Below are 57671 nucleotides of genomic sequence, written 5' to 3'. Positions count from 1 at the left end.
CCGAGCACGGCACCACGCGCATCGTGATCGACACCTCGCCGGACCTGCGCGAGCAATTGCTCTCGACCAATGTCGATCACATCGACGCGGTGTTCTTGACGCATGAACATGCCGACCAGACCCACGGCATGGACGATCTACGTTCGATCGTGATGCACATGCGCCGCCGGATCCCGACCTACTTCAACCAGTCGACCGCCAAGGACATCCTGTCACGGTTCTCCTATTGCTTCATCTCGCCGGAGGGCAGCGACTCCCCGCCGATCCTGACGCGGCATTCGATCGAAGCGGGCGAAAGCCAGACCATCCTGGGGAAGGGCGGCGCGGTGACCCTGACCGCCTTTCTGGTGCAGCACGGCAACATTCCCGCGCTCGGCTATCGCATCGGGGATGCGGCCTACACGCCCGACCTCAACGACATCCCGCGCGAGAGCTGGGGCGCGCTGGAAAACCTGGACCTCTGGATCGTCGACGGCTTGCGCTACCCCAGCCATGTCAGCCATTTCAGCATCAACGACGCGCTGTCCTGGATCGAGAGGTTCAAGCCGAAGCGCGCGGTCATCACCAACATGACGGCCGACGTCGATTACGAGGTCATCCGGCAATCGCTTCCCGAGGGCGTCGTGCCCGCTTTTGACGGGCTGCGGCTGGAGACCCGCTGAACCTGCGGTAGAAAATCCGCCGCGGGCAGGCATACTCCTTGCTTGCGTGGGTCGCATCATGTTGATCTAACGTCTGAAAGACAGGCGTCGGGCAAGGGCGATATTGAGGCTGGGTCGGCGACGCGCGACATGTGATCGCCGGGTCAATCGAAACGCCTCGTATGAAGATGGGGATTGCGTGGCAGGGGATGACGTAACGGCTGGGGGACCGGTGCGCCGTGCGCTGGATCTCCTTTATCTCGGGGCAGGCTATGCCGCCGGCATCTTCCTGGTTGCGATCTTTGCAATCATGATGATCATGTCGGTCGGCCGCCAGTTTGCGATCAATATTCCCGCCGGCGACGATTTCGCGTCCTGGTGCATGGCCGCGATGGCTTTCCTCGGTCTTGCGCACACCTTCAAGCGCGGCGAGATGATCCGCGTCGGCCTGCTGCTGGAGAAGCTGCACGGGCGCACCAAGCAAGTCGCCGAGATCCTCGCCCTCGGCATTGCGGCGGTCTTCATTCTCTACTTCACCCGGCATGCCGTGCAGATGACCTATGACTCTTGGCGCTTCAACGACGTGGCGCAGGGCGTTGTCGCGCTTCCGCTCTGGATTCCTCAGCTCGGCTTTGCCGGCGGCCTGGTGATCCTGTCGATCGCCTTGCTCGACGAAATGGTCAATGTCGTCAACGGCAACCGGCCGAGCTACGAGAAGGGCTCGCCGGACGAGACGCCGGAAGAGTTCGTTGAACGGATCTCGCAGGGCGGCGGAGGTTGACCATGGCCAATCTCGGCATGATCGAGCTGTCGTTCATCCTGCTCGGCGTCATGATCCTGCTGCTCGGCAGTGGGGTCTGGATTGCCGTGTCGCTCGGGCTCGTCGGCTTCGTGGCGATGGCGCTGACCACCAGCCTGCCACTTGGCACGGTGCTCGCGACCACCACCTGGAGTGCGAGCTCGTCCTGGACACTAGCTGCGTTGCCGCTGTTCATCTGGATGGGCGAGATTCTTTTCCGCACCAAATTGTCGGAAGAGATGTTCCGCGGCTTGTCGCCCTGGGTGCAGTGGCTGCCCGGGCGCCTGACCCATGTCAATGTGATCGGCTGCGGCATCTTCGCGGCGGTGTCGGGCTCCTCGGCGGCGACATGCGCGACCATCGGCAAGATCGCGCTGCCTGAGCTCGACAAGCGCGGCTACGACAAGGGCCTGAGCCTCGGCTCGCTCGCGGGCTCCGGCACCCTCGGCCTCTTGATCCCGCCGTCGATTCCGATGGTGGTCTACGCGGTGACGGCGAACGTCTCCGTGCTCCAGGTGTTCCTCGGTGGCTTCCTGCCGGGTGCGCTCGTGATGGTGCTTTACTCCGGCTACATCATCATCTGGTCGCTGCTCAATCCGGACAAGATCCCGCCGCGCGATCCGCCGATGCCATTCCGGCAGAAGCTGCGCGAGTCCGCCAAGCTCGTGCCGTGCCTGCTGCTGATCCTGGCGGTGTTCCTCTCGCTGGTCCTCGGCTTCGCGACAGCGACGGAATGCGCGGCATGGGGCGTCACGGGCGCGCTGCTGCTGGCCTGGTGGAGCGGCACGCTGACGCGGAAGAACTTCCTCGAGAGCATCATGAGCGCGACGCGCCTGACCTGCATGATCATGCTGATCCTGGCAGGCGCGGCCTACACCACGGCCGCGATGGCCTATACGGGCATTCCGGCCGCGCTCGCGACCTGGGTGCAGGGACAGCAGCTCACGCCGGGCATGCTCGCGCTGTATCTCAGCATCATGTACATCATTCTGGGCTGCCTGATCGACGGCATCTCGATGATCGTGCTGACCGCAGTCATCGTGCTGCCGATGGTGAAGCAGGCCGGTCTCGATCTGGTCTGGTTCGGCGTCTACCTCATCATCCACGTCGAGATGGCGCAGATCACGCCGCCGGTCGGCTTCAATCTCTTCGTGCTTCAGAACATGAGCGGGCGCGATACGTTCACCGTCGCGCGGGCGGCGTTTCCGTTCTTCGTCCTGCTGCTCGCCTCCGTGTTCATCATCACGGAGTATCCGCAGATCGTCATGTTCCTGCCCAAGCTCGCCTTCCCAGACTGAGCGTATTCAAATTGACCGTGAGGAGAAGCCCGATGATGTCACGTTTATGTCGCGCATTCCTGGCCGCCGGAATGGTGGCGGCTGCGACGCCCGCTTTGGCGCAAACCAAATGGAATCTGCCGGCCGCGTATCCGGCCGACAATCCGCACTCCGAAAACCTGGTCGCTTTCGCCAAGGACGTCGAAGCCGCCACATCCGGAAAACTCCAAATCACGGTTCATCCCGGCGCTTCGCTGTTCAAGGCGCCCGACATCAAGCGCGCGGTGGTGACCGGGCAGGCGCAGATGGGCGAAGTGCTGCTCTCGATCCACGAGAACGAGGATCCGCTGTTCGGCGTCGATGTCGTGCCGTTCCTCGCCACCAGCTTCCCGGACGCGATGAAGCTGTATCAGGCCTCCAAGCCCGCGATCGCCAAGAAGCTCGATGCGCAGGGTCTCAGGCTGCTGTTCGTCGTGCCGTGGGCGCCGCAGGGCGTCTATGTCAACAAGCCGCTCGCCACGATCGAGGACATGAAGGGCCTGAAATGGCGGGCCTATAACGTCGGCACCGCGCGTATCGGCGAGCTGGTCGGCGCGCAGTCGGTCACGATCCAGGCTGCTGAGCTGCCGCAGGCGCTCGCGACCGGCGTGGTGAACTCCTTCATGTCGTCAGGCGGCACGGGTTACGACGCAAAGGCCTGGGAGTCGCTCAAGTACTTCTATGACGTGCAGGCCTGGATTCCCAAGGATTACACCTTCGTCAACAAGGCCGCGTTCGACGCGCTCGACAAGCCGACCCAGGAGGCCATCCTCAAGGCGGCCGCGACGGCGGAAACCCGCGGCTGGAAGGCCTGGCAGGATAAGAGCAGCTGGTACCTTGATCAGCTCAAGGCGAAAGGCATGAACGTCGAGCCGCCCAGCCCGGCGTTGAAGGCCGGCTTCCAGAAGATCGGCGAACAGCTCACGGCTGACTGGCTGAAGAAGGCAGGGGCGGACGGCCAGGCCGTCGTCGACGCCTACAAGAAGATGTGAGGACCACGAGGCCCTCCGCCCGCCGCCTTCTGGTGTGGGGGCGGACGGCATTGTGCCGTCGGCTCAGCTCGAGATCGCCGTCGCCGATCCGATCTCGTTGCGCAGCAGGAATTTCTGGATCTTGCCTGTGGAGGTCTTCGGGATCGGCCCGAACACGATCGACTTCGGCGTCTTGAAGCCGCTCATATGCGAGCGGCAGAACGCGATGATGTCGGCTTCGCTGGCGCTTGCGCCGTCCTTCAGCTCGACGAAGGCGCAAGGCACTTCGCCCCATTTCGGATCGGGCTTTGCGACCACGGCGGCGAACAGCACAGCCGGGTGCTTGTAGAGGATGTCCTCGACCTCGACCGACGAGATGTTCTCGCCGCCGGAAATGATGATGTCCTTGGAGCGGTCCTTGATGATGACGTAGCCGTGCTCGTCGAGCACGCCGAGATCGCCGGTGTGGAACCAGCCGCCCTCGAAGGCTTCCTTGGTCGCCTTCTCGTTCTTCAGGTAGCCCTTCATCACGATGTTGCCGCGGAACATGACCTCGCCGATGGTCTCGCCGTCGCGCGGCACCTCCTGCATGGTCTGCGGATTGATGACGGTGACGCTCTCCTGGAGCGGGTAGGGCACGCCCTGCCGGCGCTTCATGCGCGCGCGCTCGGGCGCGGCAAGCTCGTCCCAGCCGGGTTGCTCGGCACAGACGGAGGCGGGGCCGTAGACCTCGGTCAGGCCGTAGACATGGGTCAGCTTGATGCCGATGCTCTCGGCCCCTTCCAGCACCGCAACCGGCGGTGCAGCGCCGGCGATCAGGCCGACGACGCGGCGCGCGACATTCCCCTTGGGCGCATCCGGCGCGTTGATCAGCGTGTTGTAGACGATCGGCGCACCGCACATATGGGTGACGCCGTGGCTCCTGATCAGTTCGAAGATCTTGGTCGGCTCGACCTTGCGCAAGCAGACATTGATGCCGGCCGCGGCTGCCATGGTCCAGGGAAAGCACCAGCCGTTGCAATGGAACATCGGCAACGTCCAGAGATAGACCGGATGCTGGCCGAGATTGCCGGCGAGGATGTTGCTGACGGCGTTCAGATAGGCGCCGCGATGATGGGTGACGACGCCCTTGGGATTGCCCGTCGTGCCCGAGGTGTAGCTCAGCGCGATCGCGTTCCATTCATCGCTCGGTGTGACCGCCGCAAACCCGGGATCGCCTTGCGCAACGGCTGCCTCATATTCGATCTCGCCGATGCGCGTGCCGCCCTTGAACGATGCGTCGTCGACGTCGACCACGAGCGGCTTGGGGCCCGTCATCTGCGCCAGTGCATCGGTGATCACGCTGGAGAACTCGGGGTCGACCAGGATGATCTTCGCGCCGCCATGGTCGAGCTGAAATGCGATCGACGGCGCATCGAGGCGGATGTTCAGAGCGTTGAGCACGGCGCCGGTCATGGGCACGGCGAAATGCGCCTCGTTCATCGCCGGGATGTTCGGCAGCATCGCTGCGACGGTGTCGCCGACGCCGATGCCATTGCGCGCGAGCCAGGACGCAAAGCGCTTGCAGCGCTCGAAGGTCTGCGCCCAGGTAAAGCTGCGCCCCTCATAGACCGTGCTGACATGATCGGGATAAACGGCGGCACTGCGCGCGAGGAAGCTCAGCGGGCTCAGCGGCACGTAGTTCGCGCGCGTCCTGTCGAGGCCGATATTGTACTGGTTCTGCCGCTCACTCATCGACAACCCTCCCTAAACCAAACCTCAAAGGAATCCGATCGAAATCCAGGGGAAGATCGCGACGACGATCAGTCCCACCAGCAGCGCCAGCAGATAGCCCCAGATCGGCCGAATGCCCTCGGCAGGATCGACGCGTCCGATGGCGCAGGCGGCATAATAGCCGACGCCGAAGGGCGGCGCGAATAGCCCGATACCCATGGCGAGAATGATCACCATGGCGTAGTGCACCTCGTGCACGCCGACGACCCGGGCGATCGGAAACAGCAGTGGTCCGAACAGCACGATCGCCGGGATGCCCTCCAGCACGCTGCCGAGGATGGTGAAGGCCAGGATCGAGACGGCGATGAAGGTTGCCGCGCCCCCCGGCAATCCGGTCATGGCCGCGGCCAGCGAGCGCGAGAAGCCGGACTGGGTCAGGCCCCAGGCCATGCCGGTCGCCGTGCCGATGATGAGAAGGATCGCGCCCGACAGCGCCGCCGTCTCGACCAACATCGGAAACAGCCGCCGCCAGTCGAAGCGGCGATAGACGAGGAGGCCGACCAGCGCGCCATAGACGATGCCGATGGTGGAGACCTCGGTCGCGGTCGCGATGCCTTCGACCACGGCGTAGCGGATCACGAAGGGCAATGCGAGCGCGGGCAGGGCGATGACGAAGGTCTTGCCGATCTCGGATACCGTGGCGCGACGGACGTGGCTCATGTCCTCGTGGCGGTAGCGCCACCACACCAGCATGCAGAGCGTGATCGCGAGCACGACGCCCGGCAAGAGGCCGCCGGTGAACAGGGCGGCAATGGAGACGCCCGTCCCCGAGCCGATCGTGATCAGCACGAGGCTCGGCGGAATGGTCTCGGTCTGGGCGCCGGTGGCCGCAAGCAGCGCGACGAGATCGCCGGGCTTGGCGCCGCGCTGTTTCATCTCGGGAAACAGCACGGGCGCAACGGCCGCCATGTCCGCGGCCTTGGCGCCTGAAATGCCGGAAACCAGGTACATGGCGCCGACCAGCACGTAGTGCAGGCCGCCGCGGACATGGCCGAGCAGGCTGGCCAGGAACGCCACCATGGCCCGCGCCATGCCGGTCATCTCGATCAGCAACCCCAGGAACACGAACAGCGGCACCGAGAGCAGGATGAGATGGCTCATGCCCTCGTCCATCCGCCCGACCAGCACCATCACGGGCGTGCGCGTGGTCAGCGCGAGATAGCCGAAGATCGCAAGGCCAAAACCGAACGCAATGGGAACGCCGGCAAACACGCAGAAGCCGGCAACACCGACAAAGAAGATGACGAGGTTGAGGTTGCCGAGCGGCCGCAGCGACGGCCCTGCGAGCCAGAACAGCCCGATCACGACGGCAACGCTGAGGACTGCGGCCGCGACCATCCGCCAATCGGCCGCGCGCAGCAGCCGCAGCAAGGCGAAGGCCGCCATCAGGCCGATGCCGGCCGGCAGCGCGGCGGCGCGCCACATGTTCGAGATCTGCAGCGCCGGCGTCGTGATGTAGCTTTCCTCATAGGCGTAGTCGCAGGCTGGCCACACGATCAGGATCAGAAACCCCAGGGCAGCGCAGGTCGCGACCAGATCGAGATAGGCCCGCATCGCCGGCCGTGCGCTGGCGACGACCGCGGTCATGCGCATGTGCTCGGAGCGGCGGAACGCGACCGCCGCGCCCAGCATGGCGAGCCATAGGAACAGGATCGAGGCAAGCTCGTCCGACCAGATCAGCGGCCGGTGCAGACCGTAGCGCGCGACCACGCCGGCAAACAGGATCACGATCTCGGCGACGACCAGGATCGCCGCCGGAATCTCGACGACGAGACCGAGCACGCGCTCGAGCGAAGTCAGCAACGAAGGTCGGCGAGGGGACTGAATGGTCCCCTCGCCCACCACTTCGATCACCTCGATCTCGGCATGAGCCATGACGGCCCCACCTGATTACGACAGCTTGCCGACGGCCTTTTCCAGCAGGTCCCAGGCCTGATCGCCGTACTTGCCCTTCCATTCGGCATAGAAGCCGGCGGTGCGCAGCTTGTCGCGGAACGGCGTCACGGCGGGCTGGTTGAAGGTCAGGCCCTTGGTCGCGAGCTCCTGTTGCAGGCTGGCATTGAGCTTGGCGGTATCGGCGCGCTCGTTGACCGCGGCGGCGTTGATGTGCTTGGCAACGACCGTGCGCACGTCCTGCGGCAGCTTTTCCCAGGCGCGCCGGTTGGCCAGGAACCAGAAGCCGTCCCACATGTGGTTGGTCAGCGAGCAGTATTTCTGCACCTCGTAGAGCTTGGCGGTCGAGATGATCGCCAGCGGGTTCTCCTGGCCCTCAACGATCTTGGTCTGCAGCGCCGAATACACCTCGCTGAAATTGATCGAGGCGGGCGCGGCGTCGAACGCCTTGAACATCGAGGTCCACAGCGGCGACACCGGCACGCGGATCTTGAAGCCCTTGAGGTCGTCCGGACCGGTGATCGGCTTGGTCGACGACGTGGTCTGGCGGAAGCCGTTGTCCCAGATCTTGTCCATGACCTCGAGGCCGGCCTTCTTGATCTCGCCGCGGACATAGCCGCCGAGGTCGCCGTCCATGGCCTTCCAGACCGTGTCGTAGTCCGGGAATGCGAAGCCGATGCCGTTGATGGACGCCGCCGGCACCAGGGTCGACAGAATCAGGCCAGACAGCGTGAAGAACTCGACGCCGCCGGACCGGATCTGGCTCAGCATGTCGGTATCGGAACCGAGCTGGTTGTTCGGGAAGATCTGGAGGTCGAACTTGCCGCCTGTCTCGCCCTTGATCGCCGCCGCCATCTCCTTGGCGCGCACGTTCAGCGGATGGGAGTCGGGCAGGTTGTTGGCATATTTGTAGGTGAACTCGGCGCTCTGGGCGCGGGCCACATGGGGCGCGCCGAGGCCTCCCAGGACCGCGGTCGCGGCGGAGGCCTTGAGAAGCGTGCGTCGGGAAAAGCGCGTCGAAAAGACCATGGGTCTGCTTCCTCGGAAGGTTTGTTGTTGTTCTGAGACGCAAACCTATACGGACGTCAGGTCAGAAGGTCATCTGCGATCTCGCGAGGCCTCGCTTATTGCAGCCAGATAAGGTCACGGCAATATCGGCTTTCGGACACATCGGCCGGAGTCAAAATCTGAAAAACAACCCCATGCACTGTAGCTGGCAGGAGCCGCGAGGACGCTCGCGGCGTCGACGCAGACTCTGCGTTTTGCGAAGGTGGGATGGCAGCAATTCCATCTAAATATCTGATCTAATTATAGATAAAGATATTCCATAATATACCTTATGCGAATTGTGGATTAGGCTGCGACCGCGCGCGGCCTGTCGAACAGATCTCGCCAGACCTGAGCCGCTCTCGCCCGCCTTGCGCCTGCTCTGCTGCCCACGACCTGCGGTGACGCCCGGCCGATCCGCCATGCGATATGTGAGCTTCGCGGCTCTGAAGGTTGCGCCAAGCGTGTCAGGCCGCCGACAGCGATCGCAGCCAGGCGAGTCGCGAGATCGCTTGCTCCGCCAGGTGCTGCAGGCGTTCGAGGCGGGTGGCATCGTTCGACCGCTCGGCGCCGTCGAGATAGCCGTCGACGAGGGCCTCGGCGATCTGCAGCGGCTCCTTGCGTTCCATGGCCGCCGGAAAGCTCCCGAGGCCTGCGGCAGCGTCGGCCATCTCGAGGGCCTGCTGGCGCAGGTCCCGGGTCCGGTCGGCGGCTGGTCCGCTCAGGCGTTGTTCGAGATCGCCCAGTTGCGCGACCAGGCGCATCTCGAGCCGTTGTGCGTCGATTTGCGACAGCCGTGACGAGGACGATTCCTCGGCGTGGTCCCGCTCGTGCTCATGATGATAAGCGCGGCGCCTCTCCTTCCGCAGTGTGGCGACATGGCCGAGTTCCTCCTTGGCCATCGCCTCGGACGCCTTCTTGACTTCGGGATCATGCGAGTAAGCCGCCAGATAGGACCAGAAGGCGAAGGCGCGCTCCTCGTTGCGGACCGCCATCGCGAGCGCGCGGTACGGCGTCATCAGACGAGATGTCTTCACCTCGGCGGCCGCGTCCGGAGGAAGTGCTTCCGGCGCCTCCCAGCGCACCATGGCGGGATCCGGGCGGATGCCTCGGCGCGATTGCGACCATCGCGTGACGCTGTCGACGTGCTCGCGTTCGGCTGCCGCGAGTTTCGTGAACACCTCGGCGAGTTCGTCCTTGCCCTGCCCGCGCATCTCTTCGGCAAGAGAATCGTACTTGCTGGCCGCTTCCTGCTCCATTGCATGCGCTAGCGCAAAGAGCTCGTCGAGCGACTCCAATACACCCGCGGGCTCAGCACTGAGCAATGACGTGCGTAGGAATGGCATACCAAGGACTCCACATGCAGATTTCTGATCCGGTTCCGCGCGACCACAAGTTTCACCAACGGGGTTGACAGACTTAGTCGCACACGATGAGCTTTGCACGTCAGCGGCGACAAATCATCGACGAAGATTATCAAGGCAAGCGTGACCCGGTTGGTCGCGCAGATCGCATTTGAATCGACATGTCGAAGCGACCGCATGAAGATACCACCTTCGCGAGGCGTGCCGCTCTGGCGCTCGCTTGCTGGCTGCTGGTGTGTATGACTTATATTTCGCCGGCCCGTGCCGCCGGTGATTTGCCGACATACCTGCCGAAGATTGCGCCTACGGACTTCTTCCCGGGAGCGGATCGTTTCGGCCCGCCACAAGGCGATCCGCCGATCGTGCCGGTCTACCGCGGCGACCAGCTGCAGGGATTTGTCTTCCTCAACTCCGATTTCGCGAATTCCGTCGGCTACTCCGGCAAACCGATTCACCTGCTGGCCGGGATCGATCCGAAAGGCGTGATCACCGGCATCAAGCTCGTCGATCACAAGGAGCCGATCGTGCTGGTCGGCATTCCGGAAGCCCGCATCATTGCCGCCGTGAATTCCCTGATCGGGAAAGACATGAAGCCTGTCGCGATGGGTGCCGAGAGGCCGCCGCAGGTCGACATCGTGAGCGGCGCGACCGTCACCGTGCTGGTGATGGGCGACAGTGTCGTCCGCGCGGCGTCCAAGATCATTCGTAGCGGCCGCGTTGGCGGCGGCGACGGCGCCGCGGTTTCGGCAGCCCTGCCCTCAGTGATCAAGACGCTCGATCTCGAACACAGCGAAGTCCGCGACTGGGAGAGTCTCGTCGGCGACGGCTCGATCCGAAGGCTTCATCTCAGCATCGGCGACATCAACGAGGCCTTTGCAAAATCCGGTAGCGCGGCGGCGATCCAGTACCCCGAACCAGGCGAGGCCAGCGAGACCTTCATCGACCTTTACGTCGCACTCGTAAGCGCACCCACGATCGGCCGCAGCCTGCTCGGCGAGGACGGCTATCGGCGTTTGAGGGACAACCTGAAGCCGGGGCAGCAGGCGATCGTCGTCCTGGGCAACGGCCCCTACTCGTTCAAGGGCTCAGCCTATGTCCGCGGCGGCATCTTCGATCGCATCGAGATCCTTCAGGAAGGCAACAGCACCCGCTTCCGCGATCGCAACCATGCCCGGCTTGGCGCAGTGGATGCGGTCGGTGCACCCGAGTTCAAGGAAATCGGCCTGTTCGTCACGCCTCCCGAGTTCACCCTGGATCCGACACAGCCCTGGCAGCTTCAGCTGCTGGTGCAGCGGAGCCTCGGCGGCCGCGATAAGGCATTCCTGACCTTTGACCTTAGCTACGCCCTGCCCGACGCCTACATGCGCCGCGAGCAGCGTACGGTGACGGTTCCCGAGACTGCGGCCTCTCCGCCGTCGCAGGCATCCGCTGCGACCGCACCGCCCGTGGAGGCCGACGAGCCGCTTTGGATGCGGATCTGGCGATCGAGCACCGTTTCGATCGGCATCACCGCCTTCATGCTGGCCGCCCTCACTGGCATCTTCTTCTTCCAGAACCTGCTCGTGCGTCGACCGGTGCTATACACCTGGGTGCGGCGGAGCTATCTCGCCTTCGTTCTGCTCTGGCTGGGCTGGTACGCGAACGCGCAGCTCTCCGTCGTCAACGTCGTCACCTTCACCAATGCGCTGGTGACCGGCTTCCGCTGGGAATTCTTCCTCGCCGCGCCCCTGATCTTCATTCTGTGGGCGGCGACGGCCGGCGGGCTGCTGTTCTGGGGCCGCGGCCCGTTCTGCGGCTGGCTGTGTCCTTTCGGGGCACTCCAGGAGCTCACCAACACGGCCGCGAAATGGCTGAAGGTGCCGCAGATCACGGTGCCGTGGGGGCTGCACGAACGGCTATGGCCGATCAAGTACATCATCTTCCTCGGTCTGTTCGGCCTTTCGCTCTACTCCGTGGACATGGCCGAGCGGTTCGCCGAGGTCGAACCCTTCAAGACGGCGATCATCCTGAAGTTTGCGCGGGGCTGGCCGTTCGTGGCCTATGCGGTCGCCCTGCTCGTCATCGGCCTCTTCATCGAGCGTTTCTTTTGCCGCTACTTGTGCCCCCTCGGCGCGGCGCTCGCCATTCCCGGCCGCATCAGGACGTTCGAATGGCTGCGCCGCTGGTCCGAATGCGGCTCGCCCTGTCAGCGCTGCGCCAAGGAATGCCCGGTGCAGTCGATCCATCCCGAGGGGCACATCAACGTCAATGAGTGCATCTACTGCATGCACTGTCAGGAACTCTATTACGACGATCACCGCTGCCCGCACATGATTCAAGTGCGGCTCAAGCGCGAGAAGTTCGCGGCCATGTCTTCGCCCACGATGCGCTCGGGCGGCAAGGGTCCTGCGACTGTCATCACCGCCGGCGGCAAACCTGTCGGCGCTTCAGCCACCATCTCTCCACCACCCAACTGAACCGGAAGCCGAGGAGGCAATCATGAGTGAGAACGACAAGGCAAAGGGCGTCAGCCGACGAACAGTGCTGGGAACGACGGCGGCTGCGGCGGGCGTGGGCCTTGCCGGCGGCGTGGCGTTGACCGACGGCTTGGTCTCGTCTGCGGACGCGCAGACCAAGAATGCCGCTCCGAAGGCCCCCGCCGCCCGCCCCGCCGTGCTGAAGACCGAGGTCGCGCCCGGCGAGCTCGACGAATATTACGTGTTCTTCTCGAGCGGCCAGTCCGGCGAGATGCGGATCATCGGCCTCCCCTCGATGCGCGAATTGATGCGTGTTCCGGTGTTCAATCGCTGCAGCGCGACCGGCTGGGGCCAGACCAATGAGAGTCTCAAGGTTCTGACCGAAGGGATGCAGCCCGCCACCCGCGAATTCCTCAAGAACCGCGGCGGCACGTTCCTGAACGGCGACCTCCACCACCCGCACATCTCGTTCACGGATGGCACCTATGACGGTCGTTATGCCTTCATGAACGACAAGGCCAACAGCCGCGTCGCGCGGGTGCGTCTCGACATCATGAAATGCGACAAGATCATCGAACTGCCGAACCAGCACACGGTCCACGGCCTGCGCCTGCAGAAATATCCGCGCACGGGCTATGTGTTCGCCAACGGCGAGGATGGCGTGCCGCTACCCAACGACGGCAAGGTCCTCGACGATCCCAAGCAGTATCGCTCGATCTTCAGTGCGATCGACGGCGACACGATGAAGTTGGCCTGGCAGGTGATCGTCAGCGGCAACCTCGACAATGTCGACGCCGACTATCAGGGCAAGTACTGCTTTGCGACCTGCTACAACGGTGAGGAAGGCGTCACGCTCGCGGAAATGACCGCCAGCGAACAGGATTGGGTCGTCATCTTCAACATCAAGCGGATCGAAGAGGCCGTCAAGAAGGGCGACTTCAAGGAAATGAACGGCGTGCCCGTCATCGACGGCCGCAAGGGCTCGGCCTACACCCGCTACGTCCCGGTCTCGAACAATCCGCATGGCATGAACACGGCCCCCGACGGCATCCACGTCGTCGCGGCCGGCAAGCTCTCGCCGACCGTGACCGTGATGGACGTGCGCCTGTTCGACCAATTGTTCGACGACAAGATCAAGCCGCGCGATGTCGTCGTTGCAGAACCCGAGCTCGGCCTCGGCCCGCTGCATACCGCCTATGACGGCAAGGGCAACGCCTACACGACGCTGTTCCTCGACAGCCAGGTCTGCAAATGGAACATCGATCTCGCCAAGCGAGCCTTCAAGGGTGAGAAGGTCAATCCCATCCTTCAGAAGCTCGACGTGCACTATCAGCCGGGTCACAACCATTCTTCGATGGGTCAGACCAAGGAGGCGGATGGAAAGTGGCTCATCTCGCTGAACAAATTCTCGAAGGACCGCTTCCTGAACGTCGGCCCGCTCAAGCCCGAGAACGATCAGCTGATCGACATCTCGGGCGATCAGATGAAGCTGGTGCATGACGGCCCGAGCTTCGCCGAGCCGCATGACGCGACCATCGTCCACCGCTCCAAGATCAACCCGATCTCGATCTACGACCGCGCGGATCCGATGTTTGCCGATGCGGTCAAGCAAGCCAAGGCCGACGGCATCAACCTCGAGGCGGATTCGAAGGTCATTCGCGACGGCAACAAGGTGCGCGTCTACATGACATCCCCCGCCCCCGCCTATGGCCTCGATCAGTTCCAGGTCAAGCAAGGCGACGAGGTCACCGTCTTCGTCACCAATATCGACGCCGTCGAAGACCTGACGCACGGCTTCTGCATCGTGAACTACGGCATCCAGATGGAAATCGGGCCGATGGCGACGGCGTCCGTGACATTCACGGCCGACAGGCCGGGAGTCTACTGGTACTATTGCTCCTGGTTCTGCCACGCCATGCACATGGAGATGAAGGGCCGGATGTTCGTCGAGCCGAAATCGGTCTGAAGTCGGTCTGATCGGAGCGACCTCGTGGGTCCATTATTACGCATGTTTCCGGCGGCGTTGGTCGCCGCCGGATTGTCCGGCTCCGCCGATGCGGCGACTGTGACGGCTGTGCCCACACAGCCGCTGCAGGCGGTGCTGGATGGCACAAGTGCAGGCGACGTCGTCGAGCTCGCCGAGGGGGAATATCACGGCGCGATCCGGATCGACCGTCCCCTGCAGCTGGTCGGGAGTCGCGGCGCGGTGCTCGACGGCGACGGCTCCGGCAACGTCATCACCGTCAGCGCGCCCAACGTGACCATTCGCGGTCTGACCATCCGTGCATCCGGCCGCGATCTGCAGGCGATGAATTCCGGAATCTTCCTGCAGAAGACGGCCGAGCGCGCCAAGGTCGAGGACAACCGGCTGGTGGGTAATCTGTTCGGCGTCTATGTGCATGGCGCCAGGGGCTCCCTCGTCGTGCGCAACGAGATCGAGGGCCTGCGCGCGGTACGTCTCAGCGAGGCCGGCAACGGCGTCTCGCTGTGGAATGCGCCCGATGTCACCATTGCGAACAACATTTTCCGCTATGGCCGTGACGGCATCTTCTCGATCTCCAGCAGCAAGGACCGCTTCGTCGACAACCGCTTCGAGCAGCTCCGCTTCGCCGTCCACTACATGTACACCAACGACAGCGAAATCAGCGGCAACGTCTCGATCGGCAACCATGTCGGTTACGCCATCATGTATTCGAACCGCCTGGCGATCCGCGGCAACTCCTCCGACCGAGATCGCGACTATGGATTTCTCTTCAATTACGCGAACTATGCCCAGATCGAGGACAACCGGGTCACCGGCGGCCCGCTCGGCGCAATGATGCAGAAGACGGAAGACGGTCCCGACGACGAGCGAGGCATGCTGCCGCAACAGAAGCGGGAGAGCACGCTTCGAAGCGGGCCGGAGAAATGCGTGTTCATCTACAACACCAATCACAACAAATTCCGCAACAACTGGTTCGAACGCTGCGCCATCGGCGTGCACTTCACGGCCGGCTCAGAGGGCAACGAGATCACGGGCAACGCCTTCGTCAGCAACGCCAACCAGGTGAAATATGTCGGCACCCGGCACCTCGACTGGTCGACCGGTGGGCGCGGCAATTATTGGAGCGATAATCCGGCATTCGACCTGAACGGCGACGGAATTGCCGACACGGCGTACCGGCCGAACGATCTCATCGACCGCGTGCTGTGGACGGCGCCGGCTGCGAAGGTCCTGATCAACAGCCCGGCCGTCCAGGTGATCCGCTGGGCGCAGGCGCAGTTTCCGGCGCTGCTGCCGGGCGGCGTGGTCGACAGCCATCCGCTGGTGTCGCCGCCGCGCAGCACTGCGCCGAAGGAGCCGCGATGACCAGCACGGTACGCGTCAGCGACGTCACCAAGGCATATGGCCGGGTCGAGGCCGTGCGCGATGCTTCGTTCACGCTCGGGCAAGGCGAGCTGGTCGCCTTGATCGGCCATAACGGCGCCGGCAAGACCACGCTCATGAAGCTCATGCTCGGGTTGATCCGGCCGACCCGCGGCGCCATCGAGGTTCTCGGAGACAATCCCGCCGCCGGCGAATTCGCCGGCCGGAGGCAGCTCGGCTACCTCCCGGAAAACGTCTCCTTCGACCCTGCCCTCACCGGCCGCGAGACGCAGGCCTTCTACGCCCGGCTGAAGCGGGAGCCGGTTGCCAAGGCACTGGAGCTGCTTGACGCCGTCGGACTGGGTGCTGCCAGCCGCCGCCGGGTGAGCACCTATTCGAAAGGCATGCGTCAGCGGCTCGGGCTCGCGCAGGCGCTGCTTGGCGAGCCGCGCGTGCTGCTGCTGGACGAGCCGACCAGCGGTCTCGATCCGGAGCTGCGGCAGACCTTCTACGACATCATCGAGCGGCTCGCAGCCGCAGGCGCGACGGGGCTGCTGTCGTCGCATGCGCTGACCGAGCTCGAGGAGCGTGCCGGCCGGGTCATCATCATGAATCGCGGCATCAAGGTCGCAGACGGATCGATCGACGAACTGCGCCGTCTGGCCCGGCTCCCCACCCGAATCCGTCTCAAGGTGGCTGGCCTCGCGCCGAGCGAGATGCCGCCCTGGGCCCCGCAAGACGTGACCTGCCGGCGTCTCAACGGCCACATCGTCGAGATCGACGCCGCGCCGGGGCGGAAGATCGAGCTTTTGCACCGTGCGACCGCCGCCGGCAATTCCGTCGAGGACGTCGACGTGGTCCCGCCGACCCTCGACGAGCTCTATGCTCATTTCCTCCGGCAGTCGGAGCAGGCCCCATGAATGTCCTGATCATCGCCGCCAAGGAAGTTCACCAGGCCATCCGCAATCGCTGGGTGCTTGCCGCAACGCTCCTGCTCGCCGGGCTTGCTTTGTCACTGACCTTTCTCGGCAGCGCGCCAACCGGAAACGTCGGCGTTCGCGCGCTGGATGTGGTTGTCGTCAGCCTGTCGAGCCTGACGATCTTTCTCGTTCCGCTCATCGCGCTTCTGATCTCCCACGACGCCATCGTCGGCGAGATGGAACGGGGGACGATGCTGTTGCTGCTGAGCTATCCGGTCGCGCGATGGCAGGTGCTGCTCGGCAAGTTCGTGGGCCACCTCACCGTCCTCGCCTTTGCGACCTGCCTCGGCTACGGCGCGGCCGTCGGCGCGCTGGCGGCGACGGGCAGCCAGATGGATGGCGATAGTCTCCTGGCGTTCGCGGCCATGGTGGGCTCCTCGGTGCTGCTCGGGGCAACTTTCGTCGCGATTGGATACCTGGTCAGCGCGCTCGTGCGCGACCGCGGAACGGCTGCCGGCATCTGCATCGGATTGTGGCTGCTGCTGGTGCTGATCTACGACATGGCGCTGCTGGGCGTGCTTGCGCTCGACCAGGGACGCAGCATCTCGGCACCCGTGCTCAACGCCATGCTGCTGGTGAATCCGACCGACGCCTACCGGCTGATCAACCTGACCGGCTTTGCCAATGTCAGCACCTTCGCCGGCATGGCCGGCCTTGCCCAAAGCACATCCCTGACGGTACCGGTCCTGCTGAGCGCCCTGCTCGGCTGGACGCTGCTGCCGCTGGGGCTGGCCGCGCTCGCCTTCTCGCGGAGGGAGCTATGAGGCGCCGTACGCTGCTGCTCGCCCTGCTCGTGCCGCTCGCGCTCGCGGGCTGCAACGACAAGCAGGCCGCGAAAATCCCGCCGCCGCATCGGATGACCGCGGAAGATATCGGCCATTACTGCGGCATGAACGTGCTCGAGCATCCGGGACCGAAGGGCCATATTTTCGTCGCGAGCCTGATCGAGCCCGTGTGGTTCTCGTCGGTGCGGGACACAATCGCCTTCACCATGCTGCCGGACGAGCCCAGGGACATCCAGGCGATCTACGTGTCCGACATGGGCAAGGCACCTGACTGGGGCAAGCCCGGCGCCGACAACTGGATCGACGCGCGCAAGGCCCTGTTCGTGATCGAGAGCCGGGCCAAGAGCGGCATGGGCGGCGACGAGGCCGTTCCGTTCTCGGACCGGGCGGCAGCGGAGAAGTTCGCCGCTGACAACGGGGGCAGGATCGTCGGCTTCGAGGCGGTGCCCCGGGACTACGTCCTGACGTCGTCGGCGAATGCCGCCGGCGCTGCTGCGGCCGATGAAGCGCCCGAAGGCCCCCCGGGCGAACGATCGAGGAGAACGCCATGATGCGAACCCTGACGCGCCGACGCTTCATCCGGATCAGTGCGGCGGCAGCGAGCCTCGGCGCGCTGTCGCCCGGACATCCCGTTCGTGCAGAGGTCGCGCCGGTGACCTGGCGCGGCACGTTGCTGGGCGCCGTCGCGACGATGCACATCCATGACGAAGACCGCAGCCGCGCGGAGCGGCTGATCTCGCTGGCCTGCGCCGAGGCGCGGCGGCTCGAGCGGCTGTTCAGCCTCTACCGGGACGAGTCCGCCCTGGTCGCGTTGAACCGAACCGGCATCCTGATCGATCCTGCCGCCGACATGGTCGATCTGCTGTCGATCTCGCAGCGCTATTCCACGCTGACCGGCGGCCTGTTCGACGTCACGGTGCAGCCGCTGTGGGAGCTCTATGCCAGCCATTTCGCGCGCGATGACGCCGATCCGGCCGGCCCTGCAGCCGCCGAGATTCAGAGCGCGCTGGCGCGCATCGGCAGCGGCCGGCTGTCGATCAGCCGCGACCGGATCGCCATGCCTCGCGGCATGGCCGTCACCCTGAACGGGATCGCCCAGGGCTACGTCACGGACAAGGTGGTCGAGCTACTGCGCGCGAACGGCGTTTCTCACAGCCTGGTCGACATGGGTGAGGCCCGCGCGATCGGCTCCCGTCCGGACGGGCGCCCCTGGGACGTCGGTATCGCCGATCCGGACCTCGTGAGTCAGACGAATATGGTGCTGCCGATCGTCGATCGCGCCGTGTCCACCTCGGGCGGCTACGGCTTCCAGTTCGATCCCGCGGCATGCTTCAACCATCTGTTCGATCCCCGATCGGGCGCCTGCGCGCGCCGCTACCGCAGCGTAACGACCGTGTCCCGCAGCGCGACCGCCGCGGACGCCTTGTCGACGGCGTTCAGCCTGATGCACGAAGACGAGATTCGAGCATTGTTGCCGCGCGTCGACATCGAGCGCGTGCATCTGATCGATGGCGCCGGCAAGTCGGTCGAATTGTCCGCGTAGTGGAGCAAAGCGCGCCGGGGCACGTTATCGCGATAGCAGCAGCTCCAGCTCGCTCTGCGCCTTCTTCACGGCCGCTGCATACCAGCGCTGGCTCGGCGCTTCCTTGGCGAAGCATCTGGTGTAGGCATCCATCGCCCGGTCTTCCCTGGCCATGGCGTCCCTCGGCGCTTTCTTTGCCGTCATCTGGTTCCAGACCTTTTCGCAGGCCGGGATCTCGGCCGTCTTCACGGCCTCGGTGTTGGCGAGGAAGAAGACCCTGTCGTCCTTGATCGCGACGACGTCGATCTCTTGCGGCGCTCCCTTCAGGCCGCCATTGCCGCGCAGGCCGAGCACGGCGACCGCAGCGCTCGCTGATGCGGGCTTTATGATCGGCAGCTCCGCATATTTGGCGAAGGCCGCGTCCTGAATCGCCTGATAGTAGAAGCGGTCGGACTTGAAGGCCGCGCCGATCTCCTGCGGCATGCCGTCCTCGCGGTGCTCGCGCAGCCAGTGCTTGAGCAGCGCCGTGGTGGTCACCACAGCCTGCATCTTATCGCCTTCGGAAGCAAAGCCAAGGCCGTCGAGATGGCCGAAGCCTGAATCGCCGCTGAATAGGGTGTCGACGTTCGACTTGCCGTCTGTCGGGAGGCTCTTGATCGTGATCGGGCCCACCACGCCGCGGAGGACGCGCGCCAGCTCCTCGAGCGCGGCGTCATGCTGCTTGAAGGTCTCGTCGTTTTCCTTGGCGTTGGAAAATTTCGCAATGTAGCGATCACGCAGGTCGAGATAGGTCTGCTCGGGCGTCGCCGCATGGACGGGCGTCGTCACGACGAGCAGGCAGAGCAAGGCAAGCGATTTCATTCAACGTCCGCGGAGTTGGGAGATGGCTCCCAACTTGGTGCGGTTGCGAGGCGGGAAGGTTCATCGCAACGGCCGGCGGGGGCCCTACTCCGCCGGCGTCAGCTGCCGGTTCAGGCGCACGGCCGAGGTCTCGCGCACGCGGACACGAGCGCGGCGTTTGCGCCACCAGATCACGACGCCGGTGACCGACAGTACCGCCACCACGAGCCCCATGATCGAGATCAGGATGCGGCCGAACAAGCCGACGATGCGGCCCGAATGCAGCGGGAACTGGGCCTGGACGAAGATGTCGGCGGCGGTGCCAACCCAGGGCAGCCGCTCGCCGATGGGACGGCCGTCCTCGCTGTCGTAATAGAGCTGCGCCGGGCCGACCCCGCCGGCGCCGTGATCGTCGCCGGGGTGAAAGAAGGCGGCGGCATAGACGCCATGGGCCGGGCCGTAATTGATCGACCCGACCGGGACCGTCCACCCGCGCGCCTTGCCGTCGGCCGCCGCCCGCGCGGCGATGTCGGCGAAGCTGACCTTGGGCTCGATGGGATCGTCGAGATCGCGATACGGCCGCTGCTCATAGGGGGTCGGCGTGTAGTTCGAGACCATCTTCATCAGCGGCGAGAACACCTCGAAATAGAGGTTCAGCGAGAACGCCGTGAAGGCGATGATGAACAGCACGCCCCAGGTCCACAGGCTGAAGGCGCGATGGATGTCGAAATTGATGCGGTAGGCGCTGCCCGAGGTCTTGATGGTCCAGGCCGGCGCCCAGCGTGCCCAGAAGCCGCGTTCGAGCTGACGTGTGATTGCGGGCGCCCGCGCCGCCCTGGCGCGCCGGCGTGAGGGCAGCGTCAGGTAGAAGCCGACGAAGCAATCGACGGTCCAGATGATGGCGATCACGCCGAGCACGCGCATGCCCCAGCGGTCGCTGCCCCAGAACTCGGGGATGTGCATCGTGTAGTGCAGCTTGTAAAGAAACGAGACGAAATTCTCCCGCGTGACCGGCCAGACCGCGCCCCAATAGCGCCGGCCGAGCTCCGCCCCCGTGTTGGGATCGAGGAAGACCTGATTATAGTCGAGCGGGTAGCGCTTGCCGGTTGCGGGATCGATCCGCGGCATGACGAAGAACCACAGCGAGTGGCCCTGCTCCGGCGTCATGAAGAGATAGACCACGCGCGCGCGCGGATCGCGCTGCTCGATCATCTTGGCGAGCTCGATCGAGGGTATCGCCGGGCCCTTGCTGCTGACGTCGAACAGATGGCCGTTCAGGACCTCGTCGATCTCGTGATCCCACGAGATGATCGCGCCCGTGATGCCGGAGAAGAACAGGAATCCTGCCGTGAGCAGTCCCGCCCAGCGATGCAGCCTGCCGAATATCGCCCTCATCACTCAGATCTCACCAGGATTCCATGACGTCACGCATCAAATCGAACTCACCAGCGATAGGTCAGCTTGCCGATGGCTTTCCGCCCCTCGGCATACATGCAGCCCGAGAAGCCATAGCAAGCCGCGACATAGCGCGTGTCCGCCAGGTTGGTGACGTTCAGCGACAGCCGCCAATTGTCCCTGGTGTAGGCAAGGAGCGCGTCCAGCACCGTGGCTGATCCCACCTTGAACGTGTTGGCATCATCACCCCAGGTCGCGCCGACATAGCGAACGCCGCCGCCGAACTGCAAGCCCGCCAGCATGCCGTTCTGAAGCGTGTAGTCGCTCCACAACGAAGCGCGGTTGAGCGGCACAGTGACGGGCGCCTTGCCGACATTGACCGGATCCTGCGTGACCATGGCGTCGATATAGGCATAGGCCGCCCGCAGGTTCCAGCCGTCGGCGAGCGACATCGTGCCTTCGAGCTCGATGCCGCGCGATTTCACCTGCCCGAGCTGTTCGTAAGAGGTGGTTGCAGGCACGTACACAGCGACGTTGTCACGCGTCAGGTCGAAGGCGGCGAAAGTGAACAGCGCGTTCCAGCCCAGCGGCTGATACTTGACGCCCACCTCGTACTGCACGCCAGTCTCGGGATCGAGCATCTGTCCGGACGGACTGGTCGCGAGCTGCGGCAGAAACGACTCGGAATAGCTGAAATAGGGAGCGATGCCGTTGTCGAAATTGTACATCACGGCGGCGCGGCCGGTGAACGCCGAGGAGTCCTTCGCGGCGGAAGTCTCGACCGGCGGTAGATTGGTGTCGAGCTGTGTCGTCACGAAGTCCTGGCGGCCGCTGAGCTGGAACGAGAGCCGGTCGAGCTTGATCTGGTCCTGCGCATAGAGGCCGAGCTGCGACTGCTTGATGCCTTTGTTGTCGTACAGGCCGCCGAGAGCCCAGTCGTAGCTGTAGACCGGGTTGAAGACGTTGATCTCCGGCGCCGACGTCGTGACGGCAAAGGCCGTGTCGCGAAACGCGGTGTTGCGATAGTCGAGCCCGACCAGGGTCGTGTGGCTGAGGATGCCGGTGGTGAACTTGCCCTGGAGCTGGTTATCCACCGCGAAGGAGTTGATGTAGGAATTGCTGTAGCTGCCGAAACGCCCCAGCTGCCCCGCCGCCTCGTCGGTGTATCCGGTGCCGTAGAAGGTCTTCTCCTCGTTGTGCTGATAGGCATAGCGCAGGTTTTGCCGGAACGTGATGTTGTCGGTGAAATTGTGCGATAGCTGGTAGCCGGCGGTCGCAATCTCGGTGTTGAACGCGTTGAAGCTGGGCACACCCGCGAAGAACGAGACCGGGATGGTGCGGCCGTTGTTCGGCCACACCGTGCCCGAGGCCGGCAGGAACTGCAGGCCCCACCCGGCCCGGTCCCGCTGGTAGTTGGCGAGCAGCGTGATCGACGTGTCCTCGTTCGGCTTGAACGTGACCGCGGGCGCGATGAAGACGCGGTTGTCCTTGGTGAAGTCGACCTGGGTCTCGCCGTCGCGGACGACGCCGGTCAGGCGCCAGAGCACGGTGCCTTCCTTGTTGGCGGGACCGCCCATGTCGAACTGGCCCTGATAGCGGTTGAAGCTGCCGCCGGAGATCGAGACTTCCCCGAACTGCTGCGCGGTCGGCAGCTTGGTCACGTAGTTGAGGATGCCGCCGGTGCCGCTGCCGCCATACATCGCCGAGGACGGCCCTTTGAGAATTTCGAGCCGCTCGGCGCCATAGGGATCGAGGCCGTTGAAATGCACGTAGTTGCTGGAGGGGATCCGCAAACCGTCGATGTAGAGGCCCGACATGGTGGTGTCGAAGCCGCGAATCTGGAGAGCGCCGAAGCGGGTGTCCGAGCCGCCATTGACGTCGCCGCTGACACCGGCGCTGTAGCGCAGCGCCTCGCCGATCGAAACCGCGCCCTGGTTCCTGACCTGGTCGGTGGTGACGACGGACACCGACTGCGGGGTTTCGATCAACGGAGTGTCGGTCTTGCTGGCGGTGCCACTCCGCGTCGCGACGAAACCGCGTACCGGGCCGTTGGCGCGTTCCGTCGCGCCGCCCGATGCCGATTGGGCCGGCGCGGCCTGTTGCGCGGCCGCGCGATGATTGGCGCGAGAGGTGCGTGTCGCCGCCCTTTGCGAGGCAGCAACTGCCGCGGGACGGGCGCGCTGCGTCGGCGCATCGACGGTAACAGCGGGAATCTGCGTCTGCGCCTCCACGGAATCGAAGGGAATGACGAGGGAGAAGGTGCTGGCCGCCCCCAGAAGCAGCATTCGAATCTGTCGACGACGCGTGTCCTCACGCGAAGAAAGTTGGAAGTCGGTCACGTCTTTGAGGCCCCACGCACTGCCGGCTTCGCCGGTATCATTTTTGGTGTCCCGCCCTAACTCAGGCGGTCTCGGAGTGCGATAGGAACAGGGTTAGAATTTCTCCAGACGTGTGCGCAGGACGTGCGACGAATGTACTCAGGCGCGAATGAAGTCGCGTCAACTTCGAATTTGGAATCTCTCTAGAGGCGCACGATCAACTCGACGGAGCGCTCCCTCCCGCGATGGCGCGGAAGGGACGCGCAACCGCGAGGGTTGCGAGAAAACGCATGGGGGTCTCCAGTTTGGGGATCGTGATATCAGCGATGCCGCAGCCGGCGATTGACCCGGCGCGCCAGATAGTCGCCGGCGCTCTGCACGAGCTGGACCAGCGCGATCAGCACGACGACGACGGCCAGCATCATCTCCGGCATGAAGCGCTGATAGCCGTAGCGGATACCGAGATCGCCGAGGCCCCCGCCGCCGACCGCGCCCACCATGGCGGAGTAGCCGAGCAGGCTGACCACGGCGAGCGTCAGCGCCAGGAGGAGTCCCGGCAGCGCCTCCGGGATCAGCACCTTGAACACGATCTGAAGCGGCGAGGCGCCGAACGAGGATGCGGTCTCGATCAGGCCGCCGTCGACCTCGCGGATCGCAGCTTCGACCAGACGGGCGATGAACGGCGCCGACGCGATGGTCAGCGGCACGATCGCCGCGGTGGAGCCGATCGAGGTGCCGGCGACGAGCCGCGTGAACGGGATGATGGCGACGACCAGGATGATGAAGGGCGTCGACCGCGTCGCATTGACGACGATGCCGAGCACGCGGTTGGCGACGGGAGCCGCGAACAGCTCGCCCTTCCGGCTGGTGGCGAGGAAGATGCCGAGCGGCAGGCCGAACGCGGTGCCGAGCAGCGCCGCGATGCCGACCATGTACAGGCTCTCGCCCGTGGCCTGGATGATCAGGTTGATGAGTTCAGGCGACATAGCCGAGATGCTCCGCCGAGAATTGATATTGAGAGAGCCAGGCGAGCGTGCGCGTCACTGCGCCCTCGCCGCCAGAAATACTGAGAGGAATGCCCAAGGTCAGCGAGCCCACGTGCTGTCCGCCGATCTCGTCGATGCGGGCCGACAGCAGCGACACGTCGAGACCGAGCTCGCGGGCGAGCCGCGCCACCACGGTGTCGCCGGCCCCCGCCCCGCGCACCTGAATGCGGATCACGGCCTGCCCGCCGACTGGCCGCTCCGAAACGATCCGGCTCGCCAGCGAGACCGGCAGGCTGTCGCCGACCACTTCGGCGAGAAAGGACTGCGTGATCGGATGCTTGGGATGGGTGAAGATATCGGCGACATGGCCGCTCTCGACCACGCGGCCGGCATCGAGCACGACGACGTCCCTAGCAAGCTGGCGCACCACGGACATTTCGTGGGTGATCAGCACGATGGTCACGCCCAGCTCGCGGTTGATGTTGGCGAGCAGATCGAGGATCGCGCGCGTGGTCTGCGGATCGAGCGCGGAGGTCGCCTCGTCCGACAAGAGCACGCTCGGCCGCGTCGCCAGCGCGCGGGCAATGCCGACGCGCTGCTTCTGCCCGCCGGAAAGCTCTGAAGGGTAGCGGTCGTGCTTGTCGGCGATGCCGACGAGCGCAAGCAGCTCAGTGACGCGGGCCTTGATGTCGGCTTTCGACCAGCCGGCGATCTCCAGCGGCAGCGCGATATTGTCGGCCGCGGTACGCGACGACAGCAGGTTGAAATGCTGGAAGATCATGCCGATCGAGCGCTGCGCCAGCCGCAGCTCCCGGCCCGCGAGCGCAGAGATATCCCTGTTGTCCACGATCACATGGCCTGTGGTCGGCTTCTCCAGGCCGTTGATGAGGCGGACCAGGCTCGACTTGCCGGCGCCGGAGCGACCGATTACGCCGGTGATGGAACCGCGCGGTATCGCGAAGTCGATATCTTGCAGCGCGTTGACCCCGGGCTTGCCGCGATAGGCCGGATAGGTCTTGGAGATCCCGGCGAAGCGGACCATCGCGTCGGGTTCGGAAGCGTCAGGTGAAATCGCTTCAGGCGGCGCAATCGGCTGTCCGACGGCGAGCGATTGGTGAGCGTTCATGGAGGCGGCCTTCATGCATAATCGTTCTCTTGCCTGCCCGAAAAGGCAAACGAGAGCGGGTCGCTTCAGCGACTGGGGTGGAACAGCAACAAACGCCTCAGAGGGCAGCGCGCTGCACCGCAGCACGCACCATTGTCTTTTCCGGTCTTTCTTGCAATTTCAGATATTTGCTAGGAGATGGATGAAGATTCTCTAATCGCGCCCAGGAGAAGAATATTCCTCCAGGGATATCAGCCTCCGGCGGGGATCACTGCATCTGCAGCCAGGGCAGCACGATCAGCAGGAGCCCGGCGAAATAGAGCAGTCCGAAGATCAGCCCGAATCCCCAAAACTGCCCCTTCCCGATATAGCCGCTGCCGAAATACATCGGCGCCGGCCCCGTCGCATAGGGCGAGATCACGCCCATCAGGCCGAGCGAATACATGCAGAGCATGGCGAGCGTCGTGACCGGCAGGCCGGGGATGCCAGATCCGACCGCGAGCACGACCGGCAGCACGGCGGCGGCATGCGAGGTAATGCTCGAGAAGAAATAGTGGATCCAGAAGAACAGCCCGACCAGCAGCAGCATCGCCGTCGACGGCGACAGCCCGGCGAGCGGTTTTGCGTATTCGGTCGCGAACCATTTGATGAAGCCGATCTCGTTGAGGCCCGAGGCCAGCGTCAGCAGCGAGGTGAAGTAGAAGAACACCTCCCAGGCGCTCTTCTCGCTGACGATGTCGGCGAACGCGATGACCCCGGTCACCAGCATCAAGGAGATCACGATGAACACGACGGTGGTGGCATTGACGAAGTTCGAGCCGAGCACGGGCACGTGGATGTCGGGGCTCGAGCCCGCGATCCACAGGAACATCGCGAGCACGATCAGGCCGAGCATGATCCACTCGTTGCGCGACATCGGGCCCATCGCCTGGATCTCCCTGGCCGCCCATGCGGAGATCTCCGGGCTGCGCTTCACCTCGGGGCGACAGACTACGTAGCTGAGCAGCGGCACGAGAACCATCAGCAGGATGCCGAGCGGCGCGAAGCCGAGAAACCACTGGCCCCAGCTCACCTCGACGCCTGCGGTCTTCTTGGCGATCGCCAGCGCCGCCGCATTGGGCGCCAGCGCCGTGAAGAACAGCGAGCTTGTGACGGCGGTCGCGGCAAAGGCCGTCCACATCACATAGGTGCCGATCCTGCCGGCGGTCGGCCCCGGCTCGGAGCCATAGATGCGCGGGATGTTGCTGATGATGGGATAGACAATGCCGCCGCTGCGCGCAGTGTTCGATGGCGTCGCCGGCGCGAGCAGGAAGTCCGACATGGCCACCGCATAGCCAAGGCCGAGCGTGTTGCGGCCGAGCCGCTGCACCAACACCAATGCAATGCGCCTGCCGAGCTGGCTCTTGCGATAGCCGATCGAGAACACGAAGGCGCCGACAATCAGCCACACCGTGCTCTCGGCGAAGCCCGCCAGCATCCACCGCAACGATTTGGTTGGATCGGGGTCGATATAGCCGCTGATGCCGGCAACGGTGAGGCCGATCAGCCCGACCGCGCCGACCGGCATCGATTCCAGGATGAGCCCGGTTATGACGGCCGCGAATACGGCGAAATAGTGCCACTGATTGACGTTGAGGCCAGTCGGTACCGGCCACAGATAGATTGCCAGCCACACCACGAGCGGTGCGACAAGTTTCCAGCGAAACCCTTTTGCTTCAGGCGCCTGCGAACCAGCGGCCATGAGTCCTCCCCTCGATTGCCGTCACATCGTGCACCCGTTGGCCGGGCTGCTCTTGTCCCGGCGCGGGCGTATACGGACTGTCGATGATGCGATCAATGGCCTGGCATGGATCTATCGTCCCTTGAAGCGCGGCTTGCGGCGGGCGAAGAACGCCTCGACGCCTTCCTTGTGATCCTCGCTGAGGCTGGCGAGCGCGAACTGATCGACGTCCATGTGGCTGGCGAGATCGTCCAGCGCATGCGCGAGCCGGTTGACCGTCAGCTTCGTCATCGCAACCGAGAGTGGCGGCTGCGCGGCGACCTTGCGGGCGAGATCCATGGCGGCATCGAAGGCATGGCCGGGATCGACGACCTGCTCGACCAGATGCCATTCATGGGCCTCATCCGCCGAGATGCGCTGATCGGCCAGGATCACCGCCTGCTTGGTGCGGGCGGGCCCCATCAGATGCAGCATGCGCGGGATGCTCTGCCAGCTCATGTTCATGCCGAGCCCGATCTCGGGCACGCGCAAATGCGCATCCCGCCCCATGATGCGGAAATCGAGCGCGACGGCGAGAGCCACGCCGCCGCCGACGCAGAAGCCCTCGATCGCCGCGATGGTGATCTGCTCCATCTCCTGCCAGGCCTGTGTCAGACGCGGACCGAGCTTGAGATGCCGCCGCAGCGTGCCGAGATCCATCTCCTTGCGCGAACGTCCTTCGGCATCCTTGAGGTCGAAGCCGGCACTGAACGCGCTGGTGCTGCCTGCCAACACCACGACGGAAGTTGCGGCGTCGTCCTCGAAGCTGCGTGCCGCTGCGGTCAGCTGCCGCAACGCCTCGGGTGACAAGGCATTGATGCCGTCGCCGCGATCGAAACGCACCACCGCAACCCGCCCCTCGGGCCCGAGGCCCTTTTCGATCTTCACATAGTCCGCCACCAACGTCTCCCGATCTGCTTTGCGGCGATCCTAGCCTACATCCGATCTCACGAATATGGGACCCGGTCGCGCCGCAACGCATACTCGACAGGCCCGGGCCATTGCGCCTATCTTCGCCGCCATGAGCCACGATCACGAACATCACCACGATCACGACCATTCCGAGCTGTCGGAAACCGAGCTGCGCGTGCGCGCGCTCGAGACGATCCTGACGGAAAAAGGCTATGTCGAGCCAGCCGCGCTCGATGCCATCATCCAGGCCTATGAGACCAAGATCGGCCCGCACAACGGCGCGCGCGTCGTCGCCAAGGCCTGGACCGATCCGGCCTTCAAGAAGGCGCTGCTGGAGGACGGCAGCAAGGCTATCGGCACGCTCGGCCACGTCAGCCGCGTCGGCGACCATCTCGTCGTGGTCGAGAACACGCCCGAGCGCCACAACATGGTCGTGTGCACGCTGTGCTCCTGCTACCCCTGGGAAATGCTGGGACTGCCACCGGTCTGGTACAAGGCCGCGCCCTACCGCTCCCGCGCCGTGAAGGATCCCCGCGGCGTGCTCGCCGATTTCGGCGTCAGCGTGCCGAAGGACATCGAGATCCGGGTGTGGGACTCCACCGCCGAGACGCGTTTCCTGGTTCTGCCGATGCGCCCCGCCGGCACCGAGGGGTGGAGCGAGGCGCAGCTCGCCGAGCTCGTCACACGCGACTCCATGATCGGCACCGGCTTCCCGAGCAAGCCCGGAGCGCCCTCATGAACGGCGTGCACGACATGGGCGGCATGGACGGGTTCGGCAAGGTCGAGCCGGAGGCCAACGAGCCGGTGTTTCACGAGGAGTGGGAGTCCCGCGTGTTGGCGATGGTGCGCGCGATGGGCGCGGCCGGCGCCTTCAACATCGACACCTCGCGCTATTTTCGCGAGACGCTGCCGCCGCACGTGTACCTGTCGAGCTCCTACTACAAGAAATGGTTTCTCGGGCTCGAGGAGATGCTGATCGACAAAGGCTACCTCACCCGCGAGGAGGTCGCCGCCGGTCACGCGATGCAGCCCGGAAAGGCGCTCAAGCACGGCAAGTTTGATCTCACCCAGGTCGAGCGCATCATGGTCCGCGGCAAGTTCGGTCGCCCCGCCCCGGCCCCGGCCAAATTCAACATCGGCGATCGCGTGCGCGCAAAGAACATGCATCCGGCAACGCACACAAGGCTGCCACGCTACGTGCGCGGCCATGTCGGCGTGGTCGAGCTGAACCATGGCTGCCACGTGTTTCCGGATTCGGCCGCGATGGAGCTCGGCGAAAACCCGCAATGGCTCTACACCGTCGTGTTCGAGGGGCGTGATCTCTGGGGCGAGGATGGCGATCCCACGCTGAAAGTTTCGATCGACGCGTTCGAGCCTTATCTGGATCCGGCATGATGACCGTCAGCGCTGCTGCCGCGGCGACGGCGGCCATTCCAAGCATCCCGCGCGACGACGACGGCCCGGTGTTCCGTGCGCCGTGGGAGGCGCATGCCTTCGCGATGGCGTTGACGCTGCACGAGCGCGGCGTGTTCACATGGCCGGAATGGGCCGCGGCGCTGGCCTCCGAGATCAAGCGCGCGCAGGCCGCCGGCGATCCCGACACCGGCGAAACCTACTATCTGCACTGGCTGGCCACGCTGGAAGGCCTCGTCGCACGCAAGGGCGTCGCGTCGCTGGAGACGCTGCACCGCTATCGCGACGCCTGGGACCACGCCGCCGATCGCACGCCGCATGGCAAGCCGATCGAGCTGCGGCCGGAGGATTTTGGCTAGACTAGTTCGGCAAGAGGCACAGGCGAGCCAAGTTCTCCGCTGTCATTCCCCGCGAAAGTGGGGAATCCAATACGCCGCGGCTTCTCGGCTCACGCACGGTCTCTGGAATACTGGATCACCCGCTTTCGCGGGTGATGACAGTTGTGGTGATGGCGGCTGGAGGCACTACCTTCCCGCCACATACTCCCGCCACCCCTTCGCCCGCAGGCTGCATGCCGGGCACTCGCCGCAGCCGTAGCCCCAATCGTGCTGCGCGCCGCGTTCGCCGAGATAGCAGGTGTGGGAGTGCTCGCGGATGAGATCGACCAGCCCCTCGCCGCCGAGATCCTGAGCGAGCTTCCACGTCGCAGCCTTGTCGATCCACATCAAGGGCGTATGCAGCTCGAAGGGCCTCGCCATGCCGAGCGAGAGCGCCGTCTGCATGGCGCGGATGGTCTCGTCGCGGCAATCGGGATAGCCGGAATAGTCGGTCTCGCACATGCCGCCGACAATGTGGCTGATGCCGCGCCGGTAGGCCAGCGCCGCGGCGAAGGTCAGGAATACCAGATTGCGGCCCGGCACGAACGTATTCGGCAGTCCGTCGGCCCCCATCGCGATCGCGACGTCCCGCGTCAGCGCAGTCTCGGACACTGCGGCCAGCGTCGGAATGGATAGCGTGTGGCTCTCACCGAGCTTGGCGGCCCAATCCGCGCGCAGCGCCTTCACGCCGTCAAACAGCCGCTCGCGGCAGGCGAGCTCAATGGCATGGCGCTGGCCGTACTCGAATCCCAGCGTTTCGACGCGGGCAAAACGGCTGAGCGCCCAGGCAAGGCAGGTGGTGGAGTCCTGGCCGCCGGAAAACAGCACCAGCGCGGTTTCTGATGAAAATGTGTCGCTCATGGCTCGCGCTTTAGCATTGTGGCACGTCTCAGCCAATCGGTGGAAATCGGCCCGTTCCGCACGCCTGCGCTGGGAACGGCGGCCCGGTTTTGGCATAACGCTGGGAGCTAGGAGAATGGCCCCGCAATGACCCCTTCCCGCGACATTTCCCGCCTGATCGAGATCATGGCGGCGCTGCGCACGCCGGTGACCGGCTGCCCCTGGGACCTCGAGCAGAACTTTGCGACGATCGCGCCCTATACGATCGAGGAGGCCTATGAGGTGGTCGATGCCATCACCCGCGGCGATCTCGATGATCTCCGCGAGGAGCTCGGCGACCTCCTGCTCCAGGTGGTGTTCCACGCCCAGATGGCTTCCGAGCAGAACGCCTTTGCTTTCGGCGACGTCGTCGAGGCCATCACCCGCAAGATGATCCGGCGCCATCCCCATGTGTTCGCTGACAAGGACGGCAATCTCGCCTCCTCCCACGTCAAGGAGGTCTGGGACCGCATCAAGGCCGAGGAGAAGGCCGAGCGCGCCGCACGCCGTCCGCCGGAAGAGACCCCGACCCACAAGTCACTGTTATCAGGCGTGAAGGCTGGCCAGCCCGCACTGACCCGCGCCATGGAGCTGCAGCGCAAGGCCTCCACCGTCGGCTTCGACTGGAACGACCCGCGCGCGGTCCTGCAAAAGATCCGCGAGGAAGCCGACGAGATCGAGGCGGCGCTGAATCGCAATGACAAGCAGGAGATCGCCGAAGAGACCGGCGATCTGATGTTCGCTTTGGTCAACCTCGCCCGTCATGTCGACGCCGATCCGGAAACCGCGCTGCGCGTAACCAATGCGAAATTCGAGCGGCGCTTTGCCTATATCGAGCGCGCGCTGGAGGCGCAGGGGCGGACTCTGGCGCAGGCGTCGCTGGCGGAGATGGACGCGCTGTGGAATGCGGCGAAGGGTGACGACAAATCATCGTCAGGAGGCAATCTAGTCCGCCGCTAGCTTCCCCTGTCGTCCCGGACAAGCGCGCCCCAAGCGCGCGCAGATCCAGGACCCATAATCCCAGGGAGCAGTTGTATCGGCGAGCTGACAACCACGAGGCTTCGTCTAACTATATCCCGTGGCTATGGATCTCGGATCTACGCTTACGCTCGTCCGGGACGACAGTGTTGTTGGGGAAGCCGTCGTGCAACTCGTGTGGCAAGCCGCACGCGTCTACGTCGCGTGATGCGGCACGGCATCGAACCTCGACACCACGATGTCCCGCTTGGTCTCGTCCACCCGCACCGTCATGTCGAAGCGGCCGTCATGCAGCTCTTTCGCCAGCACTTCGGCATTGCGATGCAGCCAGCTGATGCCGGCGCCGTCGGCGGCGTCGATGGAGAGGTCGAGCGTGGTGCGCTTGGCGGCTAACCGCTCCTCGATCGCGGCGAGCAGCGCGTCGATGCCCTCGCCCGTGACGGCAGAGACCAGCATGGCCAGATGATCCTCCGGCCGGCGCGCCGCGATGTTCAACAGCTCTTCGCGCTGCTCTGCATCGTAACGGTCGATCTTGTTCCAGACCTCGATGATGCGGCCTGAATCATCGGGATTGATGCCGAGCTGGCGCAGCACCGCGTCGACGTCGCTCTGCTGCGCCTCCGCGTCCTCATGCGAGATGTCGCGGACATGGAGAATGACGTCGGCTTCAAGCACCTCCTCCAGCGTGGCCCGGAAGGCGGCGACGAGCTGGGTCGGCAGGTTGGAGATGAAGCCGACCGTATCCGACAGCATCGCCTTGCCGCCATGCGGCAGGTTCAGTGCGCGCAAGGTCGGGTCGAGCGTCGCAAACAGCATGTCGGCCGCCTGCACGTCGGCGCGCGTCAGGCGGTTGAACAGCGTCGACTTGCCGGCATTGGTGTAACCGACCAGTGCGACCACGCGATACGGCACGCGCTGACGCCCCGCACGATGCAGGCGCCGCGTCGCCTGCACCTTCTTCAGTTCGCTCTCGAGCTTGGAGATGCGCTCCTGGATCAGGCGGCGATCGGCTTCGATCTGCGTCTCGCCGGGACCGCCCATGAAGCCGAAGCCGCCGCGCTGGCGCTCCAGATGGGTCCATGAACGCACCAGGCGCGAGCGCTGGTAATTGAGATGCGCGAGCTCGACCTGTAGCGAACCTTCCCGCGTCTTGGCGCGGCGGCCGAAGATCTCCAGGATAAGCCCGGTGCGGTCCAGCACCTTCGTTTGGAGCTCCTTCTCGAGATTGCGCTGTTGGATCGGCGCCAGCGCGCAATCCATCACGACGAGCTCGACGTCGAGGCTCTTGATCAGTCCGGCGATCTCCTCGACCTTGCCCTTGCCGATATAGGTGGCGGGGCGGATCTGGCTGATCGGCGCGATGATGGCGTCGGCGATGACGAGGTCGATCGCGCGCGCGAGGCCCGCGGCTTCATCGAGCCGGGCCTCGGCGTCTCGCACGACATGGCTCTCCGATTGCGCGTCGGCAGCTCCCGCGCGCACTCGCAGATAGGGGCCGATGACCAGCCCCCGCCCCGTCTGTTTAGCCCCTGCCGACCGTAGACGGTCGGCATCCCCGTCGAAATTCCGGGGTTCCAATCAGATCACTCTCAAGCCGGCTGATCCTCGCCGCCTTCGAACAGCTGGATCGGCGCACCCGGCATGATGGTCGAGATCGCGTGCTTGTAGACGAGCTGCGAATGACCATCGCGCCGAAGCAGCAAACAGAAATTGTCGAACCAGGTCACGATGCCCTGGAGCTTCACTCCGTTGACCAGAAAGATCGTCAGTGGCGTCTTGGTTTTGCGAACGTGATTAAGGAAGGTGTCCTGTAGGTTTTGTGCGCGGTCTGCCGCCATTGTTCTTTTCTCGCTTTGAGTTTCTTTTTATTGCGCCGGTTGCGGCTCTCTTTGTGACGTCCGGAGCCTCTCCCGGTTGCCGGTCCTTCATGAGATCCCCCTCGGAAGGAACAGCCATGTGATTAGAGGCTAGGTAGGCCTATTAGGCAAGCCGCTTCACGCGCCGGCCGCCGCCGTATTGCCCCGAAAAACTACGGAAATCCATGATTTTCCTCGCTTATCCCCGAGCTGTAGCCGCAGCGTCGGAATCCGGCTCCCGTCGCGCCAACGAGTCCTTCGAGCCCTGCAGATGATGCGTCTTCTGTATGCTGGTCAGTATCCACTTGGTCCCGCAGACGTTCAGCCGACCCCGAGCGCCTTCAGCTTCCGGTGTAAGGCCGAACGTTCCATGCCCACAAACTCAGCCGTACGAGAAATATTTCCTGAAAAACGGCTGATCTGGGCAATCAAATAGTCGCGCTCGAACACTTCGCGCGCCTCGCGCAGCGGTAGACCCATGATGTGCTCGCCATTGTTGCTGGTCGGCATCGCCGGCACCATGGAGCCGACGTCCTGCGGCAACATGTCGGCCGTGATGATGACCTCCGGCCCGCCCGCGGCAAGAATCATGACTCTTTCAACGTTGTTGCGCAGCTGGCGCACATTGCCCGGCCAGACATGCGATTGCAGCACGGCCATCGCGTCCTGCCCGATCTGGCGCTTCGGCAAGCCGCTGCCGGCCGAGATCTGCTCCATGAAGTAGTCGATCAACTCCGGAATGTCCTCGCGCCGCTCCGAGAGCGCCGGCACGCGGATCGGCACCACCGAGAGCCGATGATAGAGGTCCTCGCGGAAATGGCCGGCCGCGATCTCCTCTTCGAGATTGCGCGCGGTCGACGAGATGATGCGGACGTCGACCTGCACCTTGGCCGTGCCGCCGACGCGCTGGAACGACTGCTCGACCAGCACGCGCAGAATCTTGTTCTGGGTCTCACGCGGCATGTCCGCGATCTCGTCGATGAACAGCGTGCCGCCATGGGCTTCTTCGAGCGCACCGGGCTTGCGCGGATGCTCACCGTTGGATTGCTCGACACCGAACAGTTCGTGCTCCATGCGCTCGGGCGTGATCGCGGCGGCGTTGATGACGACGAATGGACCGTCGGCGCGGCCCGAGGCCGTGTGCAGCGTGCGCGCGGTCAATTCCTTGCCGGCGCCGGCGGGACCGACGATCAGGATGCGGCTGTTGGCCTTGGCGGCGCGCTCGATGGTCTGGCGCAGCTGGTTCATGCTGGGCGAGCGGCCGACGAGCTGACTGGCGCTCGGCGCGAGCTGCTTCAGCTCCTTGACCTCGCGCTTCAGCCGCGAGTTCTCCAGCGCGCGGTTGGCGACGAGGATCAGGCGATCGGCCTTGAACGGTTTCTCGATGAAGTCATAGGCGCCGCGCTTGATCGCGGCGACCGCGGTCTCGATGTTGCCGTGGCCGGAGATCATCACGACCGGAAGGTCGGCATTGTCCTTCTTGACCTGCTCCAGCAGCTGCAAGCCGTCCAGCTTGGAGCCCTGCAGCCAGATGTCGAGGAACACCAAATGCGGCCTGCGGTTGGCGATCTCGGCGAGTGCCGTATCGCTGTCGCGTGCGGTCCGGGTCACGAAGCCCTCGTCCTCGAGAATGCCCGCAACGAGATCCCGAATATCGGCCTCATCATCGACAATCAGAATTTCACTTGCCATGGGTCGCGCCTGTCTTGTCAGCTGCCTGTTGAGGCTTCGATTTTCGTTGAATCATTGGTCTTTTCAGCGGGCTCTTTGGTTTCGGCCGCCGGCTGTTTTGTTTCCGGCGCCGCGTCCTTCACCGGCTCCGTCCCAGCGTCCCCGGTGATGTCCTTGGCCGCCAGTGCCGGCTCGGCTCCGTCGGACTTCGCTGGCCGTCCTGAGATGGCAAAGCGCATCCGCATCCAGGCACCGCGCTGGCCTGCGCGGAAGTCGGAGGCATCCTTCAGCTCGATCCGTCCGCCATGGTCTTCCAGCACGCGGCCGACGATCGCAAGGCCAAGGCCGGTACCCTTGGCCCGCGTCGTGACGTAGGGTTCGAGCAGCCGCGAGCGCGCGACCTTGGGCAGGCCGATGCCGTTGTCGATGACGTCGATCAGCACGTCCTCGCCTTCGCGCGACACGACGACATCGATGCGGCCCTTGCCGAGCTCCTCCGGCGGGACTTGCTCGATCGCCTCGGTGGCGTTCTTGACGATGTTGGTGACGGCCTGGGAGATCAACCGCCGATCGAACTGGGCGCGCAGCGGATCCTGCTTGAATTCGGCCTCGATATCGATCTCGGGATGCGCGACCTTCATCAGGAAGACCGCCTGCCGCACGGTGTCGGCGACGTCCTCGCCCTCCATCACCGGCTTCGGCATCCGCGCGAACCGCGAGAATTCGTCGACCATGCGCCTGATGTCGTCGACCTGGCGCACGATGGTGTCGGTACACTGGTCGAAGATCTGCTTGTCCTTGTCCTCGGTGATGGTCTTGCCGAACTTGCGGCGGATGCGCTCGGCGGAGAGCTGGATCGGAGTCAGCGGGTTCTTGATCTCGTGGGCGATGCGGCGCGCCACGTCGCCCCAGGCCGAGGTGCGCTGCGCTGAGACCAGCTCGGTGATGTCGTCGAGCGTGATGATATAGCTGTCGTGCGGCTGGTTCTTCTCGGCGCTGACGCGGACCGACAGATTACGTTCCTGCCCGTCGCGGGTGATCGTGATCTGACCCTGCACCAGGCGCTGGGTCCCTTCCCGCGCCGCCTTCATCATCTCGTCGAGCTCGGGCAGCACCTCGGAGAGCGGATGGCCGAGCGTCTCGGATTCGGCGTGCCCGATCAGCTTCTCGGCGGAGCGGTTTAGAATGCCGACGCTGCCGGAGGCATCGACGCCGATGATGCCGGCGCTGGCCGAGGACAGCACGGCCTCGATGAAGCGGCGGCGGCTGTCGATGAGGTCGCTGGCGTTGACGAGCTCATCGCGCTGGCTGCGCAATTCCTGCGTCATCTTGTTGAAGGTCTGACCCAACTGAGCGAGATCGCCTTCCGACTGGTGCACCGGCACCTGGACATGGAGATCGCCGGTCGAGACGGTCTGAGCTGCGTTCATCAGCCGCCGGATCGGCGAAACCAGCGAATTGGCGAAGTTGAGGCCGATCAGCACCGAGGCCATCAGGATGGTCAGCGCGATCACCGCGAACATCAGCGCGAAGGCGACCTGGATGCCGAGCCGGCGCGATTCGATCTGGGCGTATTCGGCGACGCTGACCTCGGTCTGCTTGAGCTGGTTGACGACATTCGGATCAAGCGGACGGGCCACGTAGAGGAAAGTGTCGTTGAAGGCGCGCAAGCGGATCACCGCGGCAACATAGCTCGCGTCCGGCAGCACCGCGATCTCGGGTTCGTTCTCGTTGACGTTGCTGAGGAAGTCAGGCGCGGGCGGCGAATAAGCGAGCCGCATGCCGGTCTCGGCGGATTCCAGGATGTTGGTGTTCTTGTCGATGATCATCGCGCCCGGCAGATTGCGGGAGCCGGCGCTGGCGGTAAGCATCTCGCGGAACGAGCGGCGATCCTGGTCGAAGAGCGGCCGGGCATGCGCGATATCGTTGGCCATACCGAGGATGTCGCCGCGGATCAGCTGGGCATGATCCTGCATATAGGCCCGCGCGATCGTCAACGAGTTCTGGATCACCTCCTTGGTCGGCCCGGAGAACAACCGGTCGAGGCCGCGCTCGATGGTGACGTTGGCGACGACGGCGACCAGCACCGCCGGCAGCACCGCGACGATCGAGAACAGGCTGACGATCTGGACATGGAGGCGCGCGGCCGCCCTGCCCCGCCGCCGCGCCAGGATCAGCTGCCAGAGCTCGCGGACGATGATCCCGACCAGGAGCAGGATCGTGGCCGCATTGATCAGGTAGAACGAGCGGACCACCTCGGGCGTCGGCTCGATCTTGGTCAGGCCGGTCAGGACCAGGAAGGTGAGGAAAGCCGACAGCAGGGCCAGCGCCACGGCAAACGGCGCCAGCCAGCGTCGTACCGACCAACGCCGGGTCTCTTCCGCTGGGGCCGTGTCAAAGTGTGCGGCCGAGGTCTCTGCGCTGGTCATTCCGGCAATGGTGGTGATGAAAACAGGTCCGCGACGGGCGGATACTGATGTATTCGTACCACATTGTTGCCGAATTGCGACAATTCCGCGGCGCCCTTTCCGCATGGAATGGGCGCGTCCACAAGGATATGCCGGCGGACGGGAACGGATTCCCCCCATCCCGGCTTGATCCCGGCATGGATAGATTTTTTCTCGCGATGATGGTGTCGGCCGTGCTGGTCCTGATCGTGGCCTCGGACCTGCTGGTCAATGGCGCCGGCCTGCAGGAACCGCCGGCAAATGTCGCCAGCCTCATGCCGGCAGGCCATTTGATCCGCTAAAGCATGATGCGGAAAAGTGCGAAGCCGTTTTCCGGAAAGATCATGCGCAAACAATTACCTAAAGCGCGATGACGATTCATCTAAATCTCATCGTCCTGTAGGTGCGACGCCGTGCCGTACCGATTAGGAAGGGTCCGGCGGAACATTTCAGCCCCACCGCGACTTCTGCTCACCGCGTCAGCCACAACGGCCAGCGCGATCCGGACAGGCTCAGCTCTGCCTTGGTAGGGGGAGCTGAGCCACCGGCCGATCGTCTAGCCCCCGCTGCGATAGACCTGGATGTCGAGATCCCGGATCTTCTTGCGCAGTGTGTTGCGGTTGAGGCCGAGCAGGTCGGCGGCGCGGATCTGGTTGCCGCGGGTGGCGGCGAGCGCGGCCGTGAGCAGTGGCACCTCGATCTCCTTGAGGATGCGGTGATAGAGGCCGGGCGGCGGCACGCCGTTCGGGAAGCCCTGGAAGTGCGAGGACAGGTACGCCTCCACGGCGCCGCCGAGATTGTCGACGCCCTGCTGGACCGCGGCGCCTGGGCTGACCGAGGGCGGCGCGAGCTCGCCGTCGATGACGGACGCCGTGATCACGTCCTGCGGATAGAGCGCGGCGAGACGCCGGGCGAGATTCTCCAGCTCGCGCACGTTGCCGGGCCAACGGTGCTGCTTCAGCCGTTCCAGCGCCAGCGCGTCGAGCTTTTTCGGCGGCAGCCCGTCCTTCTCGGCCAGCGCGAAGAAGTGCCGGACGAGATCCGGCAGGTCCTCGATGCGCTCGCGCAAGGGCGGCAGGCGCAGCGGCACGACGTTGAGGCGGAAGAACAGGTCCTCGCGGAACAGGCCCTGCTGGATCAGCACGCGCAGATCCTTGTTGGAGGCCGCGACGATGCGCACGTCGGTCTTGATCGGCGTGCGGCCGCCGACGGTGGTGTATTCGCCCTGCTGCAGCACGCGCAGCAAGCGCGTCTGAGCCTCCATCGGCATGTCGCCGATCTCGTCGAGGAACAGCGTGCCGCCTTCGGCCTGCTCGAACCGGCCGGAGGCACGGGTGTTGGCACCGGTGAAGGCGCCGCGCTCGTGGCCGAACAGCTCGGATTCGATGAGATCGCGCGGGATCGCGGCCATGTTGACCGCGACGAACGGTCCGTTGCGGCGCTTGCCGTAATCGTGCAGCGCGCGCGCCACCAGCTCCTTGCCGGTGCCGGATTCGCCGGTGATCATCACGGTGAGGTCGGTCTGCATCAGCCGCGCGAGCACGCGGTAGATTTCCTGCATCGCCGGCGAACGGCCGACCAGCGGGATCGCTTCCATCTCGGCGTCCTCGTCCGGCGTCGAGGTCCGCTCCTTCGGCTCGGCGAGCGCGCGGCCGACGATGGCGATCAGCTCCTTGAGGTCGAAGGGCTTGGGCAGGTATTCGTACGCCCCGCGCTCGGAGGCGCGGATCGCCGTCATGAACGTGTTCTGCGCGCTCATGACAATGACGGGCAGATTGGGCCGCATCTTCTTGATCCGCGGCAATAGGTCGAAGGCGTTTTCGTCCGGCATCACCACGTCGGTGATGACGAGATCGCCCTCCCCCTGGCTGACCCAGCGCCACAGCGTTGCGGCGTTGCCGGTGAGCCTGACTTCGTAGCCGGCGCGGGACAGTGCCTGATTGAGAACGGTGCGGATGGCGGTATCGTCATCTGCTACGAGAATGCTACCTGCGGGCATTGTTAATCCTCATTTTGCCCCCTGTGACGCAGGCGACGACTTCCCGGCAGAGTCGGCGCGACTGCTTTGATCGGCATGTTTCACCGATGTGGAATACATCGGCATCAGCACACGGAAAGTGGTTTTGCGCGGCTGAGATTCGCATTCGATGATGCCCCCGTGATCGCCGACGATCTTGGCGACCAGCGCAAGGCCCAGACCCGAGCCGGTCTGCTTGGTGGTCACGAAGGGGTCGAACAGGTTGGGCAGAAGATCGTCCGGCACGCCTGGTCCGTTGTCCCTCACGCAGAATTCGAGCGGCAAGGATACCCGGGATTTTTGACCGGGGACTGACAGACGCACGCCGGGGCGGAACGCGGTGGTGAGCTGGATCTCGGCGTCGGGCACGTCGATCAGCGCCTCTGCGGCGTTCTTCACGAGGTTGAGGAACACCTGGATCAACTGGTCCTGGTTCGCCAGCACCGGCGGCAGCGAAGGATCGTAATCCTCGATGAAGCGGATGTTGCGGGCAAAGCCGGACTGCGCCAGCCGCTTCACATGGTCGAGCACCGAATGGATGTTGACAGGGCCCCGCACCACGGGACGTTCGTCGCCGAACACCTCCATGCGGTCGACCAACGTCACGATGCGGTCGGCCTCATCGCAGATCAGGCGCGTCAGCATGCGGTCCTCGGACGAGGCCTGATGCTCCAGAAGCTGCGCCGCGCCGCGGATGCCAGAGAGCGGGTTCTTGATCTCGTGCGCCAGCATCGCAGCCAGCGCGATCACCGAGCGCGCCGCGCTGCGATGGGTGAGCTGGCGGTCCATCTTGTCGGCGATGGTGCGCTCCTGCAGCATCACCACGATATGGCCGGGCCGCTCGGTGAGCGGGGCGACATGCAGGTCGACCTGGCGGTCGCCGCCCATGCGCGGCGTTCCGAGATCGACCTTGTATTCATTGACCGGCGAGTTCGACGAGCGCACCTGGTCGATCAGCGCCAGCAAGGGGCTGCCGAACGGCACCAGTTCTTGCAACGACTGCCGCTTCAGGAACTGCGTCGAGAGCTCGAAGAAGGCCTCGGTGGCGATGTTGGCGGCGACGATCTTGCCATCCGGCCCGATCATGAGCACGGGATTGGGAAGCGCGTCCAGGATCGCCTCGCTGTCGGACAAAAGCGGCCGACGATGTTCAGCGGCTGAGCTCATGCAGCAGCGCTCCATGCGAAGTCGTCGAAGGCATCTTGCAGTGAACTGTGAACGAGGCGCGGGTCCTCGGAGGTGAGGATCTTCTGGCGCCAGGCCTTCAGCGTCTCCGCCGGCGCGCGGCTCGCCTGCGCCGCGACGTCGAGCGCCCAGCCGAGATGCTTGCGGGCGTGCCTGAGGCCGATGCGCAGGCCATAGAGCGCGCAGACGCCCTCATAGAGTATGCGGACATAATGCAGCTGTGTTTCGAGCGAGGGCACGGCTTCCTCTGCCCCGCCCTTCAGGCGGCGGCCGATCTGGCCGGGCAGCCAGGGCTGGCCCTGCGCGCCGCGGCCGATCATCACGGCGTCGGCGCCGGACGCCTCGAGTGCCACGACCGCCTTCTCGTAGGAGGTGATGTCGCCATTGACGACGAGCGGAATGGCGACGGCCTCGCGCACGGCGCGGACTGCATCCCAATCAGCCTCGCCCTTGTAGAACTGGCTGCGGGTGCGGCCGTGCACCGTGACGAGCTTGACGCCGGCGGCCTCCGCGCGCCGCGCCAGCTCCGGCGCGTTGCGCGTGCGATCGTCCCAGCCGAGCCGCATCTTCAGCGTCACCGGCACCTTCACCGCCGCGATCGTCGCATCGATCAGGCTGACGGCGTGGTCGAGATCGCGCATCAGGGCCGAGCCGGACTGGCCGCCGGTGACGTGGCGCGCCGGGCAGCCCATGTTGATGTCGATGATATCGGCGCCTTCGGCCTCGGCGATCCGGGCGCCTTCGGCCATCCAGTGCGCCTCGCAGCCGGCGAGCTGGACCACGTGCGGGCCTACCCCCGTGGCTTCGCAACGCAACCGGGACATCCGGTGGCCATTGGCGAGCTCATCGCTGGCGGTCATTTCGGACACGACGAGACCGGCCCCCAGTTCGGCGGCCAGCCGGCGGACGGGCGAGTCAGTCACCCCCGACATCGGTGCCAGGAAGACCGGGGTGGCGACGTCAATATCGCCTATTTTCAACGGCTTAGAGCCGGATACTACCGAACCGGTCACAGGGGTCTCGTCGACTGGGCAGAGGCCTCATCGCGCCTGCCATGATCTATCTTGCGCACAATTCTTGTGCAGTCAAGCGTCATGCCTACAGTTTAGACAATTCTGTAGATCTTTCAAGTGCAGTGCAGCAAAATGCTGTTTCCCACAATCCAGGGAAACCCCCTTTTTTTGCGGGCCTGCCGTGCTAGAGGCATGCGGCAATCACCCCACTCCCCGACTCTCTCCATCACCAACTGAGTATTTGAGTCCTATGGCGAAATCACAGCGCACCGCAGTCGTTCTCGTCGCAGCCGGGCGTGGACTGCGTGCAGGCGCCGGCGGGCCGAAGCAATATCGCGAGATCGGCGGCGTGCCGGTGATCTACCGCGCCATGGAAGCCTTCAGCCGACACGCCGGCGTGTTTGCGGTGCAGCCGGTGGTGAACCCCGATGACACCGCCATGTTCACGGCCGCGGTCGCCGGCCTCAAGCACGAGCCGCCCACCAATGGCGGCGCGACGCGACAGGCTTCGGTGCTCGCCGGCCTCGAGGCGCTCGTCAAGCACAAGCCCGATATCGTCCTGATTCACGACGCCGCGCGCCCCTTCGTCTCGGAAGGATTGATCTCGCGTGCGATCGAGGCGGCGGATCGCACCGGCGCTGCGATCCCCGCCATTCCCGTCACCGACACCATCAAGCTCACCGGCGAGGCCGGCCATGTCGAGGGCACGCCGGATCGCGCGCGCCTGCGAATCGCGCAAACGCCGCAATCCTTTCGTTTCGACGTCATCCTCGAAGCGCATCGTCGCGCGGCGAAGGACGGGCGCTCTGATTTCACCGACGATGCTGCGATTGCCGAATGGGCGGGATTGACGGTTGCAACCTTTGAAGGCGATGTTGCCAACATGAAGCTCACCACTCCCGAGGATTTCGTGCGCGAGGAAGCGCGCCTTGCTGCCCAGCTCGGCGACATCAGGACCGGCACCGGCTACGACGTGCACGCCTTCGGCGAGGGCGACCACATCATGCTCTGCGGCGTGCGCGTGCCGCACACCAAGGGCTTTCTCGCCCATTCCGACGGCGATGTCGGCCTGCATGCGCTGGTCGACGCCATCCTCGGCGCGCTCGCCGACGGCGACATCGGCTCGCACTTTCCGCCGAGCGATGCGAAGTGGAAAGGCGCCTCCTCCGACCAGTTCCTCAAATACGCCATCGAGCGTGTCACGGCGCGTGGCGGTCGCGTCGCCAATCTCGAGGTCACCATGATCTGCGAGCGGCCGAAGATCGGCCCGTTGCGCGATGGCATGCGTGCGCGCATCGCCGAGATCTCCCGCGTCGACGTCTCGCGCGTCGCGGTGAAGGCCACGACCAGCGAGCGGCTCGGCTTCACCGGCCGCGAGGAAGGCATCGCGGCCACCGCGAGCGCCACGATCCGTCTTCCCTGGAGCATCTAGGCCATGGGCGGCAGCGACGCACGCGCCCTCTCCCGCTCGCTGCTCGATCTGTGTCGGATGCGCAAGCTGACGATCGCGACCGCTGAATCCTGCACCGGCGGACTCGTCGCCGGCGCGCTGACCGACATTCCCGGCTCCTCCGACGTCATCGATCGCGGCTTCGTCACCTATTCCAACGACGCCAAGCGCGCGATGCTGGGGGTCGAAGCCGGCACGCTCGCCAATTTCGGTGCGGTCAGCAAGGAAACAGCAACCGCGATGGCGGTCGGTGCGCTGGAGCGCGCCGGCGTCGATCTCGCCGTCGCCATTACCGGGATTGCCGGCCCCGGCGGCGCGACGCCCGGCAAGCCGGTCGGCCTCGTGCATTTCGCCGCCGCTGCCCGCGACGGCCGCATCATCCACCGCGAGCACCGCTTCGGCGCGATCGGCCGCAGCGCCGTGCGCGCCCGCTCGGTGGTCGAGGCGCTGCGCATGCTGATGGATCTGGCCCGGGGCCCGCAAGCCCAGGCCAAGCCGCGACGCGAAGCCGCGAGCCGCCTGCGTCCCCGCGTGACGCGTTCGCCGCGACGGCATGCGGCCAAACGGCGGACGCCACGCTCACCGCGGGGCTGATGACCTCACGCCGCCGCAAGCAGCGCGCTCGCATGGTCGAGCACACACTGCTTGACCGCGCCGGCCTCCGAGGGTTTCGCCCTCGCGCTGACCGTCAATTCCAGGATCGGTGCCGCGGGATTGCCGACATCGAGGACCTTCGTCACGGAGACGGTAGGTTGCGCCTGAGTCTCGATGCGGGAATCGTTGCGCAACTCCGTCAGGATGCGATCCGCCAGCGTATTGGCCGCACCGGCCGGGACCGGAAACGCCACCTTGACCTCGCCCGTGCCGGGATAGGCGCTGTGGTTGATGATGGCCGCGCCCCACACCTGCCCGTTCGGCAGGAGGATCTGCGTGTTGTCGGTCGCGACCAACTCGGTCATGAACAGCGACAGCGATTTCACCTTGCCCGCCTTGCCGGCGACCTCGACGTCGTCGCCGATGTGAAACGGCCGGAACAACAACAGCATCACGCCGGCGGCAAGATTGGAGAGCGTGCCCTGTAACGCCAGACCAATGGCGAGTGATGTCGCGCCCAGTACGGCAACCAGGCTCGCGGTCTGGATGCCGAACAGCTGAAGCACGGCGATCCCGACCACGGCCAGCACGCCGTAGCGCGCGAGACTGCCCACGAACAATGTGACGAGCGGATCGACGCGGTGCGTGACACTCAGCAGGCGCGTCACGAAGCGCTGCATGGCGCCGGACAGATCCCAGCCGATCGCGAGCAGCAGGACCGCATAGATCGCGTTGAGGCCATAGAGGACGAGCGAGGCTTTCAGCGTGTCGAAATTGATGGTCATGGCGGCTCCAACCCGGACAATGCGTTGAGAACGCACCGCGATGCCAAATGATCCCGCGACGGCCGAGGCGGAACACGGTCGCGTCGCCGGGGGAGCGAAGCGAGACTCGGTACCACCGTCTGCGTAAGTCCCGGATGTCGCTGCGCTCATCCGGGCTAGAAGCCTACAAGCCGTTGCGTTGCCCGACAGGCAAAACACACAAGCGGGCGGTCAACCGCCCGCAACAAAAACATTCGCCTTTACAGAATTTCGGCTTTCCAGAGTCCCGCCGCGGCGAGACTCTGGATTGCTTCGCTACGCTCGCAATGACGGCGGAAAGAGTGTGCCTATGTCGGCGCCAGCTTCGGCCGGCCGTAGATCGCATCCGCCCGCTTTTCGAACGCGGTCGAGAACCGCGCGAAGGCGGCATCGAACATCGAGCCCATCAGCATCGCCAGCATGCGGCTCCTAAACTCGTAGGACAGGAAGAATCCGACGTCACAGACGCCATGGCCCTGCTCTTGGCCCTGGTCCTGGCCCTTGGGCTCGAACGTCCAGCGGTTTTCGAGATTGCTGAAAGGACCTTGCAGATACTCGACGAGAATCTTCAAGTTGGTGCGGTCGAGCGTCACCCGGCTGGTGAAGGATTCCTTGATCAGCTTGAACGACACCGTCATGTCGGCCACCAGCACCTCGGTGCCGTCGGGCTTCGCCATCCGCTGCCGCACCTTCAGCGCGCTGCAGAGCGGCACGAATTCCGGGTACCGCTCGACGTCGGCGACCAGGTCGAACATCTCGGATGCGCTGTGATTGACACGGCGCTTGCTCGAAAATTTGGGCATGGCGGTTCAGCGGGCGCTAGCTGCCCGCGCGGCCTTCAGTCTCGCAAAGTCTTCGCCGGCATGATGCGACGAGCGGGTCAGCGGGCTCGCCGACACCATCAGGAAGCCCTTGGTGTAGGCGATCTTCTCGTACGACGAAAATTCGTCCGGCGGCACGTAGCGCATCACGGCGTGGTGCTTGCGGGTTGGCTGCAGATATTGGCCGATGGTCAGGAAATCGACGTCGGCGGAGCGCAAATCGTCCATCACCTGCTGCACCTCATGGCGTTCCTCGCCGAGGCCGACCATGATGCCGGATTTGGTGAAAATGGTGGGATCGAGTTCCTTGACCCGCTGCAACAGCCGGATCGAATGGAAATAGCGCGCGCCGGGCCGCACCGTGAGATAGCGCGACGGCACTGTCTCCAGATTGTGATTGAAGACATCGGGCTTGGCGGCGACGACCACCTCGAGCGCTCCCTCCTTGCGCAGGAAGTCGGGTGTCAGGATTTCGATCGTGGTCGAGGGACATGCGGCCCGGATGGCGCGGATGGTCTGGGCGAAATGCTCGGCGCCGCCATCGGCGAGGTCGTCGCGATCGACCGAGGTGATGACGACGTGGGCGAGGCCCAGCTTGGCGGTCGCCTCGGCGACGTTCTGCGGCTCGGCCGTGTCCAGCGCGTTGGGCAGGCCGGTCTTGACGTTGCAGAACGCGCAGGCGCGGGTGCAGGTGTCACCCATGATCATGAAGGTGGCGTGCTTTTTGTCCCAGCACTCCCCGATATTCGGACAGCCCGCCTCCTCGCACACCGTGTGCAGCCCGTTGGAGCGCACGATGTTGCGGGTGTCGGCATAGCCGCGGGTGTTGGGCGCGCGCACGCGGATCCAGTCCGGCTTCGGCGGCGAAGCGGAGTCAGGACGCTTCACCTTTTCGGGGTGGCGCGGGCGCAGCGGGTTCGAAATGGTATCGACAATAACGACCATGGTCTGTCCGGTCTGTTCAGGTCCTACCTAGTCGGTCTGGCCTGGCATCGCAACCCGGCTCGCGCCACTTCAGGGAACATGGCAGATATGGGCAATATCCTGCTCTGTTCTCAAGCGATTCTCACCTCGAATGGCTCCAGTCTCGAAACCTTCCACACCACGGCTTGGCAAGACCCTGAAGCGTGGCTTTTTCGCGCGCAACGTCCGCGAGGTCGCCCACGACCTGATCGGGGCCACCATGTTGGTCGACGGCGTCGGCGGGATCATCGTCGAGGTCGAGGCCTATCATCATACCGAGCCGGCGGCGCATTCCTACAATGGCCCGACGCCGCGGAACCAGGTGATGTTTGGTCCGCCCGGCTACGCCTACGTGTATCGCTCCTATGGCATCCACTGGTGCGTCAATTTCGTCTGCGAGGAGGAAGGCTCGGCCAGCGCCGTGCTGATCCGCGCGCTGCAGCCGACGCACGGCTTAGCTGCGATGCGTCGCCGTCGCCATCTGCAGGATCTGCATGCGCTGTGCTCGGGCCCCGGCAAGCTGACCGAAGCGCTCGGGATCAGCATCGCGCACAACACCCTGCCCTTGGACCGGCCGCCGTTCGCACTGCATGCGCGGACCGGCGACGTCGAGGTCGCGACCGGAATCCGGATCGGCATCACCAAGGCCGTCGAGCTGCCCTGGCGCTACGGCGTCAGGGGCTCGAAATTCTTGAGCAAGCCGTTTCCGAAGTGATCGTCATTCCGGGGCGGCTCGCAGAGCCGAACCCGGAATCTCGAGATTCCGGGTTCGATGCTACGCATCGCCACGGAATGACAGCCAGATCACGACGCCTGCTTCAGACGCTCCAGTGCCTCGAGCAGCTTGGCCTTGCGCGCCAGCGCCGCCTCGCGCTTTTCGCGCTCCTCCTCGACGACCTCCTCGGCCGCATTGGCAACGAACTTCTCGTTCGCGAGCTTGGACTCGGCGCGCTTGATGTCGGCGTCGGCCTTGGCGATTTCCTTGTCGAGGCGCGTCCGCTCGGCTGCGACGTCGATCACGCCCTTGAGCGGCAGCGCCGCCACCTCGCCGCGCACGAGCAGCTGGACCGCACCGTCGGGCGCGCGGTCGGCGAAGGAGATGTCCGACAAGCGTGCCATGCGCTTGATGATTTCGGTCCAGCGCGGCGCGCGCGCCTTGGTTTCAGCCGAGGCGCCGGCAAGAACCAACGCGGTCAGCGTCGCCGGCGGGATGTTCATCTCGGCGCGCACCGACCGGATCTGCGTGATCAGGTCGATCCCCCAGCCGATCTCGGCCTCGGCCTTGGGATCGGTGAAATCGGCGTGATCGAAGATCGGCATGACCAGCATCGGCGACACCAGCGGATCGGTCGGGCCGGCAGCTGCAGCGAGGATTGCGAGCTGCTCCGGCGTCGGCTCGGCCGGCTTCAGCGGCCATTGCGCCAGCGCGAGCAGGCCGTCGCGCTTGGCCGTCACCTCCCACAGCTCTTCGGTGATGAAGGGCATGAAGGGGTGCAGCAGCTTCAGGATCTCGTCGCGCGCCCAGGCGACCATGGCCCGGGTCTCGTCCTTGGCGGGGCTGTCCGGCCCCAGCAGCACCGGCTTGGCGAGCTCGACATACCAGTCGCAATAGACGTTCCAGACGAAGCGGTAGATGCTGCCGGCGGCATCGTTGAAGCGATAGGCCTCGATCGCCTCCGTCACCTCGCGCGTGGTGTGCGCGGTCTCATGCGCGATCCAGCGGCTCAGCGTCTCATTCGTCTTCGCCGGCTCGAAGCCGTCGGGAACCGCACACTGGTTCATTTCGGCGAAGCGGCAGGCGTTCCAGAGCTTGGTCGCGAAATTGCGATAGCCCTCGACGCGGCTGGTCGCGAGCTTGATGTCGCGGCCCTGCGCCGCCATCGCGGCCAGCGTGAAGCGCAGCGCGTCCGCACCGTATTCGTCGATCAGGTTGAGCGGATCGATGACGTTGCCCTTCGACTTCGACATCTTGGCGCCCTTCTCGTCGCGGACGAGGGCGTGGATGTAGACGGTCGAGAACGGCACCTCCTTCATGAAGTGCAGCCCCATCATCATCATGCGGGCGACCCAGAAGAAGATGATGTCGAATCCGGTGACGAGCGCGTTGGTCGGGTAATAGCGCTGCACCTCCGGCGTGTCGTCGGGCCAGCCGAGCGTCGAGAACGGCCACAGCGCCGAAGAGAACCAGGTGTCGAGCACGTCCTCATCGCGGGTGATGAAGCCGTCGCGCTTGTTGCGGTCGAGCGCCATCTCGCGGCCCTGCTCGGGCGTGATCACTTCCTGCTCGACGTAATAGCCCAGCGCGTGGCTGATCGCCTCTTCCTCGGTCTCGGCGACGAAGACCTTGCCGTCGGGCCCGTACCAGGCCGGGATCTGGTGACCCCACCAGAGCTGGCGCGAGATGCACCAGGGCTGGATGTTCTCCATCCAGTCGAAATAGGTCTTTTCCCAGTTTTTCGGCACGAAGGTGGTTTCGCCCGAACGCACCGCGGCGATCGCAGGTCTCGCCAGCGTCTTGGCGTCGACGTACCACTGGTCGGTCAGGTAGGGCTCGATCACCGTACCGGAGCGGTCGCCATGCGGCACCATGTGGGTGTGCGGCTCGATCCGCTCGACGAAGCCGAACGATTCCAGCCGCTCGACGATGCGCTTGCGCGCGGCGAAGCGGTCGACCTTGTGGAATTCCTCGGCAAATTGCGCGGCGCCTTCCGGCAGGTCGCGCAGATAGTCCTCGTTGTCGACGAGATCGAGACACCCCTCCCGGTCGATCACGCTGATCCGGCGCAGGCCGTGGCGATTGCCGACCTCGAAATCGTTGAAGTCGTGCGCCGGCGTCACCTTCACCGCGCCCGAGCCCTTCTCCGGATCGGAATAGTCGTCGGCGACGATTTTGATCTTGCGGCCGACCAGCGGCAGGATCACGTTCCTGCCGACCAGCTTCTGATAGCGCTCGTCCTCGGGATGCACGGCTACGCCGGTATCGCCGAGCATAGTTTCGGGGCGCGTGGTGGCGACGACGATGAAGCTCGAGGTATCCTCGGGGCTGAACGTCTTGCCCTCGATCGGGTAGCGCAGATACCAGAGGTGACCCTTGACCTCGGTCTGCTGCACTTCGAGATCGGAGATCGCGGTGAGCAGCTTGGTGTCCCAGTTCACCAGCCGCTTGTCCTTGTAAATCAGCCCCTCGCGGTGCAATTCGACGAACACCTTGACGACGGCTTTCGACAGGCCCTCGTCCATGGTGAAGCGCTCGCGCGACCAGTCGCAGGAGGCGCCGAGCCGCTTGAGCTGGTTGATGATGGTGTCGCCGCTCTCGGCCTTCCACTGCCAGACCCGCTCGAGGAACTTCTCGCGACCCATCTCGCGGCGGCCGGGCTGCTGGCGTTCCATCAGCTGCCGCTCGACCACCATCTGGGTGGCGATGCCGGCGTGATCGGTGCCGGGCTGCCACAGCACGTCGCGGCCGCGCATGCGCTCGAACCGGCACAGGATGTCCTGGAGCGTGTTGTTGAGGGCGTGGCCCATGTGCAGCGAACCCGTCACGTTCGGCGGCGGGATCACGATGGTAAAGGGCGCGGCGTCGCGGCGGTCGGGGCGGCCGGCCTTGAAGGCAAGGCTGTCCTCCCACACCACGGACATGCGGGTTTCGATATCGGCAGGCTGGTAATTTTTCTCGATCATGGGGCTGCTAGAAAGCCGCGTGGGCGGGCCAAGTCAACGGAAAGCTCAGCGGCAAAAGGCTTTCAAGCCCAGTCCGCGGGCCGAATATGCCCTGGGAGCAGGGCTTTATCGGGGCCGTACGGCCGGCCTCAGCGGCCGCCGCGCGAGACCCGCTCGATTTCGGCCTTCACGATGCGTTCAACGAGGCCCGGCAGGTTGTCGTCGAGCCAGGACTTCAACATCGGACGCAGCATTTCCTTGACCAGATCCTCCAGCGTCCGCGCATTGCTGCTGAGCACCGTGTGGGCCAGCGAGTTGAAGGCGGATTCGACCGCCGAGACCGTCGACTGCGCGAGGATCGGCTGTTGCGGCGGCAGCGGCGGCGCATCGAAGTCCACCGGCGCGTAGGACGGTGGCGGCGGCGTCGGACGCGGCGGCGATTCGGAAAATTCGAGGTCGTCGCGCGGCTCGACCTTGCGGAAGCTCGGCGGCGGCGGGGGCGGCATCGGATCCACCGCCATCTCGTCGGTCAATTCGAGCACGTCGGGTTCTGGTTCTGGCTCCGGCTCGGGTGCGCGGACCTCGGCCGCAGGCGTGGCCGCATCGAGCCCCGCCAGCAGCGCGTCGATGTCGTCTTGGCTGTTGGATGCCTCCGCTGCAGGTGGCGGGGCCGGCGCCGGCTTTGCGGCCGGGGGTGGAGCGGGCTTCTCGGCGGCCGGTTTGGCCGGTGCGACCTTGGACGGCGGAATGTCAGTCATCGCCTGCGGCTTTGGCGGCGCGGCAGGGGCTGCAGCTTTCTCGGGCTTGGCGGTCTCTGCCGGCGGCGGCTTGGCCTCGTCGTCGGCAATGATGCGCCGGATCGAGGCCAGAATCTCCTCCATCGAGGGTTCTGTGACCTTTGCAGGCTGCGTCATCTCCGACTCCACATCATCAACGCCCTCGCATGCGTTGTTTTACACCAAGCACGACAGGATTGGCCGGTTCCGCACCAAGTGGCCCGCCATTTTCGTCGCGGCAGCCCGACTTGTCCCCAGATCACGGCTCAACGTGCGGCGGTGCGCCCCTGCCCCCGGCACTCAAGCTTTACGCACACGGTATCAATGCGAGCCGAATCGACCCGCATTATCTTGGCAAGGCTATGTCAGGGATTTTGACGATTGCAAGCAAAGCGCCGGTCCAGCCTCGGCTACTCGCGAGGCTGACCGGGTACTTACGGGAATCAGCGCCCGTCGGGCGTGCGTACGCCGATCCAACTGTCGCGGACCTGATGGTAGTGAACGCTGGGATCGTAAACCGAGGTCGCCAGGCCGAGGACCTGCGGCGCCAGACGGCCGACGGCGGCGAGGACGTTGTACGACGCGACGACCCGGTCGTGCTGCGCAGTCACGAGCGCCACGCGCGCATTGACCAGCGCCTGCTGCGCGTTGAGGACGTCGAGGGTCGTGCGCTGACCGGCCTTGGCCTCTTCGCGCACGCCGTTCAGCGCGATCTCGGACGCCGTGACCTGCGCCTGCGCCGATTGCACCTGCGCCTTGCCCGCCTGCAACGAACCCCACCATTGCACCACGGTCGCGCGCGTCTGGTCGCGGGTGTTTTCGAGGTTGAGACGTTGCTGCGCCAGGTTTTCCTTGGATTGGCGGATCAGCGAATACTCACCGCCGCCATTATAAATCGGCACGGAGAGCTGCGCGACCGCCGATGCGGTGTACGATCGCATCTGTATCAAGGATTGTTCGTCTGCCCGCTGGGCCGTTGCCTGAAGCGAAAGGGTCGGCAGCAGCGCGCCCTCGGCGACCTTGACCTGCAAGTAATTGACGTCGATGCCGAACATTGCGGCCGTGACGTTGGGATGCTCGACGAGACCGAGCTCGACGGCGGCTGCGAGCGTCGCGGGCAGGAAACGGTCCACCGGCGAGCCGGGCGCCAGGTTCGTCGGCTCGTTGCCGATGATGCGGCGGAAGTTCGCGCGCGTCGTGGTGAGGTTTGCTTCCGCGGTCAGAGCCTGCGTCCTGCCGGCCGCCAGCTGCGCTTCCGATTGGGCGACGTCGGTGCGGGTCACTTCGCCGACGTTGAAACGATCACGGGTCTGCTTGAGCGTCTGCTCGAGCACCCGCACGTTGCTACGCTGGACTTCGAGCGTGGCAGCGTCGCGCAGATAGTCCATGTAGGTCGTGGCAGCGCTCAGCAGCACGCTCTGATCGAGGCTGCGCAATGCTTCGCGGGCACCGGAAACCTGGCTCTCCGCCGCGCGGGTCTTGTTGGCGGTCTGGTTGCCATTGTAGAGCGTCTGCGTCGCGGTCACTCCAACGCTGCGAGGCACCCTCGTTCCATAGATAGAGTTAGTCCCAACGCCGCTCTGCAAATCCTGATATTGATAGCCACCGGTCGCCGTCAGATTGACCTTGGGCCGGTAGCCGGACAAGGCCTGAGGCACATTCTCGTCAGTCGAGCGCACCTGGGCACGCTGTGCGTTGAGCTGCGGATTGTTCTGATAGGCGCGCACCAGTGCGGCCTCGATCGTGTCCGCCAAGGCAGGCGTCGGCCCGGCAAGCGCCAGCAGCAGGACCGAAACCGCAGCTCCGGTGAAGAGCTTCACCCCATGCATCCCAAAAATTCCGTTCATTCTAACGCCCACCTCGTGCCCGCGAGCTGGGTTACCGTCTACCGAGTGGAGTCGTTGCCCCGCCGCAACATAGGATGCGGATTGGCGCGACGGAACTACCTCAGGAGAGTTCTCGGTGGAAACTCTTCACGTGCAGCATCCCGGCCACACTTCTGATTCAGAACGGGATTTTATCGGGTTTTACGCCGTCAGAAGACGAAAGCAGCAGCCCGTTCCAGCCCGGGAAGGACCGGGGCAGCGGCGTCGAACAGGGTCCGATGGCCGAATTCCCCGTGGGTCCGGGTGACGATCATGGCCCGCGGCGGCCTCGATGCGGCGGAGACCCCCACCAGGCGTCCGCCCTCCTTCAGCTGCCGGAGCACAGCTTCTGGCGTCACCTCGGCAGCGCCATTGAGGATGATCACGTCATAGGGCGCGGCGGACGGATCGCCTTCGGTGCAGGCCGCGGCCTTGCAGGTGACATTGGCAATCCCCAACGACGTGAAGGCATCCTTGGCCTTCGCGGCCAGGGTCGAATCGCATTCCGTTGCCGTGACCTGACGGGCCAGCTTGGCGGCCAGCGCGGCGACGTATCCCGTGGCGCAACCCACCACCAGCACGTTGTCGTTCTCACCGATTTCGGCGGCCTGCAGCAGCTTGCCGGTCAGCTGCGGCTTGATCAGGAAGCGCTTGGCTGCGCCCTCGCTCACGTCGAGGTCGAGATCGAGATAAGCCAGAGCCTGCCGGGTGGCCGGCACGAAGGCCTCGCGCGGAACCGTGAGCATGGCATCGAGAATACGACGGTCGGTGACGTCATTGGTGCGCACCTGGCCATCGACCATTTTAAGGCGCGCGGTCGAGAAACCGGACATTAGCGGACCCTGCAATGCGGACCATGCCGCTGAGATGATTTGGCGGCATCTTTGGAACATGCTCGACCAAAACGCAACACGGCCGTTAGCCGGCGCGACTAAGGCGTCCGCATCTTACCGGATCAGGAGCCGGAACGGATTATTCGATCGCCACCGCAAGGCGACCGATCAGAGCCGCGACTTCGTCCAGCCGCGCCGAATCGGGCGTCTCGACCGCTCGCGCCAGACAAGCGAGGCATTCATCGTCGCTGAGCTCGGGAACGTCGGCCGGCAGAATCGAGGGGGCCATATCAGAACGGTCGACCTGGATGTCTGGCATAGGGAATCAGCTCCGTAGCAATCCGGCACCCGCAAAGCTCGGTTTCAATTGAGTCGATTTGACGCCGTCCGTATGGCGCGACAACGCCCATGCACACATCCGGTTGAAGGCGATTCCAGACGGCGGATCGCGGAGGGACCGCTCAGAAAATGATGCAGCGATGTCGCGCACCACATGAAGGCGCGCTCATAACACTTTGAATTTGCGATAAGATTTGGCTCCCCGGGCTGGATTCGAACCAGCGACCATCCGATTAACAGTCGGATGCTCTACCGCTGAGCTACCGAGGAAAAGGCGAACCAGTCGTTCGCGCGGGGCTGCGTATAACAAAGCCGCTTGCGCTTGCAAAGGACGAATTCGTCATCATCCGAACGTCCTTGAGGATGGGCCTGAACCGCCCCTCCTCCGGGCCATGGCAGCCGGCCGTTATTCCGCGCGGAACGAGCGGGTCTTGGTGCCGGGGTCGGCGCGCGATCGAAACGTTCAACGCCCATCGATCTGCACTCCGCAACGCCTGCGCGAGACGAGACGCGCAAGGCCCAGCTTCTATCGTTTCGGGCATTCATAGGTCGGCGGAGTTTGTTTTCTCCGCTACGGCCGCCGGCACACCAGATCGATCTCGATCAGCGCATCATAGGCAAGCCCGGTGACGCCGACGCAGGTACGGGCCGGCAGGCGGTCGGGTGCGAAGAACGTGCGGTAGGTCTCGTTCATGGCCGCATAGTCTTCCTTGAAGCGCGTCAAATAGACGCGCGCCATCACCACATGCTCGAGGCCGAGATCGAGGCCGGCGAGAACCACCTTCAGATTCTCCATCACGGCCTTCGTCTGCGCGACGATGCCATCGGGCAACACGCCCGGCGTCTGCGGCGTGTCCGGCATCTGGCCGGTGACGAACACAAAGCCATCGGTCTCCACCACGTGGCTGAAGGGCGCGACCGGCTTTGGTCCGCCGCTGATCATGTGGAATTTCACTTGGATGTCCTTGTTAAGGTGCGTCCTGAAACAGGCGCTTGCTGAGGATGGCGTGCACGCCCCAATTGCCGTCGACGACTTGCGTCACGCCAAAATCGACCGCCGCCGACATCAGCGCGATCGCCTCGTCCTCGCTGAGGCCTTTGACGTTCATCAGGAAGCGCCGCATCTTGCGGAACGCATCCTTCATGGCGAGATCGAGCGAGGATTTTGCGTAGACTTCGCTCTGCCCCTGCGCGCCGAATTCGGCGAGGTAGTTGGGGTGGCTGAAGCCGGTCAGCACCCAGTCGCTCTCGGTCTCGATCAGGGGATAAGAGAGATCCGCGAAGGGACGGCCGGCGAGATCGGCCTTCTTGTGCAGGGTCACCTCGAAGGTGCCGGTCATCGAGCATTCGATCGCGGTGCCGCTGAGCTCGCCATCGCCCTGCACTGCGTGGGGATCGCCGACCGACAGCAGCGCGCCGGGCACGGAGACCGGAAGATAGACGGTCGCCCCCTTCCCCAGCCGCCAATTGTCGAGATTGCCGCCGAAATAGGACGGCGGCACGGAATCGATGAAATCGACCTCGCGCGGCGCCAGTGCGATCACGCCGAAATGCGGCCGCAGAGGAATCTTGATGCCGTCGAGCACGGCGTGCCGGCGCTTGATCGTGGCGGGTACAACGGGAACGCCGGGATAGTCGTAGGTGGTATGCACGACGCCGAAGGGATCGGTCTGCGGCTCCCAGCGATAAGAATAGAGCGCGCGGGCATGCGGCGCGTCCACATCGTCAAAGATCTCGTAAATGGTCACGGTCTCGCGTGGCTTGGGACCGCCGAGAAACTCGTTGTAGTGATAGCCCCACCAGGCCGCCACCGAGGAGCCGAACACGCGCCCGGCGTGGTTCGGGCTCCGGCTCGCCCGCGGCACGATGTCGAGGATACGCACCTCCAGCACATCGCCAGGCTGGGCGTCCTTCACCGCGACGGGCCCGGTGCAGATGTGCACGCCAAACCCCTCGCCGGCACCGCGGCCGAACACGCTGGCATCCATCGGTCCTGCGCCGCGACGGTCGACGTTCTTCTTGTTCCGCGTCCAGCCGAACACGCTTTCGGCGGCGGCATCGCCGGCGATCATCATGTCAGGGGCGTCAGAGGCGTGCTGCGTCAGTGTCTCGATGGTGATGGTGTCGCCCGATGCGATCTCGATCTGCGGCGGCAGCGAGCGGCTGAAATAGCCCCAATGAACGCGGCTGGCCTCGACCGCAAGATGGTGATGTCTGCGCTCCGTGCTCGCGCGCTCCTCGGCACTGGCACAGGCGACGTTGCCGCGGCCCTCCAGGCTCTGATGCGCGCGCAATTGCGTCAGCGCCTGCTGCGGCCAGCCGCGCTGGCCGGCGACGCCGTGCTGTGCCGTCGCTCGCTCCGCCTCCTGCTGGCGAAACTCGCGCGGCGGCAGGCCGAAGCGATGGCGGAAGGCGCGGCTGAAATGCGCGGAGTCGCCAAAGCCATAGGCGTAGGCGATCTCCGAGATCGAGCGATGCGCCTCGGTCGGGTTGGAAAGATCCGCCCAGGCGCGCTGGAGACGACGCTCGCGAACGTAGTGGGTGAAGTTGTCGCCGACCGTCTCGAACAGCTTTTGCAAATAACGTTCGGAAATGCCCTCGGCTTGCGCGACGCGCGCGGGCACCAGATCGGGATCGTCGAGGCGACGCTCGATGGTCTGGCAGATCCGGTGCAGCAGCGCAGCCTGCGTCGCACTCGATCCGGCATCGGAGCTCGAGGCCGCCAGCTGATGCGCGAGCGTCAACAGCAGATCGACCAGCGACTGCGCGAGCGAATTCCATTCGGAATCGCTCAAACTATCCAGCGTGCGCGCGGTCGCGTCCAGCAGGCGCGAGAACACATCGGCAAAGCCGCCGGACGGAACGACACAGGGCTCGCCGAGCCGTGGCTTGCCCGAGAGGCGTCCGTGCAGCGCCTCCGACGTGACCGACAGCACGATGGCGCGCATGTCGCGCTGGAACACGATGCTCCAGTCACCGCTGCGGGGCAGCAGCACGAGATGGCCGACGGGAACGATGCGGTGACCGCCGGCGCTTCTGAGCACCATGCCATCCTCGACCGGTATCAGCGCGATTGGAAGGTCTTCGTTCGCTCGTGAGAGCGGACCGACGCTCTGCGCGCCCGCGGCCATGCGCGTCAGCGCAACACCTGCGGCATGGCGATGCGAGGCGGTCGCGTGCCCGTCAAAGAAGGAATGACCGCCTGCCGGCTGCAGGCCGACCGCCGCCAGCACGTCCCGCCAGGCTTCGGGGCGGTCGTCTTGCGCGTAGGACTCGCTCGTGAACGGCCGGAAGCTCATCGGATCGACCCAGATTGCGGTCGATCGAAGCAACCTCTGTGCCAGACGTACGCGGTCATCCGTCGCAGCGACGGGCCGCAAATGGGGGTCGTTGGTCAAGAGTTCATCCGGGAACTGGAAGATTCCTCAAAGTGTTAGAGTATGGCGAGCCCTATTCGTCATTCCGGCGCGCGCGCAAGCGCGAACAGAGATTCAGTCGCATCGAAACATGTTCTTTCGGATCG

49 protein-coding genes and 1 tRNA gene (2 of these 50 running past the window's edge) are annotated in these 57671 nt (G+C 64.8%); 19 read left to right on the top strand and 31 right to left on the bottom strand.

Features of this window, described 5'->3' with window-relative positions:
- The 4 genes from X268_RS15040 to X268_RS15025 all read left to right on the top strand — a co-directional run.
- Positions 1-662, top strand: partial view of an MBL fold metallo-hydrolase gene (locus tag X268_RS15040; RefSeq protein ID WP_128925676.1) — the 3' portion only. The gene continues 136 nt to the left of window position 1, outside the view; only the last 662 of its 798 coding nucleotides appear in the window; the start codon falls outside the window, past its left edge; its stop codon occupies positions 660-662.
- Between the two features lie 211 nt (positions 663-873).
- Positions 874-1422 carry a TRAP transporter small permease gene (locus tag X268_RS15035; RefSeq protein WP_245477906.1) on the top strand — a complete coding sequence of 183 codons (549 nt, stop codon included), beginning with the start codon at positions 874-876 and terminating at the stop codon, positions 1420-1422.
- Positions 1423-1424: 2 nt separating this feature from the next.
- Complete coding sequence (locus X268_RS15030) at positions 1425-2738, top strand: TRAP transporter large permease (RefSeq protein WP_128925674.1); 1314 nt, start codon at positions 1425-1427, stop codon at positions 2736-2738.
- Positions 2739-2770: 32 nt separating this feature from the next.
- On the top strand, positions 2771-3748 hold the full coding sequence (locus X268_RS15025) for a TRAP transporter substrate-binding protein (RefSeq protein ID WP_128925673.1): 978 nt from the start codon (positions 2771-2773) through the stop codon (positions 3746-3748).
- Between the two features lie 63 nt (positions 3749-3811).
- Here X268_RS15025 and X268_RS15020 read toward each other — a convergent pair whose 3' ends face one another.
- The 4 genes from X268_RS15020 to X268_RS15005 all read right to left on the bottom strand — a co-directional run bounded on the left by X268_RS15020 (position 3812) and on the right by X268_RS15005 (position 9786).
- Positions 3812-5461: an acyl-CoA synthetase gene (locus tag X268_RS15020; RefSeq protein WP_164937743.1), complete on the bottom strand. Its 1650-nt coding sequence runs from the start codon at positions 5459-5461 to the stop codon at positions 3812-3814.
- A 24-nt stretch (positions 5462-5485) separates the two neighbouring features.
- Positions 5486-7375 (bottom strand): TRAP transporter large permease, encoded by a 1890-nt coding sequence (locus tag X268_RS15015; RefSeq protein WP_128925671.1) that lies wholly within the window; start codon positions 7373-7375, stop codon positions 5486-5488.
- Between the two features lie 15 nt (positions 7376-7390).
- The gene (locus tag X268_RS15010; protein ID WP_128925670.1) at positions 7391-8422 is read right to left on the bottom strand and encodes a TRAP transporter substrate-binding protein; all 1032 of its coding nucleotides are present in this window, start codon (positions 8420-8422) and stop codon (positions 7391-7393) included.
- Between the two features lie 485 nt (positions 8423-8907).
- Positions 8908-9786 (bottom strand): ferritin-like domain-containing protein, encoded by an 879-nt coding sequence (locus X268_RS15005; protein WP_128929271.1) that lies wholly within the window; start codon positions 9784-9786, stop codon positions 8908-8910.
- A gap of 257 nt (positions 9787-10043) precedes the next feature.
- Between X268_RS15005 and X268_RS15000 the strand changes: the two genes are divergently transcribed.
- Genes X268_RS15000 through X268_RS14970 form a run of 7 tightly spaced genes read left to right on the top strand, consistent with a single transcriptional unit; the run spans position 10044 to position 18914 of the window.
- Positions 10044-12260, top strand: a complete 2217-nt coding sequence (locus X268_RS15000; RefSeq protein ID WP_245477904.1) for a NosR/NirI family protein — start codon at positions 10044-10046, stop codon at positions 12258-12260.
- Positions 12261-12282: 22 nt separating this feature from the next.
- Positions 12283-14226: a TAT-dependent nitrous-oxide reductase gene (gene nosZ, locus X268_RS14995; RefSeq protein ID WP_128925668.1), complete on the top strand. Its 1944-nt coding sequence runs from the start codon at positions 12283-12285 to the stop codon at positions 14224-14226.
- A 42-nt stretch (positions 14227-14268) separates the two neighbouring features.
- Complete coding sequence (locus X268_RS14990; protein ID WP_128929270.1) at positions 14269-15609, top strand: nitrous oxide reductase family maturation protein NosD; 1341 nt, start codon at positions 14269-14271, stop codon at positions 15607-15609.
- Positions 15606-16526, top strand: a complete 921-nt coding sequence (locus X268_RS14985) for an ABC transporter ATP-binding protein (RefSeq protein WP_128925667.1) — start codon at positions 15606-15608, stop codon at positions 16524-16526. Before X268_RS14990 ends, X268_RS14985 begins: the two co-directional genes overlap by 4 nt.
- Positions 16523-17350 (top strand): ABC transporter permease, encoded by an 828-nt coding sequence (locus tag X268_RS14980; RefSeq protein WP_128925666.1) that lies wholly within the window; start codon positions 16523-16525, stop codon positions 17348-17350. Before X268_RS14985 ends, X268_RS14980 begins: the two co-directional genes overlap by 4 nt.
- Positions 17347-17922: a nitrous oxide reductase accessory protein NosL gene (locus X268_RS14975; RefSeq protein ID WP_128925665.1), complete on the top strand. Its 576-nt coding sequence runs from the start codon at positions 17347-17349 to the stop codon at positions 17920-17922. The genes X268_RS14980 and X268_RS14975 overlap by 4 nt, the downstream gene beginning before the upstream one ends.
- The gene (locus X268_RS14970; RefSeq protein ID WP_128925664.1) at positions 17919-18914 is read left to right on the top strand and encodes an FAD:protein FMN transferase; all 996 of its coding nucleotides are present in this window, start codon (positions 17919-17921) and stop codon (positions 18912-18914) included. The genes X268_RS14975 and X268_RS14970 overlap by 4 nt, the downstream gene beginning before the upstream one ends.
- Before the next feature lie 24 nt (positions 18915-18938).
- Here the strand turns inward: X268_RS14970 and X268_RS14965 are convergent, their stop codons facing one another.
- The 7 genes from X268_RS14965 to X268_RS14935 all read right to left on the bottom strand — a co-directional run bounded on the left by X268_RS14965 (position 18939) and on the right by X268_RS14935 (position 28196).
- Positions 18939-19754 (bottom strand): hypothetical protein, encoded by an 816-nt coding sequence (locus X268_RS14965; protein ID WP_128925663.1) that lies wholly within the window; start codon positions 19752-19754, stop codon positions 18939-18941.
- An 84-nt stretch (positions 19755-19838) separates the two neighbouring features.
- Complete coding sequence (fsrB, locus tag X268_RS14960) at positions 19839-21128, bottom strand: siderophore utilization protein FsrB (RefSeq protein ID WP_128925662.1); 1290 nt, start codon at positions 21126-21128, stop codon at positions 19839-19841.
- A gap of 47 nt (positions 21129-21175) precedes the next feature.
- Complete coding sequence (locus X268_RS14955; protein WP_245477901.1) at positions 21176-23413, bottom strand: TonB-dependent siderophore receptor; 2238 nt, start codon at positions 23411-23413, stop codon at positions 21176-21178.
- Between the two features lie 353 nt (positions 23414-23766).
- Positions 23767-24432: a methionine ABC transporter permease gene (locus X268_RS14950; RefSeq protein WP_128925660.1), complete on the bottom strand. Its 666-nt coding sequence runs from the start codon at positions 24430-24432 to the stop codon at positions 23767-23769.
- A complete protein-coding gene (locus X268_RS14945; protein ID WP_164937742.1) occupies positions 24422-25558 on the bottom strand; it encodes a methionine ABC transporter ATP-binding protein in 1137 nt (378 codons plus the stop codon). The genes X268_RS14950 and X268_RS14945 overlap by 11 nt, the downstream gene beginning before the upstream one ends.
- A gap of 247 nt (positions 25559-25805) precedes the next feature.
- Complete coding sequence (locus X268_RS14940) at positions 25806-27278, bottom strand: DASS family sodium-coupled anion symporter (RefSeq protein WP_128925659.1); 1473 nt, start codon at positions 27276-27278, stop codon at positions 25806-25808.
- Positions 27279-27389: 111 nt separating this feature from the next.
- Complete coding sequence (locus tag X268_RS14935) at positions 27390-28196, bottom strand: enoyl-CoA hydratase/isomerase family protein (RefSeq protein WP_128925658.1); 807 nt, start codon at positions 28194-28196, stop codon at positions 27390-27392.
- A gap of 121 nt (positions 28197-28317) precedes the next feature.
- Here X268_RS14935 and nthA point away from each other — a divergent pair, with 121 nt between their 5' ends.
- From nthA to X268_RS14920, 3 genes are read left to right on the top strand one after another with little or no spacing between them, the layout of a single operon-like run.
- On the top strand, positions 28318-28947 hold the full coding sequence (gene nthA, locus X268_RS14930) for a nitrile hydratase subunit alpha (protein WP_128925657.1): 630 nt from the start codon (positions 28318-28320) through the stop codon (positions 28945-28947).
- Positions 28944-29603 (top strand): nitrile hydratase subunit beta, encoded by a 660-nt coding sequence (gene nthB, locus X268_RS14925; protein WP_128925656.1) that lies wholly within the window; start codon positions 28944-28946, stop codon positions 29601-29603. The genes nthA and nthB overlap by 4 nt, the downstream gene beginning before the upstream one ends.
- Positions 29603-29980 carry a nitrile hydratase accessory protein gene (locus X268_RS14920; protein WP_164938130.1) on the top strand — a complete coding sequence of 126 codons (378 nt, stop codon included), beginning with the start codon at positions 29603-29605 and terminating at the stop codon, positions 29978-29980. Before nthB ends, X268_RS14920 begins: the two co-directional genes overlap by 1 nt.
- Positions 29981-30145: 165 nt before the next feature.
- Here the strand turns inward: X268_RS14920 and queC are convergent, their stop codons facing one another.
- Positions 30146-30859: a 7-cyano-7-deazaguanine synthase QueC gene (queC, locus tag X268_RS14915; protein WP_128925654.1), complete on the bottom strand. Its 714-nt coding sequence runs from the start codon at positions 30857-30859 to the stop codon at positions 30146-30148.
- A gap of 126 nt (positions 30860-30985) precedes the next feature.
- On the opposite strand from queC, the gene mazG reads away from it, so the two are divergent.
- Positions 30986-31837 (top strand): nucleoside triphosphate pyrophosphohydrolase, encoded by an 852-nt coding sequence (gene mazG / locus X268_RS14910; RefSeq protein ID WP_128925653.1) that lies wholly within the window; start codon positions 30986-30988, stop codon positions 31835-31837.
- Between the two features lie 213 nt (positions 31838-32050).
- Here the strand turns inward: mazG and hflX are convergent, their stop codons facing one another.
- From hflX to X268_RS14890, 4 genes are all read right to left on the bottom strand, one after another.
- Positions 32051-33433 (bottom strand): GTPase HflX, encoded by a 1383-nt coding sequence (gene hflX, locus X268_RS14905; protein ID WP_164937741.1) that lies wholly within the window; start codon positions 33431-33433, stop codon positions 32051-32053.
- 11 nt (positions 33434-33444) lie between these two features.
- Positions 33445-33693, bottom strand: a complete 249-nt coding sequence (gene hfq / locus X268_RS14900; RefSeq protein WP_007591126.1) for an RNA chaperone Hfq — start codon at positions 33691-33693, stop codon at positions 33445-33447.
- Positions 33694-34032: 339 nt separating this feature from the next.
- Positions 34033-35403, bottom strand: a complete 1371-nt coding sequence (ntrX, locus tag X268_RS14895; RefSeq protein ID WP_128925652.1) for a nitrogen assimilation response regulator NtrX — start codon at positions 35401-35403, stop codon at positions 34033-34035.
- Positions 35404-35420: 17 nt separating this feature from the next.
- Positions 35421-37811, bottom strand: coding sequence for a sensor histidine kinase (locus X268_RS14890; protein ID WP_128925651.1), 2391 nt, complete (start codon positions 37809-37811; stop codon positions 35421-35423).
- Between the two features lie 47 nt (positions 37812-37858).
- Here X268_RS14890 and X268_RS39445 point away from each other — a divergent pair, with 47 nt between their 5' ends.
- Positions 37859-38131 (top strand): histidine kinase, encoded by a 273-nt coding sequence (locus tag X268_RS39445; RefSeq protein ID WP_164937432.1) that lies wholly within the window; start codon positions 37859-37861, stop codon positions 38129-38131.
- A 254-nt stretch (positions 38132-38385) separates the two neighbouring features.
- Here the strand turns inward: X268_RS39445 and ntrC are convergent, their stop codons facing one another.
- Genes ntrC through dusB form a run of 3 tightly spaced genes read right to left on the bottom strand, consistent with a single transcriptional unit; the run spans position 38386 to position 42011 of the window.
- On the bottom strand, positions 38386-39828 hold the full coding sequence (gene ntrC / locus X268_RS14885) for a nitrogen regulation protein NR(I) (protein ID WP_028174062.1): 1443 nt from the start codon (positions 39826-39828) through the stop codon (positions 38386-38388).
- Between the two features lie 9 nt (positions 39829-39837).
- Positions 39838-41013 (bottom strand): two-component system sensor histidine kinase NtrB, encoded by a 1176-nt coding sequence (locus tag X268_RS14880; protein WP_128925650.1) that lies wholly within the window; start codon positions 41011-41013, stop codon positions 39838-39840.
- Positions 41010-42011: a tRNA dihydrouridine synthase DusB gene (dusB, locus tag X268_RS14875; protein ID WP_128929267.1), complete on the bottom strand. Its 1002-nt coding sequence runs from the start codon at positions 42009-42011 to the stop codon at positions 41010-41012. Before dusB ends, X268_RS14880 begins: the two co-directional genes overlap by 4 nt.
- Before the next feature lie 283 nt (positions 42012-42294).
- On the opposite strand from dusB, the gene X268_RS14870 reads away from it, so the two are divergent.
- Both X268_RS14870 and X268_RS14865 read left to right on the top strand, forming a co-directional pair.
- Complete coding sequence (locus tag X268_RS14870) at positions 42295-43476, top strand: bifunctional 2-C-methyl-D-erythritol 4-phosphate cytidylyltransferase/2-C-methyl-D-erythritol 2,4-cyclodiphosphate synthase (protein WP_128925649.1); 1182 nt, start codon at positions 42295-42297, stop codon at positions 43474-43476.
- 3 nt (positions 43477-43479) lie between these two features.
- On the top strand, positions 43480-44088 hold the full coding sequence (locus X268_RS14865; RefSeq protein WP_128925648.1) for a CinA family protein: 609 nt from the start codon (positions 43480-43482) through the stop codon (positions 44086-44088).
- Between the two features lie 5 nt (positions 44089-44093).
- Here the strand turns inward: X268_RS14865 and X268_RS14860 are convergent, their stop codons facing one another.
- The 3 genes from X268_RS14860 to lipA form a co-directional block, all read right to left on the bottom strand.
- Positions 44094-44873 (bottom strand): mechanosensitive ion channel family protein, encoded by a 780-nt coding sequence (locus X268_RS14860; RefSeq protein WP_128925647.1) that lies wholly within the window; start codon positions 44871-44873, stop codon positions 44094-44096.
- Positions 44874-45199: 326 nt separating this feature from the next.
- Positions 45200-45694, bottom strand: coding sequence for a type II toxin-antitoxin system RatA family toxin (locus X268_RS14855; protein WP_128925646.1), 495 nt, complete (start codon positions 45692-45694; stop codon positions 45200-45202).
- 6 nt (positions 45695-45700) lie between these two features.
- Positions 45701-46657 (bottom strand): lipoyl synthase, encoded by a 957-nt coding sequence (gene lipA, locus X268_RS14850; RefSeq protein ID WP_128925645.1) that lies wholly within the window; start codon positions 46655-46657, stop codon positions 45701-45703.
- Positions 46658-46787: 130 nt separating this feature from the next.
- Between lipA and X268_RS14845 the strand changes: the two genes are divergently transcribed.
- The gene (locus tag X268_RS14845) at positions 46788-47390 is read left to right on the top strand and encodes a DNA-3-methyladenine glycosylase (protein ID WP_128925644.1); all 603 of its coding nucleotides are present in this window, start codon (positions 46788-46790) and stop codon (positions 47388-47390) included.
- 89 nt (positions 47391-47479) lie between these two features.
- Here X268_RS14845 and X268_RS14840 read toward each other — a convergent pair whose 3' ends face one another.
- From X268_RS14840 to X268_RS14800, 9 genes are all read right to left on the bottom strand, one after another.
- Positions 47480-50356: a valine--tRNA ligase gene (locus X268_RS14840; protein ID WP_128925643.1), complete on the bottom strand. Its 2877-nt coding sequence runs from the start codon at positions 50354-50356 to the stop codon at positions 47480-47482.
- Between the two features lie 128 nt (positions 50357-50484).
- The gene (locus X268_RS14835) at positions 50485-51249 is read right to left on the bottom strand and encodes a PopZ family protein (RefSeq protein WP_164937740.1); all 765 of its coding nucleotides are present in this window, start codon (positions 51247-51249) and stop codon (positions 50485-50487) included.
- Positions 51250-51554: 305 nt separating this feature from the next.
- Positions 51555-52940, bottom strand: coding sequence for a TolC family outer membrane protein (locus tag X268_RS14830; RefSeq protein ID WP_128925641.1), 1386 nt, complete (start codon positions 52938-52940; stop codon positions 51555-51557).
- A 206-nt stretch (positions 52941-53146) separates the two neighbouring features.
- Entirely contained in the window at positions 53147-53809 is a 663-nt protein-coding gene (locus X268_RS14825) for a protein-L-isoaspartate O-methyltransferase family protein (protein WP_164937739.1), read from the bottom strand.
- A 139-nt stretch (positions 53810-53948) separates the two neighbouring features.
- Positions 53949-54128, bottom strand: coding sequence for a hypothetical protein (locus X268_RS14820; protein ID WP_128925639.1), 180 nt, complete (start codon positions 54126-54128; stop codon positions 53949-53951).
- 215 nt (positions 54129-54343) lie between these two features.
- Positions 54344-54418 (bottom strand) — tRNA-Asn (locus X268_RS14815).
- Between the two features lie 301 nt (positions 54419-54719).
- Positions 54720-55103, bottom strand: a complete 384-nt coding sequence (locus X268_RS14810) for a RidA family protein (protein ID WP_128925638.1) — start codon at positions 55101-55103, stop codon at positions 54720-54722.
- 13 nt (positions 55104-55116) lie between these two features.
- Positions 55117-57447, bottom strand: coding sequence for an acetamidase/formamidase family protein (locus tag X268_RS14805; RefSeq protein ID WP_164938129.1), 2331 nt, complete (start codon positions 57445-57447; stop codon positions 55117-55119).
- Between the two features lie 192 nt (positions 57448-57639).
- On the bottom strand, positions 57640-57671 hold the 3' end of the coding sequence (locus X268_RS14800) for an acetamidase/formamidase family protein (RefSeq protein WP_128925636.1). It continues 1210 nt past the right edge of the window; 32 of the gene's 1242 nt are visible here — the last part of the coding sequence; its start codon lies off the right edge, out of view — the gene reads right to left on this strand; its stop codon occupies positions 57640-57642.

The sequence above is a fragment of the Bradyrhizobium guangxiense genome (assembly GCF_004114915.1).
Taxonomy (GTDB): domain Bacteria; phylum Pseudomonadota; class Alphaproteobacteria; order Rhizobiales; family Xanthobacteraceae; genus Bradyrhizobium; species Bradyrhizobium guangxiense.
The sequence above is the reverse complement of the archived record's forward strand: the minus strand, read 5'-3'. Positions and strand labels throughout refer to the sequence as shown.

Bases quoted from the DNA above. Each gene is read 5' to 3' on its own strand.
- X268_RS15030 (WP_128925674.1), top strand. From the start codon at position 1,425: ATGGCCAATCTCGGCATGATCGAGCTGTCGTTCATCCTGCTCGGCGTC.
- X268_RS15025 (WP_128925673.1), top strand. From the start codon at position 2,771: ATGATGTCACGTTTATGTCGCGCATTCCTGGCCGCCGGAATGGTGGCG.
- X268_RS15020 (WP_164937743.1), bottom strand. From the start codon at position 5,461: ATGAGTGAGCGGCAGAACCAGTACAATATCGGCCTCGACAGGACGCGC.
- X268_RS15015 (WP_128925671.1), bottom strand. From the start codon at position 7,375: ATGGCTCATGCCGAGATCGAGGTGATCGAAGTGGTGGGCGAGGGGACC.
- X268_RS15010 (WP_128925670.1), bottom strand. From the start codon at position 8,422: ATGGTCTTTTCGACGCGCTTTTCCCGACGCACGCTTCTCAAGGCCTCC.
- X268_RS15005 (WP_128929271.1), bottom strand. From the start codon at position 9,786: ATGCCATTCCTACGCACGTCATTGCTCAGTGCTGAGCCCGCGGGTGTA.
- X268_RS15000 (WP_245477904.1), top strand. From the start codon at position 10,044: ATGACTTATATTTCGCCGGCCCGTGCCGCCGGTGATTTGCCGACATAC.
- nosZ (WP_128925668.1), top strand. From the start codon at position 12,283: ATGAGTGAGAACGACAAGGCAAAGGGCGTCAGCCGACGAACAGTGCTG.
- X268_RS14990 (WP_128929270.1), top strand. From the start codon at position 14,269: ATGTTTCCGGCGGCGTTGGTCGCCGCCGGATTGTCCGGCTCCGCCGAT.
- X268_RS14985 (WP_128925667.1), top strand. From the start codon at position 15,606: ATGACCAGCACGGTACGCGTCAGCGACGTCACCAAGGCATATGGCCGG.
- X268_RS14980 (WP_128925666.1), top strand. From the start codon at position 16,523: ATGAATGTCCTGATCATCGCCGCCAAGGAAGTTCACCAGGCCATCCGC.
- X268_RS14975 (WP_128925665.1), top strand. From the start codon at position 17,347: ATGAGGCGCCGTACGCTGCTGCTCGCCCTGCTCGTGCCGCTCGCGCTC.
- X268_RS14970 (WP_128925664.1), top strand. From the start codon at position 17,919: ATGATGCGAACCCTGACGCGCCGACGCTTCATCCGGATCAGTGCGGCG.
- X268_RS14965 (WP_128925663.1), bottom strand. From the start codon at position 19,754: ATGAAATCGCTTGCCTTGCTCTGCCTGCTCGTCGTGACGACGCCCGTC.
- fsrB (WP_128925662.1), bottom strand. From the start codon at position 21,128: ATGAGGGCGATATTCGGCAGGCTGCATCGCTGGGCGGGACTGCTCACG.
- X268_RS14955 (WP_245477901.1), bottom strand. From the start codon at position 23,413: ATGCTGCTTCTGGGGGCGGCCAGCACCTTCTCCCTCGTCATTCCCTTC.
- X268_RS14950 (WP_128925660.1), bottom strand. From the start codon at position 24,432: ATGTCGCCTGAACTCATCAACCTGATCATCCAGGCCACGGGCGAGAGC.
- X268_RS14945 (WP_164937742.1), bottom strand. From the start codon at position 25,558: ATGAACGCTCACCAATCGCTCGCCGTCGGACAGCCGATTGCGCCGCCT.
- X268_RS14940 (WP_128925659.1), bottom strand. From the start codon at position 27,278: ATGGCCGCTGGTTCGCAGGCGCCTGAAGCAAAAGGGTTTCGCTGGAAA.
- nthA (WP_128925657.1), top strand. From the start codon at position 28,318: ATGAGCCACGATCACGAACATCACCACGATCACGACCATTCCGAGCTG.
- nthB (WP_128925656.1), top strand. From the start codon at position 28,944: ATGAACGGCGTGCACGACATGGGCGGCATGGACGGGTTCGGCAAGGTC.
- X268_RS14920 (WP_164938130.1), top strand. From the start codon at position 29,603: ATGACCGTCAGCGCTGCTGCCGCGGCGACGGCGGCCATTCCAAGCATC.
- queC (WP_128925654.1), bottom strand. From the start codon at position 30,859: ATGAGCGACACATTTTCATCAGAAACCGCGCTGGTGCTGTTTTCCGGC.
- mazG (WP_128925653.1), top strand. From the start codon at position 30,986: ATGACCCCTTCCCGCGACATTTCCCGCCTGATCGAGATCATGGCGGCG.
- hfq (WP_007591126.1), bottom strand. From the start codon at position 33,693: ATGGCGGCAGACCGCGCACAAAACCTACAGGACACCTTCCTTAATCAC.
- ntrX (WP_128925652.1), bottom strand. From the start codon at position 35,403: ATGGCAAGTGAAATTCTGATTGTCGATGATGAGGCCGATATTCGGGAT.
- X268_RS14890 (WP_128925651.1), bottom strand. From the start codon at position 37,811: ATGACCAGCGCAGAGACCTCGGCCGCACACTTTGACACGGCCCCAGCG.
- X268_RS39445 (WP_164937432.1), top strand. From the start codon at position 37,859: ATGTATTCGTACCACATTGTTGCCGAATTGCGACAATTCCGCGGCGCC.
- ntrC (WP_028174062.1), bottom strand. From the start codon at position 39,828: ATGCCCGCAGGTAGCATTCTCGTAGCAGATGACGATACCGCCATCCGC.
- X268_RS14880 (WP_128925650.1), bottom strand. From the start codon at position 41,013: ATGAGCTCAGCCGCTGAACATCGTCGGCCGCTTTTGTCCGACAGCGAG.
- X268_RS14870 (WP_128925649.1), top strand. From the start codon at position 42,295: ATGGCGAAATCACAGCGCACCGCAGTCGTTCTCGTCGCAGCCGGGCGT.
- X268_RS14865 (WP_128925648.1), top strand. From the start codon at position 43,480: ATGGGCGGCAGCGACGCACGCGCCCTCTCCCGCTCGCTGCTCGATCTG.
- X268_RS14860 (WP_128925647.1), bottom strand. From the start codon at position 44,873: ATGACCATCAATTTCGACACGCTGAAAGCCTCGCTCGTCCTCTATGGC.
- X268_RS14855 (WP_128925646.1), bottom strand. From the start codon at position 45,694: ATGCCCAAATTTTCGAGCAAGCGCCGTGTCAATCACAGCGCATCCGAG.
- lipA (WP_128925645.1), bottom strand. From the start codon at position 46,657: ATGGTCGTTATTGTCGATACCATTTCGAACCCGCTGCGCCCGCGCCAC.
- X268_RS14845 (WP_128925644.1), top strand. From the start codon at position 46,788: ATGGCTCCAGTCTCGAAACCTTCCACACCACGGCTTGGCAAGACCCTG.
- X268_RS14840 (WP_128925643.1), bottom strand. From the start codon at position 50,356: ATGATCGAGAAAAATTACCAGCCTGCCGATATCGAAACCCGCATGTCC.
- X268_RS14835 (WP_164937740.1), bottom strand. From the start codon at position 51,249: ATGACGCAGCCTGCAAAGGTCACAGAACCCTCGATGGAGGAGATTCTG.
- X268_RS14830 (WP_128925641.1), bottom strand. From the start codon at position 52,940: ATGCATGGGGTGAAGCTCTTCACCGGAGCTGCGGTTTCGGTCCTGCTG.
- X268_RS14825 (WP_164937739.1), bottom strand. From the start codon at position 53,809: ATGTCCGGTTTCTCGACCGCGCGCCTTAAAATGGTCGATGGCCAGGTG.
- X268_RS14820 (WP_128925639.1), bottom strand. From the start codon at position 54,128: ATGCCAGACATCCAGGTCGACCGTTCTGATATGGCCCCCTCGATTCTG.
- X268_RS14805 (WP_164938129.1), bottom strand. From the start codon at position 57,447: ATGAGCTTCCGGCCGTTCACGAGCGAGTCCTACGCGCAAGACGACCGC.